The organism is Vibrio ziniensis (assembly GCF_011064285.1).
In the GTDB taxonomy this organism is placed as follows: Bacteria; Pseudomonadota; Gammaproteobacteria; order Enterobacterales; family Vibrionaceae; genus Vibrio; species Vibrio ziniensis.
Window position 1 is genome coordinate 1,325,780 of record NZ_CP049332.1, and the last position, 57,671, is coordinate 1,383,450.

The 57,671-nt window shown below is 44.4% G+C and carries 50 protein-coding genes and 1 pseudogene (2 of these 51 running past the window's edge); 15 read left to right on the forward strand and 36 right to left on the reverse strand.

Translation table 11 applies throughout. The annotated features are described in order from the left end of the window. From G5S32_RS20945 to urtA, 13 genes are all read right to left on the reverse strand, one after another. A protein-coding gene (locus G5S32_RS20945; protein WP_165314071.1) for a HupE/UreJ family protein crosses the window boundary here: on the reverse strand, nucleotides 1-444 show its 5' portion. Its footprint begins 99 nt before the window's first position; only the first 444 of its 543 coding nucleotides appear in the window; the start codon lies at nucleotides 442-444; the stop codon falls past the left edge of the window. Nucleotides 445-513: 69 nt separating this feature from the next. Beyond that, nucleotides 514-1,158 carry an urease accessory protein UreG gene (gene ureG, locus G5S32_RS20950; RefSeq protein WP_102942242.1) on the reverse strand — a complete coding sequence of 215 codons (645 nt, stop codon included), beginning with the start codon at nucleotides 1,156-1,158 and terminating at the stop codon, nucleotides 514-516. Nucleotides 1,159-1,160: 2 nt separating this feature from the next. After that, nucleotides 1,161-1,823, reverse strand: a complete 663-nt coding sequence (locus G5S32_RS20955) for an urease accessory protein UreF (protein WP_165314072.1) — start codon at nucleotides 1,821-1,823, stop codon at nucleotides 1,161-1,163. Next, entirely contained in the window at nucleotides 1,823-2,446 is a 624-nt protein-coding gene (gene ureE, locus G5S32_RS20960; protein WP_102968725.1) for an urease accessory protein UreE, read from the reverse strand. Before ureE ends, G5S32_RS20955 begins: the two co-directional genes overlap by 1 nt. A 23-nt stretch (nucleotides 2,447-2,469) precedes the next feature. Continuing rightward, nucleotides 2,470-4,176, reverse strand: coding sequence for an urease subunit alpha (gene ureC, locus G5S32_RS20965; RefSeq protein WP_102942239.1), 1,707 nt, complete (start codon nucleotides 4,174-4,176; stop codon nucleotides 2,470-2,472). Between the two features lie 22 nt (nucleotides 4,177-4,198). Then, nucleotides 4,199-4,504 (reverse strand): urease subunit beta, encoded by a 306-nt coding sequence (locus G5S32_RS20970; protein ID WP_165314073.1) that lies wholly within the window; start codon nucleotides 4,502-4,504, stop codon nucleotides 4,199-4,201. An 8-nt stretch (nucleotides 4,505-4,512) separates the two neighbouring features. Beyond that, the gene (gene ureA / locus G5S32_RS20975; RefSeq protein ID WP_102942237.1) at nucleotides 4,513-4,815 is read right to left on the reverse strand and encodes an urease subunit gamma; all 303 of its coding nucleotides are present in this window, start codon (nucleotides 4,813-4,815) and stop codon (nucleotides 4,513-4,515) included. Nucleotides 4,816-4,841: 26 nt separating this feature from the next. Continuing rightward, nucleotides 4,842-5,702 (reverse strand): urease accessory protein UreD, encoded by an 861-nt coding sequence (locus tag G5S32_RS20980; RefSeq protein ID WP_165314074.1) that lies wholly within the window; start codon nucleotides 5,700-5,702, stop codon nucleotides 4,842-4,844. Between the two features lie 4 nt (nucleotides 5,703-5,706). Continuing rightward, nucleotides 5,707-6,402 carry an urea ABC transporter ATP-binding subunit UrtE gene (urtE, locus tag G5S32_RS20985; RefSeq protein WP_102962558.1) on the reverse strand — a complete coding sequence of 232 codons (696 nt, stop codon included), beginning with the start codon at nucleotides 6,400-6,402 and terminating at the stop codon, nucleotides 5,707-5,709. Then, complete coding sequence (gene urtD / locus G5S32_RS20990) at nucleotides 6,396-7,235, reverse strand: urea ABC transporter ATP-binding protein UrtD (protein WP_102942234.1); 840 nt, start codon at nucleotides 7,233-7,235, stop codon at nucleotides 6,396-6,398. The genes urtE and urtD overlap by 7 nt, the downstream gene beginning before the upstream one ends. Next, nucleotides 7,232-8,317, reverse strand: a complete 1,086-nt coding sequence (urtC, locus tag G5S32_RS20995; RefSeq protein WP_102954807.1) for an urea ABC transporter permease subunit UrtC — start codon at nucleotides 8,315-8,317, stop codon at nucleotides 7,232-7,234. The genes urtD and urtC overlap by 4 nt, the downstream gene beginning before the upstream one ends. A 2-nt stretch (nucleotides 8,318-8,319) precedes the next feature. After that, a complete protein-coding gene (gene urtB / locus G5S32_RS21000; RefSeq protein WP_425509215.1) occupies nucleotides 8,320-9,978 on the reverse strand; it encodes an urea ABC transporter permease subunit UrtB in 1,659 nt (552 codons plus the stop codon). 148 nt (nucleotides 9,979-10,126) lie between these two features. After that, nucleotides 10,127-11,401, reverse strand: coding sequence for an urea ABC transporter substrate-binding protein (gene urtA / locus G5S32_RS21005; protein WP_165314075.1), 1,275 nt, complete (start codon nucleotides 11,399-11,401; stop codon nucleotides 10,127-10,129). Between the two features lie 273 nt (nucleotides 11,402-11,674). Between urtA and G5S32_RS21010 the strand changes: the two genes are divergently transcribed. Both G5S32_RS21010 and G5S32_RS21015 read left to right on the forward strand, forming a co-directional pair. After that, nucleotides 11,675-15,052, forward strand: a complete 3,378-nt coding sequence (locus G5S32_RS21010) for a hybrid sensor histidine kinase/response regulator (protein WP_246201144.1) — start codon at nucleotides 11,675-11,677, stop codon at nucleotides 15,050-15,052. Then, nucleotides 15,049-15,969 carry a response regulator transcription factor gene (locus tag G5S32_RS21015; RefSeq protein WP_165314076.1) on the forward strand — a complete coding sequence of 307 codons (921 nt, stop codon included), beginning with the start codon at nucleotides 15,049-15,051 and terminating at the stop codon, nucleotides 15,967-15,969. The genes G5S32_RS21010 and G5S32_RS21015 overlap by 4 nt, the downstream gene beginning before the upstream one ends. A 68-nt stretch (nucleotides 15,970-16,037) precedes the next feature. On the opposite strand, the gene G5S32_RS21020 is transcribed toward G5S32_RS21015, so the two are convergent. Continuing rightward, nucleotides 16,038-18,029: a peptidase U32 family protein gene (locus tag G5S32_RS21020; protein WP_165314077.1), complete on the reverse strand. Its 1,992-nt coding sequence runs from the start codon at nucleotides 18,027-18,029 to the stop codon at nucleotides 16,038-16,040. Nucleotides 18,030-18,310: 281 nt separating this feature from the next. Between G5S32_RS21020 and G5S32_RS21025 the strand changes: the two genes are divergently transcribed. The 7 genes from G5S32_RS21025 (at nucleotide 18,311) to G5S32_RS21055 (ending at nucleotide 27,350) form a co-directional block, all read left to right on the forward strand. Further along, nucleotides 18,311-18,868, forward strand: a complete 558-nt coding sequence (locus G5S32_RS21025) for a YceB family lipoprotein (protein ID WP_165314078.1) — start codon at nucleotides 18,311-18,313, stop codon at nucleotides 18,866-18,868. 87 nt (nucleotides 18,869-18,955) lie between these two features. Beyond that, nucleotides 18,956-20,434 carry a putative bifunctional diguanylate cyclase/phosphodiesterase gene (locus G5S32_RS21030; RefSeq protein ID WP_165314079.1) on the forward strand — a complete coding sequence of 493 codons (1,479 nt, stop codon included), beginning with the start codon at nucleotides 18,956-18,958 and terminating at the stop codon, nucleotides 20,432-20,434. A 277-nt stretch (nucleotides 20,435-20,711) separates the two neighbouring features. Continuing rightward, entirely contained in the window at nucleotides 20,712-22,358 is a 1,647-nt protein-coding gene (locus G5S32_RS21035; RefSeq protein WP_165314080.1) for a methyl-accepting chemotaxis protein, read from the forward strand. Between the two features lie 231 nt (nucleotides 22,359-22,589). Beyond that, complete coding sequence (locus G5S32_RS21040) at nucleotides 22,590-24,236, forward strand: methyl-accepting chemotaxis protein (protein ID WP_165314081.1); 1,647 nt, start codon at nucleotides 22,590-22,592, stop codon at nucleotides 24,234-24,236. Between the two features lie 175 nt (nucleotides 24,237-24,411). Next, complete coding sequence (gene chrA, locus G5S32_RS21045) at nucleotides 24,412-25,548, forward strand: chromate efflux transporter (RefSeq protein ID WP_165314082.1); 1,137 nt, start codon at nucleotides 24,412-24,414, stop codon at nucleotides 25,546-25,548. Between the two features lie 53 nt (nucleotides 25,549-25,601). After that, entirely contained in the window at nucleotides 25,602-26,315 is a 714-nt protein-coding gene (locus G5S32_RS21050) for a helix-turn-helix domain-containing protein (protein ID WP_165314083.1), read from the forward strand. 99 nt (nucleotides 26,316-26,414) lie between these two features. Further along, entirely contained in the window at nucleotides 26,415-27,350 is a 936-nt protein-coding gene (locus G5S32_RS21055) for a DMT family transporter (protein ID WP_165314084.1), read from the forward strand. Here the strand turns inward: G5S32_RS21055 and G5S32_RS21060 are convergent. Beyond that, nucleotides 27,268-28,704 carry an aminotransferase-like domain-containing protein gene (locus G5S32_RS21060; RefSeq protein ID WP_165314085.1) on the reverse strand — a complete coding sequence of 479 codons (1,437 nt, stop codon included), beginning with the start codon at nucleotides 28,702-28,704 and terminating at the stop codon, nucleotides 27,268-27,270. The genes G5S32_RS21055 and G5S32_RS21060 overlap by 83 nt on opposite strands. A gap of 100 nt (nucleotides 28,705-28,804) precedes the next feature. On the opposite strand from G5S32_RS21060, the gene G5S32_RS21065 reads away from it, so the two are divergent. Both G5S32_RS21065 and G5S32_RS21070 read left to right on the forward strand, forming a co-directional pair. Beyond that, the gene (locus G5S32_RS21065; protein ID WP_165314086.1) at nucleotides 28,805-29,740 is read left to right on the forward strand and encodes an EamA family transporter; all 936 of its coding nucleotides are present in this window, start codon (nucleotides 28,805-28,807) and stop codon (nucleotides 29,738-29,740) included. A gap of 107 nt (nucleotides 29,741-29,847) precedes the next feature. Next, a complete protein-coding gene (locus G5S32_RS21070) occupies nucleotides 29,848-30,162 on the forward strand; it encodes a hypothetical protein (protein ID WP_165314087.1) in 315 nt (104 codons plus the stop codon). Nucleotides 30,163-30,238: 76 nt separating this feature from the next. Here G5S32_RS21070 and G5S32_RS21075 read toward each other — a convergent pair whose 3' ends face one another. Next, nucleotides 30,239-30,976, reverse strand: coding sequence for a helix-turn-helix domain-containing protein (locus G5S32_RS21075; protein WP_165314088.1), 738 nt, complete (start codon nucleotides 30,974-30,976; stop codon nucleotides 30,239-30,241). A 285-nt stretch (nucleotides 30,977-31,261) separates the two neighbouring features. Between G5S32_RS21075 and G5S32_RS21080 the strand changes: the two genes are divergently transcribed. Next, nucleotides 31,262-32,188, forward strand: a complete 927-nt coding sequence (locus G5S32_RS21080) for a ketopantoate reductase family protein (protein ID WP_165314089.1) — start codon at nucleotides 31,262-31,264, stop codon at nucleotides 32,186-32,188. A 76-nt stretch (nucleotides 32,189-32,264) separates the two neighbouring features. On the opposite strand, the gene G5S32_RS21085 is transcribed toward G5S32_RS21080, so the two are convergent. The 3 genes from G5S32_RS21085 to G5S32_RS21095 all read right to left on the reverse strand — a co-directional run bounded on the left by G5S32_RS21085 (nucleotide 32,265) and on the right by G5S32_RS21095 (nucleotide 35,749). Continuing rightward, on the reverse strand, nucleotides 32,265-33,068 hold the full coding sequence (locus G5S32_RS21085; protein WP_246201146.1) for an ABC transporter ATP-binding protein: 804 nt from the start codon (nucleotides 33,066-33,068) through the stop codon (nucleotides 32,265-32,267). A 1-nt stretch (nucleotide 33,069) separates the two neighbouring features. Then, nucleotides 33,070-34,122 (reverse strand): FecCD family ABC transporter permease, encoded by a 1,053-nt coding sequence (locus G5S32_RS21090; RefSeq protein ID WP_165314090.1) that lies wholly within the window; start codon nucleotides 34,120-34,122, stop codon nucleotides 33,070-33,072. Nucleotides 34,123-34,417: 295 nt separating this feature from the next. Next, nucleotides 34,418-35,749 carry an enolase C-terminal domain-like protein gene (locus G5S32_RS21095; protein ID WP_165314091.1) on the reverse strand — a complete coding sequence of 444 codons (1,332 nt, stop codon included), beginning with the start codon at nucleotides 35,747-35,749 and terminating at the stop codon, nucleotides 34,418-34,420. A 474-nt stretch (nucleotides 35,750-36,223) separates the two neighbouring features. On the opposite strand from G5S32_RS21095, the gene G5S32_RS21100 reads away from it, so the two are divergent. After that, nucleotides 36,224-37,225, forward strand: coding sequence for a LacI family DNA-binding transcriptional regulator (locus tag G5S32_RS21100; protein ID WP_207621645.1), 1,002 nt, complete (start codon nucleotides 36,224-36,226; stop codon nucleotides 37,223-37,225). A gap of 20 nt (nucleotides 37,226-37,245) precedes the next feature. On the opposite strand, the gene G5S32_RS21105 is transcribed toward G5S32_RS21100, so the two are convergent. From G5S32_RS21105 to G5S32_RS21145, 9 genes are all read right to left on the reverse strand, one after another. After that, entirely contained in the window at nucleotides 37,246-38,190 is a 945-nt protein-coding gene (locus G5S32_RS21105) for a sugar-binding transcriptional regulator (RefSeq protein ID WP_165314092.1), read from the reverse strand. Between the two features lie 172 nt (nucleotides 38,191-38,362). Continuing rightward, nucleotides 38,363-39,781, reverse strand: coding sequence for an L-fucose/L-arabinose isomerase family protein (locus G5S32_RS21110; protein ID WP_165314093.1), 1,419 nt, complete (start codon nucleotides 39,779-39,781; stop codon nucleotides 38,363-38,365). Beyond that, on the reverse strand, nucleotides 39,781-41,277 hold the full coding sequence (locus G5S32_RS21115) for an FGGY family carbohydrate kinase (RefSeq protein ID WP_165314094.1): 1,497 nt from the start codon (nucleotides 41,275-41,277) through the stop codon (nucleotides 39,781-39,783). Before G5S32_RS21115 ends, G5S32_RS21110 begins: the two co-directional genes overlap by 1 nt. A 1-nt stretch (nucleotide 41,278) precedes the next feature. Then, entirely contained in the window at nucleotides 41,279-42,223 is a 945-nt protein-coding gene (locus tag G5S32_RS21120) for a transketolase family protein (protein WP_165314095.1), read from the reverse strand. Continuing rightward, on the reverse strand, nucleotides 42,216-43,046 hold the full coding sequence (locus G5S32_RS21125) for a transketolase (protein WP_165314096.1): 831 nt from the start codon (nucleotides 43,044-43,046) through the stop codon (nucleotides 42,216-42,218). Before G5S32_RS21125 ends, G5S32_RS21120 begins: the two co-directional genes overlap by 8 nt. A gap of 110 nt (nucleotides 43,047-43,156) precedes the next feature. Further along, the gene (locus G5S32_RS21130; protein WP_165314097.1) at nucleotides 43,157-44,233 is read right to left on the reverse strand and encodes an ABC transporter permease; all 1,077 of its coding nucleotides are present in this window, start codon (nucleotides 44,231-44,233) and stop codon (nucleotides 43,157-43,159) included. A 2-nt stretch (nucleotides 44,234-44,235) separates the two neighbouring features. Next, a complete protein-coding gene (locus G5S32_RS21135) occupies nucleotides 44,236-45,753 on the reverse strand; it encodes a sugar ABC transporter ATP-binding protein (RefSeq protein ID WP_165314098.1) in 1,518 nt (505 codons plus the stop codon). Between the two features lie 5 nt (nucleotides 45,754-45,758). Next, the gene (locus tag G5S32_RS21140) at nucleotides 45,759-46,343 is read right to left on the reverse strand and encodes a DUF2291 family protein (RefSeq protein WP_165314099.1); all 585 of its coding nucleotides are present in this window, start codon (nucleotides 46,341-46,343) and stop codon (nucleotides 45,759-45,761) included. A 78-nt stretch (nucleotides 46,344-46,421) separates the two neighbouring features. Beyond that, nucleotides 46,422-47,357, reverse strand: a complete 936-nt coding sequence (locus G5S32_RS21145) for a D-ribose ABC transporter substrate-binding protein (RefSeq protein ID WP_165314100.1) — start codon at nucleotides 47,355-47,357, stop codon at nucleotides 46,422-46,424. A gap of 365 nt (nucleotides 47,358-47,722) precedes the next feature. On the opposite strand from G5S32_RS21145, the gene ribB (G5S32_RS21150) reads away from it, so the two are divergent. Next, entirely contained in the window at nucleotides 47,723-48,826 is a 1,104-nt protein-coding gene (gene ribB, locus G5S32_RS21150) for a 3,4-dihydroxy-2-butanone-4-phosphate synthase (RefSeq protein ID WP_165314101.1), read from the forward strand. A gap of 59 nt (nucleotides 48,827-48,885) precedes the next feature. Here ribB (G5S32_RS21150) and G5S32_RS21155 read toward each other — a convergent pair whose 3' ends face one another. Both G5S32_RS21155 and G5S32_RS21160 read right to left on the reverse strand, forming a co-directional pair. Then, entirely contained in the window at nucleotides 48,886-49,803 is a 918-nt protein-coding gene (locus tag G5S32_RS21155; protein WP_165314102.1) for an EamA family transporter, read from the reverse strand. 157 nt (nucleotides 49,804-49,960) lie between these two features. Further along, nucleotides 49,961-51,004, reverse strand: a complete 1,044-nt coding sequence (locus tag G5S32_RS21160) for a lactonase family protein (RefSeq protein ID WP_165314103.1) — start codon at nucleotides 51,002-51,004, stop codon at nucleotides 49,961-49,963. 217 nt (nucleotides 51,005-51,221) lie between these two features. Here G5S32_RS21160 and G5S32_RS21165 point away from each other — a divergent pair, with 217 nt between their 5' ends. Beyond that, the gene (locus G5S32_RS21165) at nucleotides 51,222-52,133 is read left to right on the forward strand and encodes a ZIP family metal transporter (RefSeq protein WP_165314104.1); all 912 of its coding nucleotides are present in this window, start codon (nucleotides 51,222-51,224) and stop codon (nucleotides 52,131-52,133) included. Nucleotides 52,134-52,231: 98 nt separating this feature from the next. On the opposite strand, the gene G5S32_RS21170 is transcribed toward G5S32_RS21165, so the two are convergent. The 6 genes and pseudogenes from G5S32_RS21170 to ribB (G5S32_RS21195) form a co-directional block, all read right to left on the reverse strand. Next, nucleotides 52,232-52,822 carry a TorD/DmsD family molecular chaperone gene (locus G5S32_RS21170; RefSeq protein WP_165314105.1) on the reverse strand — a complete coding sequence of 197 codons (591 nt, stop codon included), beginning with the start codon at nucleotides 52,820-52,822 and terminating at the stop codon, nucleotides 52,232-52,234. A gap of 128 nt (nucleotides 52,823-52,950) precedes the next feature. Further along, nucleotides 52,951-53,736 (reverse strand): dimethyl sulfoxide reductase anchor subunit family protein, encoded by a 786-nt coding sequence (locus tag G5S32_RS21175; RefSeq protein WP_165314106.1) that lies wholly within the window; start codon nucleotides 53,734-53,736, stop codon nucleotides 52,951-52,953. 2 nt (nucleotides 53,737-53,738) lie between these two features. Then, nucleotides 53,739-54,359, reverse strand: a complete 621-nt coding sequence (locus G5S32_RS21180; protein ID WP_165314107.1) for a DMSO/selenate family reductase complex B subunit — start codon at nucleotides 54,357-54,359, stop codon at nucleotides 53,739-53,741. A 17-nt stretch (nucleotides 54,360-54,376) separates the two neighbouring features. After that, complete coding sequence (locus G5S32_RS21185; protein WP_165314108.1) at nucleotides 54,377-56,800, reverse strand: DMSO/selenate family reductase complex A subunit; 2,424 nt, start codon at nucleotides 56,798-56,800, stop codon at nucleotides 54,377-54,379. A gap of 38 nt (nucleotides 56,801-56,838) precedes the next feature. Beyond that, nucleotides 56,839-57,324 (reverse strand): 4Fe-4S binding protein, encoded by a 486-nt coding sequence (locus G5S32_RS21755; protein ID WP_165314235.1) that lies wholly within the window; start codon nucleotides 57,322-57,324, stop codon nucleotides 56,839-56,841. Nucleotides 57,325-57,552: 228 nt separating this feature from the next. Next, a pseudogene (ribB, locus tag G5S32_RS21195) lies at nucleotides 57,553-57,671 on the reverse strand (3,4-dihydroxy-2-butanone-4-phosphate synthase); its annotated part runs 490 nt beyond the window's last position; the annotation flags it as partial.

A 57,671-nucleotide genomic window follows, 5' to 3' on the forward strand; every position in this document is an offset into this window, starting at 1 on the left:
AAGGCCAAATTCGCTCACTGCGCCAATCGCTTCTGCGCCTTGTACTAAGCCATGACAAGCGCTGAACGCTGCAATACTGATCATAGAAAGCCACTTAATTGCTCCTGTTTTGCGGTATTCATACAAAGCAACAGGCAACGCAATCAAAGAGCCAGCAACCAGAGATTCCACCATTGATGCATTCGACCATTCAACGCCAACAAAGAATCCGGCCATTAACGCGGCAGCAAAACAAGCAATAATTTGCGCCGATTTTTGATAGCTATAGCTTGCCGCAAAAAATCCAATCAAGACCAGTGCAGCAAGATGATCAATGCCCGTTAATGGGTGCAAAAATCCTTCAGAGAAACTCGCGTGCATTGCGTGCCCAGTGTGAGCAAAGCTTGGTGAACTTACAGCCAGCAGAGCGGCAGCAGAGATGATTTTGCTAAGAGATAGTTTCATTTAAAAATTCCTTTTCTTACAACAGCCCGTTAATACGGCTCTATTAGATCTGTAATAGATTGTTCGGTATTAGATCTGTTCGGTGACAATGACATTCACTTCACGCTCGGCTAACATTCCTTGCTGAACGATAAAATCGATGACCGTTTTCAAACCGTCACCACGAATTAAGTTGGTAAACACAAACGGTTTATCTCCGCGCATTTTCTTCGCATCTCTGTCCATCACTTCAAGTGATGCATTCACCATCGGCGCGAGATCGGTTTTGTTGATAATCAGAAGATCTGACTTAGTGATACCCGGCCCACCTTTACGTGGAATTTTGTCGCCCGCACAAACGTCAATCACGTACAGCGTCAAATCAGAGAGTTCTGGGCTGAAGGTCGCGCTCAAGTTATCACCGCCACTTTCTACCAATACCAACTCCAAGCCCGGATGACGATGTTGCAACTCATCGATAGCAGCGAGATTCATAGAAGCATCTTCGCGAATTGCAGTATGGGGACAACCACCGGTTTCAACCCCCATAATGCGGTCAATATCCAACGCCTCATGACGCATCAGAAACTCAGCATCTTCCTTGGTGTAAATATCATTCGTAACCACCGCAAGATTGTAGTGTTCACGCATTGCCGAACATAACTGACGTAACAACGCGGTTTTACCGGAGCCTACCGGGCCACCGACGCCTACTCGTAAACATTGTGTGCTCATATTTAACTCCTAAATAATCTTGAATATTGAGTCTCATGCCATGCACTCACCATGGCAAAATTGGGTAATGTCAGTCCGATGTTGTCGTCACTGACGGATAAACCTGTTTCGATCGCCTGTTCAATTACGGGCATCATTTCGATTAATACTTTCTGCGCAGAGGTCTGTCCTAGCGGCACGGTTTTGCACGCCACCGTGACCTGATTTTCTAGCCAAGACCAGAGCCAACCTGTCGCCGCGACTTCAAGTGGCACGTTAAAGTGCACACAAGCTTTGGCATATAGTGGTAGGTAACTCATGCTGCACGCTTTACTGTCTAGCTCAACGTTTAAACTGGCCAATAACCGATGAAGAGTTTGCCCAAGTTTCTGCTCCTCCATCACCAGCTCTGCGGTTTCACGGTTAGCCAGTAACACCTGCTGCCAATATTCGATTTGGTTTACATCGTTGAGTTGCCATGCCTGATAAAAGCGCTTTAACAGCGGTAGTTCCAAATTTGCCTGTCCGCTTCTAAGCAGCGGCGACAGCCATGCCTTTAAGCTCGCTTCATCCTTCACCCATTGCAGTTCCACCGCACCTTCCAAGCCTTGGCTATAGGCAAACGCACCTATTGGCAGACTCGGGCTACTTAAATGCAGCAGAGATAACAACGCTGAAATCTGCATTAGTGATGGTGCTCCCCATGGCTTTTGTTGTGCGATTCAGTGTGCAAATGATTATGGGAATGACCATGAGAATGGCTGTGTCCATGTGAATCGCTATGTCCATGAGAATGACCGTGGTCGTGATCGTGCGACTGATGATCATGTGAATGGTGGTCATGTGAATGGTCATGCTCATGCCCGTGATGATGACCTTTACCACTGCCATGATAAGCGCCATTTTCTGGCGTGAATTCTGCCAATTGGGCTTCACACACCAGTCCCATCATTTCCACCATTTCTTGCAGCACATGGTCGGGTTGGAATCGCAGCCAACACTGACCTATCGCCATAGGCACATGACGGTTACCCATGTGGTAACACGCCTTGGCAAAGGTTTCCCAATCATCGGTTTTCGCTGTCACGACCGCTTCTTTTTCAGCAACCACAACCAATACTTGTCCGCACTCGGTGTGCAGATAATCACCATGTTTAAGCACATCTCCACGAGGTAAAAACACACCTACATCCAAACCTGACTGACTCATTGTTCTGAATCGACCTTTCTGACGCAGTGCAAATGGCAAAATCACCTTATCCAACACTGCTCCATGGAAATGGTCGGAACGTCCTACAACTTTCAACATACAACTCTCCTTAGTTCGGTTTCTCAGAACAACGAATAACGCTGTGCCAGAGGCAGTTCCGTTGCTGGGTCGCAAGTTAACAACTGTCCATCCGCTTTCACTTCATAGGTTTGCGGATCAACACTGATCACCGGCATGTAGTCGTTATGAATCATGTCGTTCTTGGTTACGTTACGACTGTTAAGACACGCAGCTAACTCACGTTTCAGTCCTAGCGTTTGCTGCAAGCCGTTCTCCATTGCCGCTTTGCTGGTGAAAGTTACTGACGTTGCAGCGCCCGCAGTGCCAAATCCGCCGAACATATAGCGATAATGCACAGGTTGAGGTGTTGGAATGGATGCGTTCGCATCTCCCATTGGTGCAGCAGCAATAAAACCGCCTTTAATGATCAACGCTGGTTTAACGCCAAAGAAAGCCGGTTTCCAAAGTACGATATCCGCCAACTTACCCACTTCGAGCGAACCCACAACATGAGAGATGCCATGCGCGATAGCTGGGTTAATGGTGTATTTGGCGATGTAACGCTTGGCGCGGAAGTTATCCGCCTGACGCTCTTCATCTTCTGGCAATAAGCCGCGTTGCACTTTCATCTTGTGCGCAGTTTGCCAAGTACGGCAAATCACTTCACCCACTCGTCCCATTGCCTGTGAGTCAGAAGCAATCATCGAAAAAGCGCCTAAGTCATGCAGAATATCTTCTGCCGCAATAGTCTCTTTACGGATACGAGAATCAGCAAACGCCACATCTTCAGGAATGTTGGGATCAAGGTGGTGACACACCATCAACATGTCGAGGTGTTCATCCACTGTGTTAACCGTGTATGGACGAGTCGGGTTGGTCGACGAAGGAAGCACATTCGGCTGACCACAAGCGACGATAATATCCGGAGCATGACCACCACCAGCACCTTCCGTATGGTAGGTGTGAATAGTACGACCTTTGAATGCCGCAAGGGTATCTTCCACAAAGCCCGATTCATTTAACGTATCGGTATGAATCGCGACCTGAACATCGTACTTTTCAGCCACTGCCAAGCAGTTATCAATCGAAGCCGGTGTCGTTCCCCAGTCTTCATGCAGTTTTAAGCCACACGCACCCGCTTCAAGTTGTTCTTCTAACGCTTGCGGTAAACTGGCGTTACCTTTACCAAGAAAACCAAAGTTCATCGGCATTAAGTCTGTGCTGCGCAGCATCTGAGCGAGGTTCCAAGCGCCCGGTGTACAGGTAGTGGCGTTAGTCCCCGTTGCTGGGCCTGTGCCGCCGCCCAACATAGTCGTTGTGCCTGACATCAGCGCTTCTTCGATTTGCTGCGGACAGATAAAGTGAATGTGGGCGTCAATCGCGCCTGCCGTCACAATATGACCTTCGCCAGCAATCACTTCTGTGCTGGCACCGATATGAATCGTCACGTTCGGCTGAATATCTGAGTTACCCGCCTTGCCGATTGCGTGGATCTTGCCATCTTTAATGCCGATATCGGCTTTAACAATACCCCAGTGATCAAGGATCAGAGCATTAGTGATCACGCAGTCCACCACTTCGTCGCGGCATTTCTGACCTTGTCCCATGCCATCACGAATCACCTTACCGCCACCGAATTTCACTTCGTCGCCATAAGTCGTAAAATCTTTTTCAACCTGAATCCACAGCTCAGTGTCCGCTAAACGAACTTTGTCGCCGGTTGTCGGCCCGTACATATCGGCATACGCAGCCCTAGATATCTCTGCCATTTTTATTTCCTATTCCTTGAAATCAGACCTTACCCATCACTTCTGCGCGGAAACCGTACACTTCTCTCGCGCCATCTAACTCAACCAGTTCTACGTTGCGAGTTTGTCCCGGTTCAAAACGAACAGCCGTTCCCGCAGCAATGTTCAAACGCATTCCTTTGGTTTTCTCACGCTCAAAGTCGAGTGCTGGATTGGTTTCAAAAAAATGATAATGGCTGCCCACTTGCACAGGTCGATCACCGTGATTCACCACTGAGATACTCAAGGTTTTACGCCCCGAGTTGAGTTCAATGGGTGCAGATTGCAGTTGGTATTCTCCAGGCTTCATAACGCCTCCTACTGAATCGGGTTATGAACGGTGACCAGTTTAGTCCCGTCAGGAAAAGTGGCTTCAACCTGCACTTCTTCTAGAAGCTCTGCAATGCCGTCCATAACTTCGCTTTTGCTTAATAAAGTGCGTCCTTCACTCATTAACTGAGCCACAGTTTTACCTTCTCGCGCACCTTCCATAATGGCTGCGGAGATATAAGCACTGGCTTCTGGATAGTTGAGCTTGATACCTTTAGCCAATCGGCGTTCAGCCAATAACGCCGCAGTAAACAGCAGCAGTTTATCCTTGTCTCTTGGTGATAATTCCATATCGTCCCTCTGAAAAATGGTATAAATCAGGTGTTCCAAATCCTTGGTGGGCAAGGCTCGATGCCCATCAATATCGGTCGCAGAAGTTGCCAACATCCACGTAATTGTTGTTGTGCCTGTTCACTGCAATCGCCCAAATAGCGAACCACTATTACCCCTAGGCGATGGGTAACGCTCAGTGTGGTTTGTTTTGAATCTAGGGAATGTCTTAATGCAGTAACCGCAGAATCTGCGTCCTCAATGCCAAACACCACCAAAGTTCCAGAAACCAGATGATGGTTGAAACCACTCATGGCGGTGAGAAGCGGATCGTCCGCAGACAGAAATTGGCGCTCAAGCAGAATCGGTTTATCTTCCAAATAGACCGCCAAACGCTGTTCAACACTGCCGCTAACAAATGGCAGATGACTTTTCGGCCGACCTAAACAGAACACGTCAATGCCGACGAATTTCGCCTCGCCATACAAGTTCACTCGTGTAGAAAGTTTGCCGTGCGCACCATCAAACACGATGGTTTCCATAGGCATCCATTCACAACGGGCACTGTGCACATCAATATGAACCTGCTGACGCTGTGCGCCGCCTTGGCTGTCTGCTCGATAGATTTTGCCCGCAGAAGGTGTGGTGATCAGCGCGTGGCTGTCTTGCGCACATTCCACCTGAATGCTTAAGTCATCACCAGAGACCAACCCACCTGGGGGATGCAGCAAATAAACATGGCAAACCTCCTGCTCTGGGTAGAATGGACGCTGCACACGTAGTGGCCCTTGAAACGCCATTTGGTGCATTCGAGTCTTCTCGCCATCAAAATCAAAACCCAGCGAGAGAAACGCTGGCCAGTGGCGCTCGGTTTGACTGATGAGATCGAACTTAGACATAAGATTCATAGCGCTACACCGTTAGATATTCTTTGACCAGAGCATCATTGAGTTCTGTCATCTCACCTGCCGCCACTTGTCGTCCACGATCAAGAATGCAGAATCGGTCAGCCACTTTTCTGGCAAATGGCAGCTTCTGTTCGACCAGCAATACCGTCAGACCAATTTCCTGATTTAGACGGCGAATGATGTCGCCAATTTCAGCCACTACGTTAGGTTGTATACCCTCTGTTGGCTCATCCAAAATCAGTAGTTTGGGGTTAATGACCAATGCACGACCAATCGCAAGTTGCTGCTGCTGACCACCGGAAAGGTCGCCGCCACGACGATGCAACATCTCTTTGAGCACAGGGAAAAGCTCATAGATAAAATCCGGTACATTTTTGCTCTTATCGCCGCGCACGGGTAAACCTATACGCAGGTTTTCCTCAACCGTGAGCAAAGGGAATATTTGGCGACCTTGAGGGACATAACCGATACCCAAAGGCGCACGTTTTTCCGCTGATAATCCAGCAATGTCCTGCCCAAGATATTCAATTTGACCACTTTGTGTCGCGAGCAACCCCATCACACATTGCAATAACGTGGTTTTACCCACGCCGTTGCGTCCCATCAGGCAGGTGCATTTACCCTCTTCAACATTAAGCTCCAAATCCCACAGGGTATGGCTTTGTCCGTAAAACTGGTTTAATCCTTTCACCGTTAACATGCTTCTTCTCCCAAATAGACTTCAACCACTTTGGGGTTGCTTTGCACCTGATCCATGGTGCCTTCGGCAAGTACAGAACCTTGATGAAGAACCGTAACGTTTTTGGCAATCGAGCGAACAAAATCCATGTCGTGTTCAACCAACACAATAGTGCGTTCGCCAGCGAGACTGGTGAGTAGCTCACCGGTTCTGTCCATTTCCTGATGCGTCATTCCCGCCACAGGCTCATCCACCAGCAACAGTTTCGGGTTTTGCATCAGCAGCATGCCAATCTCTAGCCACTGTTTTTGTCCGTGAGACAGAGCACCAGCGAGTAAAAAGCGTTGAGGCTCTAAACCGATTTGTTTCAGCACATAATCGATGTAATCAATATCTGACGAGCTCAGTTTGGCAAACAAGGTCGAACGAACGGTTTTCGCTCCAGCCATCGCCAATTCAAGGTTGTTAAACACGGTTTGGTTTTCAAATACCGTTGGTTTTTGGAATTTACGACCGATTCCCGCTTGAGCTATTTCCGGTTCGCTCAGTTCAAGCAGATCAATATTCTGCCCAAACCACGCACTGCCACTGTCTGGGCGAGTTTTGCCAGTAATAATGTCCATCATTGTGGTTTTGCCCGCGCCATTAGGGCCGATAATGCAGCGCAGCTCCCCTTCATTGATGTACAAATTGAGATCGTTTATCGCTTTGAAACCATCAAAACTGACGGTCAATCCTTCAAGGTAAAGCAAGCAGCCATGACCAACAGTCAGCATTGGATTTACTTTCGGCACAAGGAAATCATAAACATGTTCACGGTCAGTCATTGACCTTGCAAAATCTCTCAAGCTCATGCGTTTGCCTCCTTGGTTTTGATAAGCCCAACCACACCTTTTGGCAGGAACAGCGTCACTAACACAAACATAGCGCCAAGGCTAAACAGCCATACCTCTGGTAGCGCTGCGGTTAAATAGGTTTTGGCATAGTTGACCGCTAATGCCCCCACCACCGCGCCGTACAGAGTTGCGCGACCACCCAATGCGACCCAAACCACCAGCTCAATCGAGTTCAAAGGAGAAAATTCAGAAGGGTTGATGATGCCCACTTGCGGTACATACAGAGCACCAGCAATACCTGCTAACACAGCAGAAAAACAAAATATCGCTAACTTGATGTATTCCACTTTGTAACCCGTGAAGCGGGTACGAGATTCCGCATCGCGCACTGCCATTGCTACGCGCCCTAAACGGCTCACCACAATAAAACGACACGCCAGATAACCAAGACCAAGTGCGACACCCGATAAGATAAACAGCGTGATTCGCGTTGAGTTAGCCTGTAAATCAAAGCCCAATAGATCTTTGAAATCGGTTAGACCGTTGTTGCCACCAAAGCCCATTTCGTTGCGGAAAAATGCCAGCATTAATGCATAAGTCAGCGCTTGAGTGATGATTGATAGATATACACCTGTTACGCGAGAGCGAAACGCCAACCAACCAAAGACAAACGCAAGTACACCAGGTGCGAGAACAATCATTAAAGCTGCAAACCAGAACTGGTCAAAACCGTGCCAGAACCAAGGTAGCTCTTTCCAGTTTAGGAACACCATGAAATCTGGCAGTTCAGGGTTACCGTAAATGCCACGATCACCGATTTGACGCATCAGATACATACCCATCGCATAGCCACCCAAAGCAAAGAATGCCGCATGACCTAAGCTCAGAATGCCCAAATAACCCCACACCAAATCCACAGCAACAGCGAGTAATGCATAGGTAAGGTACTTGCCCATTAGTGTGACGGTATAGGTTGAAATATGCAGTGCACTGCCTGAACCCACTAGCATGTTCAACACTGGAATCACACACAGAGCCACTGCCAAAACCAATAGAAATGTCATGGTAGAGCGATCAAATAACTTCGGTTGATACACCATGATTATCCCTCCGCAGAACGCCCTTTCTGAGGGAATAATCCTCGGGGCTTTTTCTGAATAAATAGAATGATGAATACCAGCACTAGGATTTTCGCCAGAACGGCGCCAGCCCAAGGTTCAAGAACTTTGTTTGCCACGCCTAGTGACATGCCAGCCACCAGCGTTCCCCACAAGTTGCCCACACCGCCGAATACCACCACCATGAAAGAGTCGATGATGTATGCCTGACCTAAGTTCGGTCCTACGTTGGTTAACTGGCTTAACGCAACGCCCGCAATGCCCGCAATGCCCGAACCTAAACCGAAGGTCATGGCATCCACCCATTCAGAGCGAACACCCATCGCACGTGCCATACTGCGGTTTTGCGACACAGCGCGAACCTCAATTCCCAAGCGGGTGTAGTTCAAAATCAGGTACAAAAGTGCAAACACAATCAAACAGAAAACAATGATGTATAAACGGTTTAACGTCAGGCTAAGCAGTGGGTTTATCTCAATCACGCCTTGCATAAAATCCGGTGTTGAAACCGATCGGTTTAGCGGAGAGAACACTGTGCGAACCGCTTGTTGCAGAATCAGGCTGATACCGAATGTTGCTAACAGCGTTTCTAATGGTCGACCATACAAAAAGCGAATCACGCAACGTTCAATCAGTACACCAGCAACGGCAGACACCACAAACGCTAAGGGGATAGAGATAAATACAGATAAACCGATGTGTTCTGGCATTAAGGTTTGAACCACATAAGTGGTGTAAGCGCCCAACATGATGAGTTCGCCGTGTGCCATGTTGATGACACCCATAACGCCAAAGGTAATAGCAAGACCAATCGCCGCCAGCACCAATACAGAACCAAGACTTAAACCGAAAAACAGGGTTTGCGTCATGTCCGCCACTTTCTCACGTTGCTCAATGCTGCTTAATGCAATACGCGCAGCACCAATGAGTGCACTCTCAGGGTTCTCACTAATAAACTGATTAAGCGCATTACGAGCCGTTGGTTGGTAGCTGGGTTTGAGGGTATCAATCGCTTGAGCAAGGACAGTGTCATCGCTGCTGTTTTTCAAATCATAGATAGCCAACGCCGTTGAGCCTAAGTCTTTCACTTTGGCATCTGACTCTTTCGCTAAGTGATCTTTGAGGAGTTGATAACTCTCTTCATCCATCGAACCCATTAACTGGTTAATCGCGTCAATACGCTTGTCCGGATTAGGATGAGTGATGCTTAACGCGGCGATTGCCGATTTTAATTTGCCGCGCAAACTGTTGTTGATACCGATTTTTTTAATCGCTCGGGAATTTACTGTCGACATATCGCCATCATTGGCCGAAAGAAGTGGCTGAATGGTAAAGTCACTGCCCTCTTTGGCTTTAATGACGACCAATGTTGAGCTTGATTTCTCAACATATAAATCGCCATTCAGTAGCAGACTCAATACGTCAACCGCTCGCTCGTCGCCACTTTGAAGAATGCTATCCACACCCGATTCGATTTGATTGAATTTGAGTGTCGAAATCGCTTGTAAGCCTTCATCGAATGAAGCACTTGTCTCGGCTTGCGCCACAGAAGTCACACATAAGGCTGTCACCCCAAGCAACCACACCAGAGCTATTCGTCTGGTATCGCGCACTATGGAATACATTCGCTTAATTAAGACCATGAGTAACCCTTTCTGACTCGGCTATTTGCCCAGCCTCTAAAATCCATTTCTTGCTTTATCAAGCAGAGGATAAGTGGGGCTTTCGCACCCACTTATTTCGTTGCATCAGTCTAATGTCGCAGAACAGCAGGAAGGTCTGTGTTACGAATTAGAAGTTCTGACCAGAACATTTACCTGTTTTAACGTTGTAGTTACCGCAGCTAAGTGGCGCGCGCCAATCTGAAATCAGGTCTTTAGAACCCGGTAAGAAATCAGACCATGCATCACCCGCAACCAAACCAGCCGTTTCCCAAACAGTTTGGAACTGACCGTCATCTTGGATTTCGCCAATCAGAACAGGTTTAGTGATGTGGTGGTTAGGCATCATGGTTGAGTAACCGCCTGAAAGGTTAGGAACCGACGTACCAATGAGCGCGTTTTGCACGGCTGTTGGATCTGTTGTACCTGCCGCTTCAACCGCTTTCACCCACATGTTGAAACCGATGTAAGTCGCTTCCATTGGGTCGTTCGTGGTGCGTTTGTCGTCTTTAGTAAACTTGTGCCATGCTTCGATGAACTCTTCGTTCGCTTGTGAATCCACGCTTTCGAAGTAGTTCCACGCTGCTAAGTGACCGACAAGTGGAGCAGTATCCATACCTGAAAGTTCTTCTTCACCCACAGAGAAAGCAACCACTGGAATTTGGTCTGCAGTTACGCCTTGGTTACCCAACTCTTTGTAGAAAGGTACGTTTGCGTCGCCATTGACGGTAGAAACAACCGCTGTTTTCTTACCCGCTGAGCCAAATTTCTTAATGTCAGAAACAATAGACTGCCAATCAGAGTGACCAAAAGGCGTGTAGTTGATCATGATGTCAGAAGCTGCCACACCCTTGTCTTTCAAATAGGCTTCAAGGATTTTGTTGGTAGTGCGTGGGTAAACATAGTCCGTACCTGCTAGAACCCAACGTTTCACACCTTGATCCATCAGGTAATCAACCGCTGGAATTGCCTGTTGGTTTGGCGCAGCGCCTGTGTAGAACACGTTTTTCGAAGACTCTTCACCTTCGTATTGAACTGGGTAGAACAGAATGCTGTTCAACTCTTCAAATACTGGCAGTACAGATTTACGAGATACTGAAGTCCAGCAACCAAATACTGCTGATACTTTTTCTTTTGAAATCAATTCGCGCGCTTTTTCCGCAAAAAGAGGCCAGTTTGACGCTGGGTCAACCACCACAGGCTCTAGCTTTTTACCAAGCAGACCACCCTTTTTGTTTTGCTCGTCAATCAGCATCAACATCGTATCTTTAAGTGTGGTTTCACTGATTGCCATAGTGCCGGACAATGAGTGCAACACACCGACTTTGATAGTGTCAGCAGCATAGGCATGAGCGCTGAGTATGGTTGCTGCTAGTACTGCGGTGGAGAGGAGTTTCCGTTTCATTCTTCATCTTCCCTTGATTAATAAATGGTCCAAACTTACGCCCCCAGATGCAGGCTCAAAATCGCAACATCAGGAACAAGCTCGGGAAAAGTATCGGTGAGATAAAGAGTTAGGGATATGCGCATATTGCGCACTTTAACTACGTTAAACTACGCATATAGCAATGAGTAAAATCGGGCTATACTCGTGCGGGCGACCTATAAAATAAATGGTCGAAATTTCCAGACTTGCAAGGAGTGCAAGTCATCGCTTTAAGGATGAAGAGACAATGAGATGCAGAAAGTCCCAATAACGCGCAGACGTTATAACACCCTCGTCGGAAACGAATTACTGGAAGATTTTGCGCTGCGTTTTACCGCAAAACGCGCAAGGAAGTGGTCAGCAAGCTGGATAGCCAATACCGCTTTAGGTATTGTCTCGTTTCTGGTGCTTGAAGCCATCGGCGGAACCATCACCCTCAACTACGGTGTTATCAACTCACTTTGGGCGATAGTAGGTGTTTCTCTGGTGGTCGTTCTAAGTGGCATACCTATCTGTTACTACGCCGCCAAATACGGTGTTGATGCGGATCTTCTCAGCCGAGGTGCTGGGTTTGGCTATATTGGCTCGACCATAGTGTCGCTCATCTATGCTTCGTTCACCTTTATCTTTTTTGCCCTTGAAGCCGCGATTATGTCGATGGCCATCGAACTGTTGTTTGGTATTCCACTGTTTTGGGGATACATCATCAGCGCGGTGATTGTGATTCCTTTGGTTGCGTTGGGTATTTCCAATATTGGACGTTTCCAAATGTGGTCGCAGCCGCTTTGGCTTGCGATGCAGCTCATTCCCCTGTTCTTTGTTTTTACTCACCCAGACAGTCAAATTGACAAATGGCTATCCTACGGAGGCTTAGTTGGACACAACCCTGAGTTCGACTGGATGTTGTTTGGCGCTGCATCGGCAGTACTGCTTTCAGTTGTGGCGCAAATTGGTGAACAGGTCGATTTTCTGCGCTTTCTGCCCGCACAAACCCCTTCCACTAAGCTACGTTGGTGGGCAGCGATGCTGATTGGTGGACCCGGTTGGATGTTGTTTGGCGCGTTGAAAATTGCCTTAGGCAGTTTCTTGGCGTGGCTCGCTATCAGCCACAGTATTGCGCCAGATCTGGCTGGTGACCCAGCTCATATGTATGTAAATGTGTTCGGTTACATGACGGACAATACCAAACTTGCCCTTATCTGCGCGGGTTTGTTTGTCATCATTTCCCAGCTGAAAATTAACGTTGCCAATGCCTATGCGGGCTCTCTGGCTTGGTCGAATTTCTTCTCACGTTTAACTCATCACCACCCCGGTCGAGTGGTATGGATGATCTTCAACGTACTGATTGCTTTACTCTTGATGGAGCTTGGTGTCTATCAGCTTATCGAACAAACTCTGCAAATCTATTCGGTTTTGGTGCTTTCTTGGATTGGTACTATCGTCGCCGATTTAGCCATCAACAAACCGCTCGGTCTTAGCCCAAAACACATCGAATTTAAGCGCTCAAAGCTCTACGACATCAACCCTGTTGGCTTAGGTTCAATGATCCTCGCATCATTGTTTGGATTCGCGGCTCACTTTGGTTTGTTTAATGATATGATCAAAGCCTTCGCCTCGTACCTATCGTTCATATTGCCGTTTATCACAGCGCCATTAATTGCACTCGCGACACGCAGTCGCTATTACTTAGTTAACGATGAGATAGTTAACGAAGAAATGGTTAACGATGAAATCATTGTTAACCATGGACATCAAGAACACGAGTGTGTGGTTTGCCAACACACTTTTGAAGAAGAAGACATGGCGATGTGCCCAGCATACCAAGGGCATATTTGTTCGCTTTGTTGCTCACTTGATGTTCGCTGCCATGATAAGTGCCGTCCGCAAGCGACCTTCCATGCTCAAGTCAAACACACCTTAGAGCCTTATTTGCCTTTGAGTTGGATAAACAAACTCTCCTCTTCTATCAGCCAATTTGTCATGGTAATGGGATTAATGAGCTTATCCATCGGTGCAATTTTGGCTCTGGCATACAGTCAGGTGCCAAGCCTAGATCCGACCAAGATGAACGCGCTCTCTATCAGTCTGTTTAAAGCGTTCGCTCTGTTGCTGATCCCAATCGGTATTATTAGCTGGCTATTTGTATTAGCTAGAAGCAGCAGCAGCCTTGCAATGAAAGAGCTTCAGGCTCACACCAACTTACTTTCTGATGAGATTACCGCGCACGAAAAAACCTCGCTCGAACTTGAACGGGCAAAGAAAAAAGCAGAAAACGCTAACGATGCGAAAAGTCGCTATTTAGCGGGGCTAAGTCATGAACTGAGAACACCACTCAATGTGTTGCTAGGGTACGCCCAGTTGCTCAGTAACGATAAAGAGTTGAGTCCGAAAAAGCGCCAATATGCAGAAACATTGGAGCGAAATGGTAAACATCTTGGCGATTTACTGGAAAGTCTGTTGGAGATATCAAAAATAGAAGCGGGACGACTGGAGCTGCATCGGGATGCCTTTAATCTTCATTCTTTGCTGCAACAACTGGTAGAAATGTTTTGTATGCAGGCGGAGCAAAAGAATCTCGCCTTCCAGTACAGCGTTGCCAGCCATCTGCCTATTTTTATCACCGCCGACAAACAAAGGTTGAGACAGATCCTCATCAACATGCTCAACAATGCAGTGAAATACACTGAATCCGGACATATCCATTTTTCTGTGACATATAGAAACCAAGTCGCGCGTTTTAGTGTCGAAGACACCGGTATTGGTATTTCAAAAGATGAGCAGGAGCTAATATATCGTCCTTTTGAACGTATTCAGTCTGAGCATACTAAACACATTAGCGGTACCGGATTGGGACTGACTATTTCCAACGCTTTGGCTGACTTAATGGGTGGAGAAATTGAATGTATCAGTGAGAAAAGAAAAGGCAGTACCTTTACTCTGAAAATGATGCTTTCCGAGGTAAATGACTACCTCAACGAACCAGAACTGACCAATCTTGATGTAACAGGCTACAAAGGCGCTAAGAAAACCATCTTGGTAGTGGATGATATTGATGACCAACGCATACTGATCAGCAACATCCTAAGCCCACTCGGTTTTAATGTCCTGCAAGCTAACTCTGCGGAAGCTGCCTTAGAACTCGCGGCAAGCAAAGCCATCGACCTTTTCATGCTGGATATTTTTATGCCACAAGTGAATGGATGGCAATTGGCGATTAAATTGCGTCAAAAACACTACTATCAGCCAATTCTTATGCTCTCTGCCAATATTCAGGAGTTGGAAACTAATAATCAGCTCTACAGCTACCACAATGGGTATCTGACCAAGCCTGTATCACTTCCCCTGTTGCTAGGTAAGCTGAGTCAATTGTTGTGCATTGAGTGGATATATCAGGAAGAAGAGAAAGAAAGCCCTCGCGATACACCCGATTTTTATCCAAATACCCAAGTACTGTCTACACTTAAGAGCTATGCAGAAATAGGCTTTATGTCTGCTTTCAGTGACCTGCTCGATCAGCTAGAAAACAATGGTCATCAAGGCACGAAGTTTATCAACACCATGAGAGAAGAAGCGCACCATTGTCGCTTCGCTAACATCGTCGAACACATTAATGGATTAATAGATTCATGAACGGTTTCTCAGCGAAAAATATAATAGTGTTAGTGGTCGATGACTCTCCTGAATCATTGGGAATGTTGAATGCAACACTCAACGATGCAGGACTGACAGTTCTGGTTGCGCTAGACGGTCATCAAGCACTTTCAATAGTGGATAAAATCCAACCAGACGTCATCTTGCTTGATGCTGTTATGCCTGTCATGGACGGATTCGACACCTGTTTGAAACTGAAGGAGCGCTTACCCACGATTCCCATCATATTTATGACAGGATTGAATGATTCTAAACACGTCATCAAAGGCTTTGAAGCGGGCGGTGTGGATTACATCACCAAACCTGTCGTCCCTGCTGAAGTACTCGCCCGAATTCGCGTTCATAGCCATAACGCGCGCATGGCAAAATCTGCACAAGCAGCGTTGGATTACGCAGGGCAGTTTATTTTTTGTGTATCAAAAAGTGGGGATTTAGAGTGGGCGACACCCCATGCTCAGGAGCTGTTATGCGACATTAGCCGCCACTCAGACAATACGCAGGACATTGCTCATACATGGTCACAAATCCAAACAGATATTGCTAAATGGCTTAACAGCGGTGACACCGCTGCGCCGTTAACTATTACTCAGTTTGACTCAACTCTCGAAGCCACGTTTGCAGGCAATGACAGCAACACGCATGTTCTGATTCGCGTCAATGTTCCGAAGCAAGCAGGAACCGAGGATGATCTACGCGAAGTATTTAACATCACCAAACGCGAATCTCAGGTTCTCTATTGGCTCTCTTTCGGCAAAACAAATTGGGAGATTGCGCAGATACTCGATATGAGCCCAAGAACGGTAAACAAACATCTTGAGCAGATTTACAAGAAGTTGGAAGTCGATAACCGTACTTCCGCAGTCAGTATGTCAATACGAGTGTTGGAGAAGTCTTAGCCAATCACTGAATGAGCAAAACAAAGGGCAAACTGAAATAAGTTCGCCCTCTTACTTTCTAACTTGTTCTAGCTCAGACCTTTCAGATACTGCCTGTTGGTTGTGCCACTTACGTGGGTTCGCAAAGCTTGCTGTGCACCCTCTTCACCAGTTAAAGCTTGTTTAAACAGGTGAATAAGTTCTGATTTGCTCACGGACAACTGCGTATGAGTGGGGACGTCACGCAGGTCAATCATGATGTCGGTGAACACATCCGGTACATCAGTCAGCAAATCTAAGTTTAGAAAGTTCTCATTGCCAAACAGGCAATTGTGATTGCCTCGCTGCTTGTGAATGACATGCGATTGCCCTTTAAGGCTGATAATTGATGCGCTTTTCTCACATCGTTTCATGCAGCCTTTGTTCATTCTTTGCTTCTTACAACCTATGCTTTGAATAAGTAGGCACTGTCTGCTGGTCATCAAATGAATCGGATGATAAATGCTGTAAAACAACTTAAAACCTTCTGGTCTTACTAACCGTTTCATCTGCTTGGCGCTAAGTTCATTGGATATATACGCACCGTTGCCTTTAAGTTCTTCCTGAACACATAGTAAAGAGAGTGAGTTGGTAATATTCAGTTGCGGTCCAGCAATCCAAGACAACCCCATACTTTTAGCCACTTCAGCCATACCAAGATTATTGGTAACTAACCATCGCGGCTTGATATGATCAAGAAGTCGACACGCAGCTTGGTAATGTTCACCAATCAAAATTGCAGGAAAATACGGAATAAGGTTTGGATAGCGACTAAACGCATCCATCACTTCGTCATATTGAAGATCCAACGCATCTGGAATGTGATAGAAAAACTCAACATCGCTGTTTGGATCAATAAGTTCTAAATCATCAACATTATCGACCAATACTGAAAGCTTAGGCGTACTGTTTAGCTTTGCGGTAGCATCAAATTTTGGCAGTTCTACATCAACTTTATAGCCACATCCCTTCAAACTGCGCTTAGAGTTTGAGGTAATAGGCATTGCTACAGTAATCGAATCCACTTTGCGAATAATGTCAGTGTTGCGGTCATAGACAAATTTTTTCGCTTGTAAGCCACCATCACTTTTAGACTGTATATCAAAGTGTTTAGCAGCAAAATTGCGCGGATTATCGATGTACATGCCTCTATGGATATCACCTTTGAGATAACCATTGGTAAAGTCACGGTTAAAGACGGTATAAAGCTCAGACATATCTATTAGCACTTCGTCCGTTTGGCAGTAATGGTCAATTTGCTTACGCCAGTTATCGACTACTGTGTACACGTAGTGAGATTTCTTAATTCGTCCTTCCACTTTCAGTGAGTAAACACCCGCCTTTGCTAACGCGTCCATATCTTGGTAAGCAGAGTTGTCCTTAAGGTTCAGCGGATAGTTATTCCCTGCGGTGGTCGTTTGGTACTGATCACGGCAAGGTTGGCTGCAACGCCCACGGTTTCCGGATGCCCCACTGAGTTCCGAGCTGAAATAACACAATCCGGAGAAGCCAATGCAGTAAGAGCCGTGAACGAACACCTCCATAGCCACATTGTACGCCCGACCAAACTGAGCTAAATGTGCTATTTCATCGATATTTAGCTCACGAGACAGATTAACACGGCTAGAACCGAGTTTGCTCAGCAGCTGAATTTGCCCTTCATTGTGAGTGTTCATCTGCGTAGAAGCATGCATATCCAACTGCGGGAAATGGTACTTGATAAGGTAAGCAAGGCCGAGATCCTGAACAATAACGCCATCGACATCGGTATCGCTCAGTTGCTTTAACAATCGGATGAGTGAAGGGATTTCACTCTCTAGTACCACAATGTTAAGTGTGAGAAAAATTTTGCAATGGTTGTTGTGCGCGAGTTCAACCACGCCATCGAGGACATCAAGCGTAATGTTGGTTGCACGATTACGTGCATTAAATCGGTCCAAACCACAGTAGACGGCATCGGCACCCGCTGCGATAGCTGCTTTGATTGAATCTAAATCACCACCGGGGGCAAGCAATTCAAACTGATCTTTTGTAAAACCCAAACTGCGCTACTCTCTCACATAAAACAGAGCTTGGAATTATAGCGGCATTGATCACAGAACCCTTGATGTAGCTCAGTTGTCGATGAAGTTTGTCAATCTCGTTCAGAAGTAATGATTAATTTACCCAACTAGCTTGACACCATTAAGTATAGAGACTTTGCTCTAATGAGTGTAAAAACAATATGATGCAGAATCAGAAAACGCCCATATTGTTCTTCAAACTGATTCGCTATGATAACCGCATAGCTATCTATATTGTGCATATATAAGAGCCTAACTCCATGATCAAAAAAGCCTTTAAATCTCTTATCCTTCCTTTCTTGGTAATCACCTTTGCTGGCTGCGCGAGTTATAGCGTAACCGAGCAAGACATGACCAAATATCTGGATGATAACGTCAGTTTTGAGCAATCCGTTGGCGTTGAAAATGTTATGCATGCCTTCGTGTCGATCCATGATATGGACGTAAGCATTGGGCGAGTCGACGCAGACCGAGTCTCTGTCCTTGCTAACACCATAGCTAAAATACAAATCTGGAATCAGCCTGAGAAGAAACTGGAACTGGATTTGGAGTTCAGTGCTGTACCTCAATACGACAAAGAGACAGGTGAGATATTTTTAAAATCGCTGCGGCTCGATCGCTTCGATGAGGAAAGCCAATTACTAACTCCTGAAATTAAGCAGCTGCTTAAACCAGCAGTGTCTATGATAGGCACAGCACTATCACAGTATCCGGTCTACAAGCTGGACAGCAGCAAAGTGGAACAGGCACTATTGAAATCGGTGGAGCCAAACCTTGTCATTAAAGACAATAAGTTAGTAATTGAACTATTTGACTAGACAAAACATACACGTTCATGGTGTGCTAGGCAGGTTTCGCTACTTTCTCTATACGAGCTGTCTGTAAACGAACCAGAGGGAAGGAATATGACTAGGAATGTCACTTCAGCTGCAAAGGTTGCCGTTTTGTATGCCTTGTTTGCTACGCTGTGGATCCTTTTCTCCGATCTTGCTGTTGAAACCCTATTACCTAGCCCTCAGGTACGTGCCATCGCACAAACATACAAAGGCTTAGCGTTTGTTGTCATCACTGCTGGCTTGCTGCTTGCTATGGTATTGAAAGGCAACAATGCGTTGGAAAAAGCAAACGATATGGATAGCCTGACTGGCTTACACAGTATGACTATGTTTGTTAGAACCCTGAATCTCACCATCAGACAGCTGAAACCCAATGAGCAACTTATTCTAGGCTACCTTGACATCGATGATTTTAAAAGAATCAATGATGCTATTGGTTTTGAAAAAGCGGATGCCTTCCTCCGAGATCTCGCACAAGCGCTTAACGACGCTTTATTGCCTGGCTCTTTTGCCTCTCGCTTACATGCGGACCAGTTCGCCAGCTTTGCCAAAATCACCAATGAATACGATATGGATGAGCATATGCAAGATATCCAACGTATGTACACCCATCTCGCTAAAGACTATGGTATTGAGTCAACATGCTGCATCAGTATTGCACTCTATCCACAAGATGGCAGTACAGCAAAAGAGCTGATGGTTTCAGCGACCGAAGCCCTCAACGTGGCAAAAGAGAAGAAGAACGCTATTCAATACCACGATAAAGCCTTAACCGAAAAAGCGATGCAACGTCGTCAAATGATGTTGGATTTACGTAATGCAATCGACAATGGTGGACTAAGCGTGGTGTATCAACCAAAATATGATTTGGACACACTCAACGTAAACGGTGTTGAGGTTTTGGTACGTTGGAATCATCCAACCAAAGGGTATATCGCCCCAGATGTGTTTATTCCACTGGCGGAAAACCATGGTTTAACCGGTGCTATTTCTAAGTTGGTAATTAATAAAGTCGCAAATGAGTTAAGCCCAACGAACTTATTGGGGAACCAAATAAAAGCCATTGCAGTGAACGTGTCAGCGGCAGAATTCAATAATGCAGAGGAAATGCAGGAGCTGGTTCGCTTCATAAAAGAGCAAAAAGCGATCGCCCCATACATTAACATCGAAATCACCGAAACAGCGACGTTGGATAACTTAAACAACAGTGTTGAAGTCATTTCATCACTACAACAGAGCGGTATTGCCATTTCTATCGACGATTTCGGTACAGGTTATACCTCATTAGCCATGCTAAAAGATCTAACGGTCGATGAAATCAAAATTGATCGCAGTTATATTTCAGAAGTGGAAAACGATGACCGTTCGAGAACCATAATCAGCGCTATCATCGCGATGACCAACAGCTTTGGCATTAACCTCGTAGCCGAAGGAGTCGAGACTGAAAGCCAGTTAAAAATTCTGCAAAAGATGGGATGCCAGCAAGCTCAGGGATATTACTTAGGCCGCCCCATGCCAGTTCAGCAGTTACTCCAACACCTCATTTAGCTACCCGCCCCTCTTTACCCAAACATCGTTGCTTAGAATTCGACTAAATAGCATCATTCGGGAGTTGAACCCACTCTCAATACCTTCGTTCTTTCATTCCATCATTTCTATTGCAATAGATAGCGCTTATGGGGTTTTAGCCTAAGCTATTAATTACTACATAAACTTTTTTACTAGTTGCACTTCTTTAGCTAGCTCCTTTTTGTTAGCAATCTATTAAACAAGAAAAGACTTAGACTTATTTAGTCCAATAACAGATACGGAAGGTAATCACACGATGTTAATAGATAAATTGACGCTTAAAAGCAGGTTGATTATTACGGTAGCAATCCCTTGCTTAGCATTAATATTTGTTGGTTTGGCAAGCCTGAATGCTATGTCAGCAATGGCTAACAAAACCGAAGAAATGTACCTCAACACCGCAGCGCCAATGCGAGCAGTTGCAGAAGCAGCTTCACGTATTCCCCGGATGCGGGTTGGTATTGATATGATGATCCTTCAGGAAACTGATTTACGTGACACGAAAGGGATAAAAACACGAGTTAAAGAGACCCGAGAAGAAGATATTCCGCAAATGCGTGATGCACTATCTTTAGCTGTAAAAACGCAAGTTAACCCAGAATTGAAGGCGAAAGTTCAAAACCTACTAAATGACTTTGAAAAAATGATCAGTACAGAGCTGAATCCATTGCTTCAAGCATTGGATAAAGAAGATATGGTAACAGCTCAGCAAATCTATAAAGACAAGTACGCTGTAAGCTATGGAACCATGCGCAAAGACGCAAATACATTGTTAGAAACCTTGCTAGAACAAGCTGAATCTCAGAACAAACTGAGCCACGACAACTATATATCGGGTAGAACCACACAGATCATAATCATAAGTGTCGGGCTTATCATCTCATTCATCATCTCTTCTGCAATTGTGATCAGCTTACGTAATAGGGTTTCTACTCTCAGAGATACAATTACAACCGCGGCGCAAGATCTGTCACTAAACACACGAATCAAACTTGATGGGAAAGATGAGCTAACGGAAATAGGCGACAGTTTTAATCTGTTTATGGAAAAAGTACATAACTCGATTAATCAGGTTGCAGCAAACTCCCAACAACTAGCGATCATGGCTCGAGATGTGTCCGAGCGTGCTCGTCACACTCAAAATAACTGCACTTCACAGCGGGACAGAACTGTACAAGTGGCAACAGCCATCCACCAACTAGGCGCAACCGTCAGCGAAATCGCAACGAATGCAGCACAAGCTGCTGATGCAGCAAATGAAGCTACACACCAATCCAGTGATGGTAGAAAAGTTGTGCTTCAGGCAAGAGAGCAGATCGGAGCACTATCAAAAGAACTTGAAAAAGCCACTAATGTAGTTGAGTCGCTTGCGAAACAAGTCAACGATATCAGCTCAACATTAGATACCATTCGTAATATTTCAGACCAAACCAACTTACTTGCTCTCAATGCAGCCATTGAGGCAGCTCGTGCTGGAGATCAAGGTCGAGGCTTTGCTGTGGTAGCAGACGAAGTAAGAACTCTAGCTAGTCGTTCTGCTGATTCAACAGAAGAGATTCAGAAAGTTATCAACCGACTACAAACTGAATCCAAACGAGCAGTAGAAGCAATGCAACAAGGTCGTCAGCAAAGTGATTTAGTTGTCGAATATGCAGACAACGCCACTAACGCGCTTGAGCAGATCAATAATCATATCGATCAGATAAGCGGGCAGAATATTCAAGTCGCCACTGCCACAGAAGAACAGTCAACCGTTGTTGAAGACATAAACCGTAACGTAGAAGAAATTAACCATCTCACTACGGAAACCACTGATATAGCGGTTCAGCTCAATCAGTCCAGTAACAGCTTACAGCAACTTTCCTCACAATTAGACAGACTTGTAGGTAATTTCAAACTATAACCACTCTTGACGCAGTGCCCCTATCAATATTTAGTCAAGTTCATAGGGGCAATACTGTATTAATTAAACCCATATAATTTTATAAAAAATTACCAGTTACTCGCACTCTCGAAATGTTGTTCAGCAAAATTGTGTACATCTTCACATCTGATTGAAATTCATACATTTAAATTATTGGCAAGTTGATAAAGTCCTCTTCGATAACGACAATAAATACGGATACTTATAGCTATGCTTGTCAATAATTTCACCTTAAAAACCCGTTTGCTTATAACCGTAGCTATCCCCTGCTTGGCGCTGATAACGGTTGGTTTACACAGTCTAAACGCAATGGATTCTATCGACCAAAGTACTAAATCCATGTACCTCAACACAGCAGCGCCAATGCGCGCAATGGCAGAGACAGCATCTAGAATTCCTCGAATGCGAGTGGGTATCGACATGATGCTACTTCAGGAAACGGCACTACGCGACGCTAAAGGCATTGCGACTCGTGTTAAAGAAGCGAAAACAGAAGATATACCTGAAATGAGGGCTGCCTTAGATGATGCAGTCAAAGCCCAGTCAGACCCCGTTCTACAGCAACGAGTACAAAAACTTGCAGATGCATTTGAAACTGTGGTCAAAGATGAACTGGAGCCTATGTTAAACGCTTTAGATAAAGGCGACCTATCTACAGCGCAGCAAATCTATCGCGACAAATACACCAAAAGTTACGGCGTAATGAGAAAGGAAGCTAACGTTATTTTGGACACCCTGCTGCACCAAGCTGAAGAACAGAACTCCGTTAGCCATGTAGCTTACATAAAGGATCGCAATACGCTGATTGCCATTAGTGTTGTCGGACTACTTATCTCTTTCATTATTTCCTCATCAATCGTGTTTAATCTGCGTAGACGAGTGGCCTATCTGCGCGAAACCATGAACCATGCAGCACAGAATATGGCGCTCAACACTCGTATTGAGGCGGAAGGTAGAGATGAGCTAACTCACATTGCTAACAGCTTTAACCTGTTCATTGAAAAAGTGCATACCTCTATGGTTCAGGTGGCAAAAAACTCACGAGATTTGGCCGATATGGCTGACAGTGTCTCTGAGCGTGCAGACCACACTCGTAACAACTGTACATCACAACGTGACCGTACTGTTCAGGTCGCTACCGCAATTCATCAGTTGGGCGAAACCGTTGATGAAATTGCCGCAAACGCATCACAAGCAGCAGAAGCTGCAAACGAAGCCACACATCAATCTAGCGATGGACGCAGTGTTGTCGGCCAAGCTCGTAATCAAATTGGCGAACTGTCCAGAGAATTAGAAGAAGCGACCGATATAGTTCAATCGCTGGCGAAACAAGTTGACGATATCAGCGCTACTCTCGATACCATTCGCAATATTTCAGACCAAACAAACCTACTTGCACTTAACGCAGCGATTGAAGCGGCGCGTGCAGGAGAGCAAGGTCGAGGGTTTGCCGTGGTTGCCGATGAAGTTCGTACTCTAGCTAGCCGCTCAGCACACTCAACTGAAGAGATTCAAAACATTATCGACAGGCTGCAAACTGAATCTCGCCGCGCCGTTGATGCAATGGAAAAAGGACGCACTCAAAGTAACCTAGTTGTCGAATTTGCCAATAATGCGACTACATCATTAGGGCAAATCAGTAATCACATTGAACATATCAGTTCTCAAAATATTCAAGTGGCGACAGCAACCGAGGAACAATCAACAGTGGTGCTAGATATCAATCGTAACCTTGAAGAGATCAACCAATTGACTTCAGAAACCACTGAGATCTCGGAGCAACTCAATCAATCCAGTACTCATCTGCAAAAGCTATCCGCAGATTTGGATAAATTAGTCGGCAATTTTAAACTTTGATACAAGTTTAAAATTGCCTAGAGCCATTATCGGATATAGCAGAACACCCGTTTCTGACACATTCGGTAATGGCTTTTTACATTAAATAATTGTGAACAATGAACAAGATAGGTTGAAAATAGGAGCTGCATTAGGTATTCATGGCGCAAATTAGAGATAAAGGAAACTTTATTGCATGCTCACTATCTTCAAAACCTTTTTCTGGCTAGGTTGGATTAGCTTCGGTGGCCCGGCCGCTCACATTGGCTATTTTCGTCAAACCTTCGTTGAAAAACTGAAATGGTTGGACGACAGCGAATACGCTCAGATAGTAGCACTCAGCCAATTTTTGCCTGGTCCAGGTTCAAGCCAAGTGGGTTTTTCTATCGGTTACAAACGTGGTGGTTTATCTGGGGCGATCGCCGCTTTCATGGGTTTTACCGCACCGTCTATCATACTCATGATCCTGCTTGCTCTCTTGAGCAGCCAGATAACGGATACCACTTTGTTTCACAACGTCGTACACGGACTTAAACTTCTTGCCGTGGTGGTAGTGGCGGACGCAACTTGGGGAATGTACAAGAACTTCTGCTCAAGCAAACTATCGGCAGGTTTAGCTCTATTAACGGCATGCGCACTGCTCGTTATACCAAGCATTACTACCCAATTATTAGTGCTAATTTTGGCAGCTATCATTGGTACCCGATACCTCAAAGGAAATACAGCGAAAACACACAGCACGTTTAAACCAAGTTATACCCCTTTACTGCTATTTGTCTTGATACTTGTCGGCACATCCATGTTATCAAGCCACTCAAGCATTCAACTGTTTGGTGATTTCTTCAAAGCAGGAAGCTTAGTTTTCGGTGGTGGGCATGTGGTTCTGCCGCTATTGCAAAATCTTGTTGGTGACCAGCTAAGCCAAGATACCTTTTTGACCGGATACGCTGCGGCTCAGGCTGTTCCTGGGCCTATGTTTACCTTCGCCACATATCTTGGTTACACGCTAATGCCGCAAGCACCTATTGCAGGCGCACTTCTGGCGACTATTGCAGTATTTCTTCCGGGCTTTCTGCTGTTGTTAGCTGTGCTGAAAAACTGGCATTCATTAGCAGACAACTCATCTATTGCTGGCGCACTGAATGGCGTAAACGCATCTGTCGTTGGTTTGCTTGCTGCTGCTTTGTACCAACCGGTATTTTCCAGTGCCGTCTTTGCCGCATCAGACATCGCTTTGGTATTGGTTGGATTTTATCTGCTCAAGCAACTCAAGCTGCCGATAGTTGCATGCGTAGCATTCTTCATTGCTGCGGGAGCCGCTTTAGGGATATAGTGTCTTAACGCTTCGCTTAGGTTTTCTAGTCTTAAAATACGAATAATTGATGAATGCTTAATTCCAACTCACTTTCAATCCGCTCCTATAGCCGTCAAAAGAACGGGCACAGCCATGATTTCTATCAGTTGGTTTTGCCTCTTCGCGGTGTAATCAACATTGAAGTTGAAGCATTTAAAGGTGCGGTGAGACCCGGTGAATGCGTGGTGGTACGTGCAAATGAAATGCACTATTTCGCGGCAGAATCAGAAGCTAGGTTTGTGGTAGCCGATCTCGATACTCTGCCGTCACATATTGCGGAATCTAACACCATCGTATTTTCTATCAGCCCCCCCTTAATGCACTATTTGAGTTTCATTGAAGAGCAACTTAAATACAAAGTGAACCCAGAAATCGAGAAGATGATGCTACAAACTTTCTCGCTTTTACTCGCAGAACAACAAATCTTAAAGCAGTTCGATAATCGCATCAGAAAAGTTCAAGAATATATCGAAGCTCATCTTGCAGATTCACTGTCTATCACGCAGCTGTCGTCTGTTGCTTTTTTGAGTCCAACCCAGTTCAAAAAGCTTTTCAAACAACAAACATCCTTAACCGTGACTCAGTACATCACTCAGAAACGGATGGAGAAAGCGCAGGCGTTACTTATCCATACTGACTACCCAATTCAAATTGTCGCTGAGTCTGTCGGTTATGTTGACCACAGTGCTTTTAGCCGCCGATTTTCTCAGCATTTTGGTCTATCCCCCTCAAAGATAACTCGTTAACTCCGTCTTCATAGCCCACACAAACGTCCAATCTGCACAAAATGTATAGCAGTTGACGCATACAATACTGCCTAAATCAAATGGATAGATGGAGTGGTTATGTTTAGAGGAAATGCGAATATCAGCGGAGTCTTTGCCGTTGTTCTCGCTAGTGTGTTCTGGGGAACAACAGGAACCGCAGCCAGTTTCGCACCAGATATTAGCCCTCTAGCCATAGGTGCATCTGCTATGGGTGGCGGTGGATTATTACTCATGATCAATGCACGAAGAAAGCTCATTGGCGATATGGCTACACTACTTCAGCAATACAAACTTTTGCTTTGTGGTGGCGCAGCGGTCGCCATCTATCCGCTCGCTTTTTACACCTCTATGCGACTTTCAGGCGTCGCGATAGGCACTTTGATTTCCATCGCCAGCGCACCGTTTTTCACCGTTTTGCTTGAGCGTCTCATTAGCAAAAAGCAGATTTCTTTACAATGGGTAGTCTCGTTCATCGTAGGCACTGTTGGTATCGTGTTACTCACGCTTGGAAAAGAACAAAGTGTTCACTCAGACGCAAGTTCGATGCTTCAACTTTTAGGAATTGCACTGGGACTTATCGCTGCACTTACTTATGCCTCCTACTCATGGGCAGCACGCGGTATGATTGAACGCGGAGTGAGTTCTCAGTCAGCAATGGCGAGTATGTTTGGTTTGGCAGCGACCTTGTTATTACCCTCACTGTTCATTACCGGAGATAACCTGTTTGCAGATACCAAACACACAGCTGTGGTCATCTATATGGCAACCATACCTATGTTCTTGGGCTACCTGCTGTTTGGCTATGCGTTAAAGCATTTGGAAGCAAGCACGGCTACGCTGATCACTCTGCTTGAACCTGCCATTGCCACACTGTTTGCTGTCGCTTTGGTTGGAGAGCGATTCACCGTTATAGGCTGGTATGGGTTTGCATTTATTCTTGTCTGCTTAGTACTACAAGTGCTTCCTGTTCAGACGTTTCGCTTTCGCAAGTCTCAAGCGGCAGACAGCTATTGATAAGTCCAATCAAGGTGTTTAACAAGGTTTCGATGTCGTGGTTTAGTGCAAAACCGATGTTAATTCGAACGCAGTCATCATAGCGTTGAGACTCAGTAAAAACGCTACCAATTCGAATATCTAAATTTAGCTCGATGGCTTTATCGCTAAGTGCTTGTGCATTTAAACCCGTCACTTGCATCCACAGAACCAGACCACCGTCAGGCTGAGTAATTCGACTATTTTGGGGCAAATGTTGCGCCAGAAAACGGGTGTAATCTTGTTTATTTACTGCCAGTTGATGCCTCACACGTTTGAGGTGTCTGCTATAGGCACCGGTTTGAATGAAATCCGCAATCGCCATTTGAATCAGCGTCGGCACACCTTCGTATTGCTGGGTGTATTTTTCAATAAACCTCCCCGGACGGCACCAACCCAGACGGTAGCTTGGCGATAAAGTTTTGGAGAAAGAACCACACCAAATCACATAACCACTGTCGTCGTAGTAAGCAGTAGGTAAATGCAACTGGTCTGAATGATTGAGTTCGAAATACACATCATCTTCAATCACAGGTATCCGGTATTTCCCCGCCAACGCACTCAATCGTTGCTTCTGTTTTGCCGACATAGTAATGCCCTGCGGATTCATGTGTGTGGTGCAAAACAATCCGGCCTGTACCTGCTGGTTTTGAAACAATTTCTCTAGCGCATCAAGATCAATCCCTTCTGCTAGTGACGGAATCTCGATAACTTTTAAGCCCAGATTGGCAAGCAGCTCTAGTAATCCGTTAAAACATGGTGAACTCACTGCCACTGTGTCACCTGCATTCACACTGATTTGCAATGCAGTTTTCACTGCATCCATACAGCCATGAGTTACCACCAATTCATCCTTGTGCAGCGAAAACCCCAGCTGGCTGAAGTGAGTGCTCAGCGCTTCTCTCAGTACAGGTTCACCCTTCTTATCCGGATATTGAGTCAGTTTCGAAGCAGATTGTGTCATTACACGACGAAAGCTTTTTTCCATTGCACGCAGTGCAATCACATCAGGCTCGATACACGCGATACCCAGTGGCCCTGATTTCACTTGAGGTTTGACACGGGGGCGAACATCCGTCGCCAGTTGTGGCGTGAATCGCTTCCATGACGGCGTTGAGACAGCCGGCGTTTTTGAACAGATAAAGAATCCTGATTGGGGACGAGCGTCTAACCATCCCCTTTGTTCTAACTCTTGATAACAACTTACGGCTGTAGAAACACTCACATCATGTTGCTTCGCAAACAGACGCAATGAAAGCATACGATCACCATGCTTCAATTTGGTGGAATGAATATCTTCAATGATCTTCTCTGCTAACTGTTTATATTTCTGCATAGCGATAAATTGTACTGGTTAAATTTTCACGAATTGTATCTGTACTGGTTTTATAGCTCAAGCAATACTCTGTCCATAATTCGAACATGAGGAGATTATTGTGCAGGGAAAACATTTATTACTCGTTATTGGAGTCATGGTCATTTGGGGCGTGAATTTTTCCGCTATCAAACTTGTTGTCAGCCAACTCGATCCCTTTTTAATTGCCGCAGCTCGCTTCTTGTTAGCGACTTTTCCTATTATCTTTTTTGTGAAGAAACCAAACGTCCACGTTAAATACTTCATTGCCTACGGTTTAGTATTTGGTACTGGGATATGGGGGATGGCGTATTGCTCGATTGCATTTGGTCTTTCCTCCGGTATGGCGTCGGTTTTACTACAGCTAGATGTGTTAACCACTATCGCAGTGGGAGCTTTGCTTTATAAAGAGGTCATAAGCAAGCAGATGTGGCTTGGAATTGCGGTTGCACTGGTTGGCTTAATTCTTTCTATCGTTTATACCAACGGTAATATCACTCTGCTTGGCTTCGTGTTCATTCTGATTTCCGCTATCTGCTGGCCATTAATGGGGGTAATTATTCGTCATTCAGGGACCAAATCACCGTTTGCCTTTAACATTTGGGGGATGTTGTTTGCTCCCGTGCCACTGATACTGCTAAGCCTTGCAGTAAACGGGGTTGACGGCTTAGTCGCAACCTATGAGCAGTGGAACGGAAGTGCTTGGTTCTCGGTACTGTTTCAAGCCTACCCAACAACTCTGTTCGGCTACTGGATCTGGAATAAGATGATCCTAAACTATCCGATGTCTAAACTCGCACCTCTGACGCTATTAACCAGTGTGTTTGCTTTGTTAAGCGGATATCTGTTTTTTGGCGAGACACTTTCAACAGTACAATGGATATCCTGCTCTCTTTTCCTCGCTGGAATCGTTGCTGTTCTTTATCCAAGCAACGCAAATTCGGAACAAAAAGGACGTTCGTTCAAACGTTTATTCAGCAATAGAAAGGCCAAATATCGGCGTATTCCTACGCAATAACGGCAGGGTTTATCTGTATACTTGGCGCAAATTTATCACTGGCGCAGTATCGTTTGAAAACGTGCTTGGTGGTTGAAAATCAACAATAGCCAATTGCGGAGAACTTGATGATTGAGCAGAGTGTTGGGCAAATTCTCAAAGCCTTCAACAGTATTGAAGCCAAAATTGAAGAGCAAAACAGTGCGTTAAGAGAGCTCAATCTAAAAGTGAAAACGCTGGAAAGCCAAAACAAGCAATTGGCACAGATGATTCATAAACTCCAAGTACCAGAAGCGCCAAAAGCAGATGCGGAACAAGCCGCATTGACCAAACAGTTTCAGGCTAACGTATCAAAAAGCTTGGATTCGATTGAAGACAAGTCAAAGAAAGCAATTGAGCTGATCAAAGCAAACGCAGGTGGTAAAAAGCGCGCTTGGCCATAAACATTCGGAAAGGCTGCAATTACGCAGCCATTTTTCTTTCAAATCTTCAGTTGTTTCCACATGCAGTTATCGCAACCTAAAGAACGTTGTCTATCACCAGCATATTGAGCTTTTTCGACTCTTTAAGCTCATCTCTAGTCAAGCGAAGTTGCTCTTTCAACCCATCAGAATATTGCTGACTAGTTAACGTCACTAAGCATTTAAAAGCACATGGTCGCATGTCTGCAGAAGATATGCCACACAACATCCCATACGTACTGTCTCTAAGCTCAAGAGGGTTAAAAATATACAACAGACACTCTTCTAAGGTGTTGTATTGGTTGATAAACGAAAAGCGGATTAAACGGTCGCTGTATGTCACTGAACCTAAGTAATAGATCTCACTACTCTTACCATCTCGTGTTACTACACTTATTGTCAATGTCGCCGTATGTTGATTGCCCTCTTTCTCAGGAAGAATATTAATCACGCCGTCTTTAAGGCGGTTGTATCGTCCGTCGTAAAAGTAGAAATAGAGCTGCGAAGCGTTATGAAAGGTCTTCATCGCGGAGGCTCTCAAACCTGTCTCCGATTGAGTATTCACACGATAATCAATTAGCTGGTTTGGCGTTACTTGAAGAGCAGAGGCAACGTTAAACAGAGTCACCATATCCAGTGAAATTTCACCAGTTTCATATTTTGAGACGGTTGCTCTACTTTTAAAGATCTTGTCAGCTAGGGTCTGAATTGTCATACCCATATTTTTACGATGAGTCCTGATACGAGTACCGATATGTCGGTTGATCGCTTGGCTATCTGAGGGTTCTCGAATCATGATGTTTGTAGCCTCTTCCTGAGACAAATGTGTCCAATGCTCGTATTACGGTGCGTTTTCGTGATTTTCTACGATAAACGTCATCTAGTTCAGCGAATTTATCAAATACACCCCATTTATTCTATTAATAAGAGAATAATCAGAAAATAAGTTTCATTTAACGAAACTTCATCAATTTCGGCATTTCACAACTGCTTTGTATACTGCAAATGCTAGCGCGTAAGAGAAAGGACTCTCCCGCATCCATGCTGGCAGTCACATCTTATAAGGACAAGGGTACAAAATATGAAAATTGCGGTTGTCGGTGCCGGAGCAATGGGTTGTCTATATGGCGCATACCTAAGTAAGCAACATCAAGTACGCATGATTGATACGCTCCAATCTCAAGTTGACGCAATAAACGCGGAAGGTATTACCGTTCACGAAGCCAACGGAACTGTGGTCTCTTATCCTAATGTTCAAGCTTCACTTTCAGGTCAGTGCCACGAGAAAATGGATATCGTCATTGTGTTTGTGAAATCGACATACACAGAGCAAGCTCTTGAACAAAACCAAAGCCTTTTTAACGAAAACACCTTAGTGATGACGTTGCAAAACGGCGCTGGAAATGACCGTATCATTGAAAAATACGCCAAGAAAGAAAACGTCATCATTGGTAACAGTAAACATAATGCGGTTAATCTTGGTAAGGGTAACATCAAACACCCCGCATCAGGTGCAACAACCATTGGTAGTAACCACGAAGCAAAGCAGCAGATAACTCTTGCAGCATCACTGCTTGAAGAAGCAGGTTTTGAAACCGTAGTGACAGACGACATTCAAAGAATCATCTGGAGCAAATTATTGGTGAATCTGTCTGTGAATACCTTCACTGCGATTACACAAACGCCTATTGGCTACATGGTGAAAAACCAACACGCATGGGACTTTGCAAAACGCCTGATCTACGAAGCGATTGAAGTAGCAGAAGCTGATGGTACATATTTCGACCGCCGCGAAGCGCTGAATATGGTGAAGAGTGTCTGCGAAGTTGCAGGGGATGGTTACTCTTCAATGTATCAAGACAGAAAAAACCACGTAAAAATGGAAATTGATGCAATCAATGGTGCAATAGTCGAACAGGCAAAACGCTATGGGGTTCCAACACCATACAACACGCTGATTGTGGATTTGATTCATGCCATCGAAGGTTCATACGACCTATACGATTAAGCAGTCATGACTGCTTTAACAAAAAGGGTAAAGACCATATCTTTACCCTTTTCTGCCGACCATTAGCCCAACAAGTTTATACCATTATTTCCGCCGCACTCGGACGACGAGTACGAACAAATGGAGTACCGTTTTCATCTGTAAGAACGTCAGCTTCCACATGATAAAGCTCATGGATCAGTTCGCTAGTTAACAGCTCTTGTGGGCTACCAAAAGCTATTAGCTCTCCTTGCTTTAATATCAGAAGGTTATCGGCGTATTGCGCTGCCAAGTTTAGGTCATGCAGCACCATTAATGTGGTGTAGTTTTGCTGTTTAGTTTGTTTGACCAGATGATTTAACAATACATGTTGGTAATGTAAATCCAGTGCACTTACTGGTTCATCAAGCATGAGTATTTCAGGCTGTCTCATCAGCGCTTGTGCAAAAAGTATCATTTGACACTGACCACCACTCAATGTTCTCACATCTCTATTAGCAAGGTGTTCTAAACCAATGCTCTGCAAAATGCCTAACGCCTCTTCCAACATTTTGGTTTCAATGCGCATGCTAAGAGCATCAAGTCTGCCCAGCAGAACGACTTCGATAACCGTCATGTTCACATCAAGGTGAATATCTTGCGGCATATAGCCAAACTTTGTACGCCAAGCACCAAGAGACTTTTTAGAAAGAACGTCTTTGCCGTACTGAATCTCGCCACTTTCGGTTTTGATATCACCAAATAAGGTTTTCAGTAGTGTACTTTTACCAGTTCCGTTCGGGCCAAGAATAACGTTAACCTGCCCTTGTTTAAGCTTAAAACTGATATCTTTTGCTAAAACTATCTCACCTAACCGTACGTTAAGCTTCTTTACTTCCAACATAGGGATTACTTCGCGCACCTTATCTTCTCCTTGCGATGATGAGCCAGAAGAAGAAAGGCACACCGATAATGGCTGTCACAATACCAATTGGGAACAGAGCGCCCGGCACAATCACTTTTGATAACACGGATGCAGTAGAAAGCAAAAATGCACCGATAAGGAAAGAAAGCGGAAGGAAGAAACGCTGATCTTCACCCACCAAGATCTTGGCGATATTAGGTGAAACAATACCGATAAAACCGATGATGCCAACAAAACTGGTGACCGTTGCAGTCATCACAGCAACAATCAACAAGGTTTTTAGACGCAGCTTCACGATGTTTACGCCAAGGCTTTTTGCTCGCTCTTCACCAAGTTTTAAAGCGGTCAGTTTCCATGAATCTTGCAGTAACAAGAACAAGCTCGCCATCACTACTGCTGCGGTAATCGCTAAGTTTGTCCACGTCGCTTTTGAAAGACTACCGAATAGCCAGAACAGAATCTGTTGGCTCAATTCAGGTGACGAAATGAACTGCACAAGAGATAACAAAGATTGGAATAGGAACAGCAGCGCGATACCAGCTAGGATCAATTGCCCTGAACCGATATGACGAACTGATGCCAGCGCAAAAAGAAAACACGCCGACAGCATACAAAAGACAAACGCGCCAATAGGTACGGCTATGTTGCTATCGATACCCAGAGAACCAGTGTAAAGCATTAATGCCGCACCAAAACCCGCTGCTGCAGCCATACCTAATGTATAAGGGCTTGCCATGGAATTATTCAGCAAGGTCTGCATTTCTGCCCCGCCCATTCCCAACGAGCCACCAACAAAAATCGCCATCAGAGCAATCGGCAAACGTAAGTTACTGACGATGACTTGCGTTGAATCATCCACTTGGAAAGGTAAACCTGCCCACTGAAGCAAAGCGTAAATCACTGAGCTCGCATCAATCATTGAAGGGCCAGTCATAATATCGAGAACAAAAGAAGCGGCGAGTAATACGCCAAAACTGGTTAATATCATTCCTCGACGCTTTTCGCTTTTTCGCTGCGCCTCAACGGCCTGCTGTAATACATCCGATAGCATCTTAACTCACCAAATTTATAGATATTGCTTATTCTCCAAACCTTGTTTTCTATAGCTTCCAGCCTTAGATACACCAAAAGGTTCGGTTAAATTTTTAGGGTCAGATGTTAACATTATGCAAATGATAATTGCTAGTATTTATAGTTTTATTTGCAAGCAAAAAAAACGACCCTAGAGACTATTTTCATAGGTCTTTAGAGTCGTTACAGAGCTATACAGAAATTAACGTTAGAACATCACTTCAAGTGTTAGTCTCGTGTATATAACTGTTCTTTTTCCGATTTGGAATTAGAGCTTAGTCACGCACTAAACAAGGACGTTTAGGGTCGAATTTCCAACCTTTAATCAGATATTGCATGCCGATAGAGTCATCACGAGCACCTAGGCAGTTGTCCATGTAAAGCTTGTGTGCTTCTTCCACTTTTTCCATATCCAGTTCAACACCTAGACCTGGTTTATTTGGAACTTGCACTTTACCGTCAACGATTTGGAAAGGCTCTTTGGTTAGACGTTGATTGCCTTCTTGCCAAATCCAGTGAGTATCAATTGCTGTAATATTGCCAGGAGCCGCTGCCGCTACGTGAGTAAACATCGCAAGCGAGATATCAAAGTGGTTGTTAGAGTGCGAACCCCAAGTGTAACCAAACTCATGACACATTTGAGCAACGCGCACTGAACCTTCCATTGTCCAGAAATGAGGGTCAGCCAGCGGGATATCGACTGATTGCAGGCTCAGAGAGTGGCCCATTTGGCGCCAATCTGTCGCAACCATGTTCGTTGCTGTTGGTAGACCAGTGCGACGTTTGAATTCCGCTAACACTTCGCGACCAGACATACCATTTTCTTCGCCACATGGGTCTTCAGCGTAGGCTAACGTGTCTTTAAGCTCTAGACCAATGCGAATCGCTTCATCTAGAGACCATGCACCGTTCGGATCAAGAGTTACGCGAGCTTCAGGGAATGCTGCTTTGATTGCTTTTACAGCCAATGCTTCTTCATCCGCAGAAAGAACGCCGCCTTTCAGTTTGAAATCGTGGAAACCGTATTTCGCATGAGAAGCTTTTGCTAGATTAGCAACCGTTTCAGGCGTCATCGCTTTTTGATGACGAACACGATACCACTCACACTCGTCTTCATCTTGGTTTTGGTATGGCAGATCTGTTACGTCTTTATCGCCGATAAAGAATAGGTAACCTAGCATTTCAACGAAATCACGTTGCTGACCATCACCCAATAGAGACGCCACGTTAACACCAAGGTGTTTACCAAGAAGATCTAGTAGTGCAGCTTCGATAGCCGTAACCACGTGAATCGTGGTACGTAGGTCGAACGTTTGTTTACCACGGCCACCAGAGTCACGGTCATTAAACGCTTTTGAAACTGCAGTCTTAATGTTTTTGTATTCAGCGATACCTTTGCCAACAATCAGTGGAATTGCATCTTCCAAAGTTTGACGAATTTTCTCGCCTCCCGGTACTTCACCCACACCTTGGTTGCCCGACTCATCAGTAATAATAATGATGTTACGAGTGAAGAAAGGTGCGTGCGCACCGCTTAGGTTTAGCAACATACTGTCGCGACCAGCAACAGGAATAACTTTAACTTCGGTAACTTTTGGAGATGTCATGTCTTATACCTTTATGGTTAGGGCTCATGAATGAGCAATGACTCAGGTCGCCGTAGCAACCTACCATGAATTCTTAGCTTACAAGTGAATGTCTTTCATCTTGTTTCGCTCTTCTTGTTTAGGTTTAGCACTTCTTGTTTAAAAAGTGATTGAGTAAAAACTCACCTATTGGTTATCACATTAAAATGTTAGCGCAAACATTTATAACTTTTTATCGAATACAACACTATGACAACGACTAAAATTTGCTTTAATGATCACAATTAATGTCTTTTAAATTTGGGCAAACATCTCTGACATCTAAATTTGCAGCTTCAATCTCATACATTTTATATATCGCTAACATTTTTAATGGTAATTATAGGATATTAAGGTTGCTATTCATGTAACTGTGTTAGAATCTCCGCCAACTTGCTGAGAAAGATAGATAAAAACTAGTTTCTTCTATCACTACTGGCTAACAGGAAATAATTTTTGAAAACGAACAAAAGCAAATCACCCACATTAGAAGATGTAGCTCGCGTTGCAGGTCTATCTGCGATGACAGTTAGTCGAGCCTTAAACAATCCATCGGTTGTTAAAGAAGCAACACTTAACAAGGTGAAATCTGCAGTCGAAAGTACTGGCTATATTCCAAACAAAGCAGCAGGAGCTTTGGCTTCTAGTAAAAGTGGTTTAATCGGCGTCGTCGTACCGCAAATTAACAACAGCATGTTCGTGGAAACCGTAGAGGCACTTCGGGGATGTTTAGCACAGCGTGGCTATCACGTTTTGCTTAGTGTTTCAGATTACAGCGCTGCAAGCGAAGTCGACATAGTTTCGTCACTGATGTCTCATCGCCCTGACGGCATTGTTTTGACAGGTGTTCACCACGATAATCGGTTGAAGAAGATCATACTTAATTCCTCAGTTCCAGTAGTAGAGATTTGGGATTCAACACCAACACCTATCGACATGCTGGTTGGTTTATCACATGACAAGATTGGTGAAGCAATTGGCCACGAGATCGTAAAGAAAAAGCCCAAGCATGTTGGTCTTATTTGGGCAGAAGATTCACGTGCTCAGAAACGCCTGCAGGAAATAATCAAAGTTTTTAAGCAAAACGAGATTAACCATACGGTCACTCAAGTTCCTAGTCCTGCCAAAATGCAATCTGGACGTACAGGAATGCAGGCATTGTTAGCAACAGAGCAACCGTTCGATGTTATCGCCTGTTCTTCAGACACCCTTGCACAAGGATGTATCGCTGAAGCTCACAAGCAGAACATGAAGGTGCCAGACGATTTTTCTGTAATTGGGTTTGGTGACTTAGATGTTGCTGAATACAACGTCCCATCTATCACTACAGTAAATATTGACCGCATTGGCATGGGGCAGCAAGCAGCTAACATGCTTGCCGACAGAATTGAAGGTAAATACCCTGAAAACCCAATTGTGAATTTGGAATTTACTTTTAAACGCAGAGAGTCGTTTTAACGACGCTCTGCGTTTAAAAGCTAAAGTAGTTTTTTCGCCGTATGAACATCGATAATAAGAATATCAATGTAACCACCAGTAAGTGCCCCTTTGATTGCAGCTAGTTTGTCCATACCACCAGCAAGAGCCACCACTCTCGGACAACGTTTAACAGAATTGAGATCCATACCAATCACAGGGTCTTCATCTGGCCCAAGTACAGGCTTGCCATTTTCATCGAAATAGTGAAGACAGATATCCCCTACTGCACCACGTGCAGCAAGATCTTCCACCATATCGTCTTTGTAGTAGTTACCCGACGATTTCAGCAGGTGAGATGGCTCTAGCATACCAATGCCCACAAGAGCAAAATCCACTTCATCAAACATATTCACAACAGAGCTTACTTCGTCTGTTTTTAACAACATTTGCTTATAATCAACGGTCCGTTCAATGCTTTGAGAAGGTAAAAGATAAGCCTTACAGTTCAACATTTCTGCAAGTGAGTGTGTCAACATCGACGCTTGAGCATTGCCGTTTACGCCCACACCACCTAAGAGTTGTACAACACCTTTCGCTTTGATGCTGAGCGGATGTGACTGCTCAACCATCTCTCTGATCGTACCGCTCCAAGCTGATACGCCAACCAATGAATTGGCAGGTAAAGATGTTTGCATATAGTGCGCAGCGGCAGATCCAATAGCTCGTTTAATGTCATCGTCACTTGCATCCTCAGTGACATCAACAATGATGGCTTGCACTAGTGAATATTTTTTCTGAAGTTCAGATTCCACATTTAAGTACACATTGGATGGTTGCACTACAGTGATCTTAACGATACCTTCTTTAGTACAACGGGATAGCGCCCTTGAAACAAATGACTGTGAAAGATCAAGCTCTTTAGCGATATCAGACTGCTTTTTACTTTCGTTGTAATAAAGAGTCGCAATTTTCACCAACAAGCGCTGTTCATCTCTCTTTAACATCCTATATCCTCTGCAATAAAGTACTTACGTGGCTAGATCTGACATTATATTCATTTTCGAATAAAAATTCATACTACGCTTTGTTTATACAAGAAAAAAGACCAACTTGCGATACAAGTTGGCCAAGTTTCACTAACCCCCAGCGGGTCAATTTGCTCTCAACAAACGCAATTTAGCTATGCTTGTAACATTCCACACCAAGATATTTAGTAAACGCTTCATAAAGAACATTGCTAGTTGATGAATGGTTCATTGCAACATGGTGCTCAAATCCGTTGTTACAGATGTATGCAAGTAATCCTTCAAGCTCTTTAACTTGAACAACAGCTCTACAACCAACCGTGTCAAGCTCGTCATCGACAAACTTACCTTCACCAACATACGACTTCACTTGTCCAGTAAAGTCATCCGTTGATAAACGGAAATATGTAAGAGGTCCTGGTTTCATTCGACCATTGATCGCACCACATGTGTTACCACATCCAACAGTAGTACCTATGATATCTGCAGTACTCATAAATGGATTGTCCAGTTCTGACGTTGCAAAGTTACCACAATGGAATAGAACACATTTGTCTCGATCATCACCAAAGTTGTTATTCCAATCCGCAATAGACGCTGGTTTCTGTGAGGCAATAGTCAATGCATACATAGACAGTGCCCCCATAACATCCACTTCACAAGCACTTGGGATAAGCTGACCAGACATCACACTCATGATTGAACATACGTTTACACCCAATGTTTTTTGTAGTGATGTCCAACATTGAATGGCGGTGGTATGAATATCGTTATCAGCAATCCACTGACTAATAACCACAAACAGTTTTGCCATGGTGATCAGTTTGTCTTCTGCAATGCCTTGAGTATCCGCATTCGCTTTCAACAATGACAATTTTTCTTCAATACGCAGATCACCATCAGTAATGCTTTCGACGCTAGCAAAAATCTCCGATAAGTCGATGGTTTCAACAGTAATACCTAGACGCTCAAGCATCTTTTCGCTATAGCGCACAGTATTGAAGCTAGCTGGACGAGCGCCAATCGCACCAACACGACAGCCTTTCATCCTTCCGACAACACGACATACGTTTTCAAAATTGGCTAAATCTTGCTTAAACACTTCGCTCTTTAACTCGCAGACATGCTGCGTAGTAAGAGAATAAGGAATGCCATATTGACGCAAGTTATTACACAATGAAATTTTTCCGCAGAAGCTGTCACGACGTGTTGCTAACCCCATTTTATCCAATGCGTCAGATTCTGCCTGAATGAGGACAGGGACATTCACACCCGATAATCGGATAGAATCTGCAATGGCTTTTTCATCACCAAAGTTAGGTAAACAAACCAATACGCCTTGAATTTCTTCTTTGTGTGCTTTAAGAAGTTCTGCGGCTATTTTAGCATGTTGATAGGTTTCAACACCGCCATATGGTGTTTGTGTATCCGAGAGCATGATCGCTTTGATCCCCATCTCTTCACAAACCGCTTGAATATCTTTACGAGCATCATCCAGTAAGTAACTAGGAAAGAAGTTACGGTTACCAAATAAAACAGCCAGGGTAGTTTGTTCCAGTGTATTTTTCATTATATGACCTCTTCGTCATTGGATTGAAAACGAGCACGGTTTACCGCCTGTTTCCATAATTTATAATTATCAAGAATCACGTTCGCATTTATATTAGGTTCGATTACTTCACTTTCAGGAAGCAACTGAGATAACGTTTGTTCATTCGGCCACCAGCCAAGAGCTTTACCAGCTAAAAACGCTGCGCCCAAAGCAGAGACTTCAACCACATCACGTTTCACTATTGTTTTTTGTAAAAGATCTGCTTGAAACTGCATCAGCTGACGATTGTTTGTAGGGCCACCATCAACTGATAATTCGTTGAGTGAGATTTGCGCAGAGGCTTCCATAGAAAAAAGCAAGTCTGCAACTTGGTACGCTACCGATTCAAAGGCAGCGCGAGCGATATGCGCAGGCGTTGCTGCGTCAGTTAAACCAGTAATTAAGCCTCTTGCCTTAGCATCCCAATAAGGAGCACCAAGCCCAGCTAACGCAGGCACAAAAAACACGCCACCGCTATCTTCTACTGACCAAGCCAGTTGGCTGAGTTTATTGATATCTGATATTCCCAAAATCTTAGAAATAAACTTAATCGCAGAACCCGTATGAGTGATGTTACCTTCCATAGCTAGGCTCGGCTTACCGTCATCCCAAGCTACCGTAGTGGAAACACCAAAATCATACTTTGGAAGTTCATTGATTCTGACCATCAGCGAGCTTCCCGTACCGTACGTTGCCTTTACAACTCCAGGATTGAAGCCGCCTTGCCCATAAAGCGCCGCGTGAGAATCGCCAACTTGCGCCAAGACGGGAACACCATCCTTGATAATTGACAGACCAGCTGTCACACCTCTTTCACCTGTAGAAGCTATGACTTGGGGTAAACATTGCTCAGGTATCTGATAGAGATCAAGCAGCAAGGGATCCCAACTAAACGTGCTAATGTTAAACAACTGGTAGCGTGAAGCATTTGATGCATCGGTAACAAATTGCTTGCCATCAGTAAGCTTCCAAACCAGCCAGCTATCCACAGTACCGACACACAGCTCGCCATTTATTGCTCTTTGTGTACCATTTTCCAAATAATCCAATAGCCAGCGAATTTTAGAGGCAGGAAACAGAGGGTCGATAACAGAGCCTGTTAACTTCTTGACTATGTCTGCTTCCGGCTTTTTAGCGATATCAGCACAAATATCTTCCGAGCGACGACACTGCCAGCTCACAAGTGGCGTTAATGCCTGACCTGTTTTTTTATCCCAAACTAACACTGACTCACGCTGATTGCTGATTGCTATGCCTGCCAACAACTCTGAATCGAGTTGTTTCAAACAAGCTTCAATCGCAGATAGGGTCGCATTCCAAATCGCTTCAGGATCCTGTTCAGCCCAACCAGGGTATGGATGAAACAACTCTACAGGAACACTACCTTTACTCAGAACGTCACCTGATCTACTGACAGCAATAGCCTTTGCGTTGGTTGTCCCCTCGTCAATAGAGAGAATGAATGGCTGAGACATGCTAGTTCTCCTTTACCATCTCAAGTGCAGTTTTACAAATTCCCTTCGCATCAAAACCGTGGTGTGCTCTTAATGATTTGCGGTCAGCAGCAAGTGCATAAGCACCATCAGCAATGCCCAAACGTTTTAAGCGGTTACCTATGCCAAACTCTGCAATAACTTCAGAAACTAGAGCACCCACACCACCATTAACATTATGTTCTTCAACAGTGATCACCGATTTAAATCCGGCAAGGTTTGCCGCAATCTGATTCACGTCACAAGGCCGGATTGAGGCAATGCACACCACTTGCGATGAAATGCCTTGGTCTCTAAGCATGGCTGCCGCATCCACGACTTCATGCATTGCTGACCCCATACCAATAAGCAGAATATCTTTGCCTTCAGACAAGACATCGACTTTGCCTGGCTCGAAACTGTAGTCGTCACTAAATAGCTCTGGCAGTTCTTTACCATCCATACGAATGTATACTGGCCCCTCCTTTTCAATGGCGTAATCGATAATTTGACGACACTGCGTTGGGGAAGCCGGAGCGTAAATTTCAATATTGCCAAAACCGCGCATAACAGAGATATCATCAATACTATGATGCGTACTCGCTAAAGGACCATAACTAGCACCGGAATTTAGGCCGAACAACTTAACATTTGTGTTGTTGTAGCATACATCCACTTTCACTTGCTCATTTGCACGAGAAATTAGAAATGGCGCAGCGTTACAGGTAACGGCTACTTTGCCACCTAAAGCCAAACCAGCGGCGGTTCCAACCAAGGCTTGCTCAGCAATACCTACGTTCACTAAACGATCAGGAAATGCCTTTATAAACGGCGCGATTTTCGCGGTAGAAGTTGAGTCAGCGACGACAGGGACAAGGTCTACTCCTCTTTCTACCGCAGAGATGAAACGCTCGACCATAATATTTGCAAAATGCTCTGCATTACCCATGATTCAACTCCTCCAATGCCAATGTCACTTCATCACCTTTAGGAACTCGGTGATGCCACTCTGGACGTCCTTCTATGAACGAAATGCCCGCTCCTTTAATGGTATTTGCGATCACAACGTGAGGTTTGCCCTCTGCGTGCAAACTTTCTAGAGTCGAAACAACTGATTCAACATTGTTACCTTCACACTCAGTCACTTGCATTCCAAATGCGCGCCATTTTTCATCTAGAGGATCCGTTTTCATAATGTCTTTAGTAAAGCCAGCAAGCTGCAACTTGTTCTTATCATTAATGATGATCAAGTTGTCTAAGCCATAGTGTGCTGCTACTAACGCAGCCTCCCAGTTACTGCCTTCAGCAAGTTCGCCATCACCGGTAAGGACGTATATTTTGCGTTTGCTGCCGGATTTCTTGGCCGCTAGTGCTAAACCAACAGCAACAGGTAAGCCATGCCCTAACGCACCGGTATTCAGTTCAACCCCAGGGGTTTTATGTTTCACAGGGTGGCCTGGTAGCTTGGAATCAGCATGTTGGTAACTCGATAACCAGTCCGTTGGAAAATATCCCGCTTCAGCAAGACAGCAGTAGTAACCACCGGCTGCGTGACCTTTTGACTGAATGTAAACATCTCGCTCTGGGTCATCTAAACGATCTGGTGAACAATTTAAGATTCTAAAATATAACGATGTGACGATTTCAACTTGCGATAAGTCCGCGCCAGTATGACCACCAGCTGGGCTTTCAGAGTTCAACACCACAATTCGTTTGCGAATATCGGTGGCTTTCTTAGCAAGTTCATCAGTTGATAAACGATAAGGATTCATAACAACCTCCAATATATTCAATATTGAATATATATTCATAAGGGGCAAAAAAATAGCGTCAGTACATCAAAGTGTGAAGATGGCTAATATTTGCTCCTTCTACACTAAACCTAGTCAACAGACTTTTGAGACGTAATTGCAGCCTTGTACTGCATCTTGCTTTGCATCTGATCGATAATGACAGCAATAATGATCACGATGCCTTTAATCACCATTTGCCAGAACTCACTAACCCCCATCATAACCAAGCCATCAGCCAAAATACCGATTACGAATGCACCGATAATTGTACCAGTCACCGTACCACGACCACCGGCGAGGGATGTACCACCAAGAACAACAGCAGCAATCGCATTCATTTCAAATGCAGTACCTGTTGCTGGATGACTAGCAACGAGTTGAGACGTTACAACAATTCCCGCTAATGCCGCACACAAGCCAGAGATGGTGTATACCCAAATTTTTACGTTGTTTACTTTTACGCCCGAGAGCTCGGCTGCTCGTTCATTATCACCAATCGCATAGACATGACGACCAAACGGCAACTTCTTGGCAACGTAAGCAATGATGGCTGCTACTATAAACATCAACCAAATCGCATAAGGGATACCAAATAAATAACCTGCGCCAATGTGGTCAAATCCGGTATTCCCCAGCTGTGGATTGCCTTGTAGGCCAGGAAAGGTTTCTCCTCCTGATAACAACATCGCTGCACCACGAATCACATACATGGTACCCAAAGTACAGATAAACGGAGCTACATTGTAACGCGTTATGATGAGACCATTGATTGCACCTATCAAACCACCGATCACCAAAACTACAGGCACTATTACCCAGACACTTGGGAATATAGCGATACCAAACATAGGTAACACAATACCTTTTGCAATCATGTAGCCAGCGACCATGCCACAGAAGCCCAAAGTGGCACCTATAGACAAATCGATACCTGCAGTGATGATGACAAAGGTAATCCCTAAGGCGAGGAATGCGTTGATAGATATATGTTTAACCATAATGATTAAACTGCTTGGCGCCAAAAACCCATCCACAGTGAATGAGAAGAAGCCTAAAATAATGAATAACGCGATAAAAGTTCTCAACTTCAACAAGATCAAACCAATATTCGCGGAGTTAAATTGATTTTGTGGCATTGTCATGCCCTCAACAGCTTTGGCTTTCATAATTAAAATCCCTGCGCACTCGCTAGTACTAAATCTTCTTCGGTGGTTTCTCTACGAAGCACGTTCGCGGTAAGTTTGCCGTTAGACATCACCAATATCCTGTCAGACACGGCCATAATCTCTTTAAGGTCAGAGGTCGAAAACAACACTCCAATCCCCTGTTGAGATAACTTCACCATCATTTCGAATACATCGGCCTTAGCACCCACATCAATGCCTCGAGTTGGCTCATCAAGTAAAAGAACTTTAGGCTCAGTAAGTAACGAACGCCCAATAACCACTTTCTGCTGGTTTCCGCCGCTCAACGCCTGAATTTCCACTTTTGGAGAGGAGACTTTTATAGATAGGCTATCAATCGCTTCGTCAACTGCTTTTGCCTCTTCTTGCTCAGAAATCGCCATGCCTTTTAAACGTTTCCAAAGACTAGAAATCGTTAAATTGCTTGCAACAGAGCTCACTGGAAAAATGCCAGACTGTTTTCGATCTTCAGGTACAAGACCAATACCCATTTTGACACGATCAGGAGTCGTGGTTTTAGGGCCAATGATTTTGCCATTCAAAGAAAAACGACCAGAATATCTCGCCTTGCCCACCAAACACTCAAACAACTCTGTACGCCCTGCGCCCATCAAACCGTAAATGCCAACGATTTCACCTTCACGCACATAGAAAGACACATCGTTCACCACGCTCGCTTCAGATTCATTAACATAAGTAATGCCTTCAGCTTCGAGTACTTTTACACCATACTCGCGGCTTTCTGGTAAGAAGTCAGCAACAGGGTCACTGCCCAACATTTGACGGACTATCCAAGGTACACTGATATCTTTTACCGCTGCTTCAGATTGGAATTTTCCATCTCGCAAAATCGTAATATAGGTACCAATTTCCATCAGCTCTTCTAAGCGATGAGAGATGTAGATAATGGAAACTCCCTGAGCAGTTAAGTCTCGAATCACATCAAACAAGATGTCGACCTCTTTCTTACTCAGCGCTGACGTTGGCTCATCAAGAATTAAGATATCGACTTTGCCTGATAACGCTTTCGCTATCTCCACCAGTTGTTTCTGACCTACTTTCAAGTTAGAGACTAATTCATTTGGATTTATATCCTGTTTAAGCCTCTTCATTAATTCAGTAGCAATTTTGCACTGAGTGGCGTTGTCGATAGGCGAAATGCCTTTCTGTTTCTCTCTACCTAGGAAGATATTTTCTGCAATCGTTAGGTTATCAGAGAGATTAAGTTCCTGATGCACCATACCAATTCCATGTTCAGCCGCACCACGAGTACTATCAAAAGAAACAGGTTTACCTTCGATGTACATCTGCCCTTCGGTCTGTTGCTGAACCCCTGCAAGTATCTTCATCAACGTGGATTTACCAGCACCATTTTCACCAATGATGACGTTTACTGCGCCGCGATAAACATTATAAGACACGTTATCCAGTGCTTTGGTGCCCGGGAAAACCATGGATATGTTTTCCGCTCTCATGATGATGTCTTTAGTATTCGATTCCATAGCCGTTACCTCTTTACGATTTCAAGAGGAATGACTTCAGTAACATCTGTTTCGTTGTAGGTTACTGCGGCCAACACATCGACTTTGCTCCCCTTCCATGAACTGTCTGGACGAGTGAAGTTTTCCATTGCTTTTTTATTTAGCTCTTTAGATAACCGTGCAAACTGAACCTGATTTTTGAAGTCGTCGAAGTTAATGAAACTCGCGGCATCACGGATAGAATTACCACGAATAATTGGACCAATTTGAAGTAGAAGTTCCTTACTGCCCGTATCTACCGTCATAGTCGCCGCTTTTTTACTGTCGTCAACAGCACCAACAACACCACTAATTCTAACAAAGGCACTGTTACGTCCATTGTCATTTCGCTGATCTATAGACTTGGAAAGCGCATTGGCTTCTTGAAGAATGTCACCCCAGAACTTTTCAGCAAGCGCTTCTGCGGTTAGGTTTTTAAGAGACGCGGCCTCTTCTGCTGTCATAGGGATGATTGGCTTACCATTTTGATCGAGCTTCACTACGTCACACCCAATAAGAGCAAAGCAGATCAAAGGTATTAACGACCATTTTGTATAATTCATTACACTCATGTTTCTCTATCCTTTAAACACCATTGGATATAGCTGAATGACGGTGAGCCGGAGCGAATCTCAGCTCACCTTAGAGGCTTATTTCATTGCAAAAGTGTCGAGTTTCTTAGCGTTAGAATCGTCAATCAAAATACAATCCATCAATTGCTTTTCATCCATACCTGTTGAACCAGTCTTGATGTATTTATCAGCTTGAACCATTGCCATTTGAGCTTGGTCCCAAGCTGGTTGTAGCACTGTCGCTTTAATGTTTGCGTTGGCGATAATTGAGTCACGAACATAGTCACTGCCATCAAAACCAACCACAATAACGTCCGTACGGCCAGCGGCTTTAAGAGCAGCTTCCGCACCTAGAGCCATAGTGTCATTACCTGAAATAACACCTTTAATATCTGGATTGGCTTGAAGAATCGATTCCATACGCGTAAACGCTTCTGGCTGACTCCAGTTCGCTGTTTGCTGAGCCACCATTTTCATGTCTGTATAGTCATCAATGACATCGTGATAACCTTGAGAACGAACATGAGCATTGGTGTCAGATTCACGACCGAGTAGCTCAACGTACTTACCTTCACCACCCATCAATTCAACAAATTTCTCAGCGCCAAGCTGTGCGCCTTGATAGTTGTTGGAAACGATCTGAGAAATGGCTACGCCAGTTTTATTGATTTCTCGATCAATTAGGAAAGCCGGAACACCTGCTTTCTTCGCTTTTTCTAACGCACCGATGGTTACGTCAGAACCTGCGTTGTCGAGAATAATAGCTTTTGCTTTACGAGCAATTGCCGTTGAAATTAGCTGATCCTGCTTGTTTGCATCATCGTCATGAGACGCAACCAATGTTGTATAACCTAACTCTTCTGCTTTCGCTTGCGCACCCATTGCTTCCGCTTTAAAGAAAGGGTTGTCATGGGAAGGGGTAATAATCGCTATTAATCCATTGTTTGCCATAGCAAAGCCTGAGAAAGCTGTCGCCATAGCTAATGCGCTGATAGTTAGTATTTTATTTTTCATTATAATCACCTTATGAATATATATTCACTTCACGTTATTTATTCATAATCAGCTTAGTGACTACCCAAAAATCTGTCTAGATTATGTTGTACAAAACCTGAGCATTGTCACAATCATCGAACAATATTTATCCGTTTTATTTGATGACCAGTAGAAGTTCACAGATAGCATCTAACTTGAAAATTGCTTCAAGACTAGGCTGTACGGAGAATAAATAAATACATATCATCGTGATAAATATACGTTTATATTAAATAATCAAGTACGCTATGGCAGAGAAATTCAAAATGATATTTCCGTAATTAAGTGCTAGAATGCTGGCTGGAATATATATGCGCAATTAAATTTAAATTCAGGACAACGCCATGGCTCTAAGTAAAATAGAAGACATCATTGAAGATATCCGTCTGGGTAAAATGGTTATCCTAATGGATGATGAGGACAGAGAAAATGAAGGTGATATTTTAATTGCTGCAGAAAAAATCACACCTGAGATCATCAACTTCATGGTCACCCAAGGAAGAGGACTTCTTTGCCTAACGATTACAGAAGAGCGCGCAAAGCAATTGAACTTGCCTGTAATGGTACGGAAAAATACTGAGCAGTTTGGTACTAACTTTACTGTATCAATAGAAGCAGCGACTGGCATTACGACTGGTATATCAGCCCAAGACCGAGCACACACTATCAAGTTAGCAACCAATGAAGATGCAAAAGCGTCTGATCTTGTTTCTCCGGGGCATGTCTTCCCGATTATAGCTAAACCAGGAGGCGTACTGATTCGTGCAGGTCATACTGAAGCTGGCTGTGATTTAGCAAAATTGGCGGGGTTTGAACCTTCATGTGCAATTATCGAAATTCTAAACCCCGATGGCACAATGGCTCGCAGACCACAACTTGAAGAATTCGCTGCAGAACACGACATTAAACTAGGTACTATTGCCGATTTAATTAAATACCGCCTTCAAACCGAGAGCGTAATTGAGAGTGTGCTTGAGCAAGAACTAACAACGAGACAAGGTGCTTTCACTCTAACAACTTATAAAGACACCATTAATAATCAGCTACACTACGCACTAGCCAGTAAAAACTTAGACATCAATGATGAACAATGCTCTCCGCTTGTGCGGGTTCATGCATTGAATTACCCGCTTGATCTATTTAATGTTGATTCTAATAAGTGGAACATCCAAGATGCGATGGAACAAATCCAATCTAGCCCTACAGGCGGCGTGTTAGTTGTTATAGGTAAGCCGTTATCAAATGATTCGATCATTGCGCATTTGACTAACGATTTGTCTAAATGTCCAACCCACAATGCCAGCAGCGAAATCGGTATCGGCTCGCAAATTCTGCAACATTTGGGCATTCATAAGATGCGTTTATTAACTTCTACGGAAGTTAAGTACGGAGCACTTTCTGGATTTGATTTAACCATCGAAGACAGTGTTCAGAAAGAACCTAAGTAGTTTCCCAAAGATCTTCCTATAAAAACGCTCCTAATATGGAGCGTTTTTTGTTCATCAGATTATTTATCGATAATGGTCGTCGCTATTTGACGCCGATGACCAAACCAATTCTTACCAAATACATTGATGACCAGACCTACAGCAATAACTACAACACCGATGATTTGATACAGACTTAGGCTTTCCCCGAGAAGTATCCAAGCACTTAGCAAACCAAATACAGGTACTAGCAGAGAAAGTGGTGCAACCATCGAGGTTTCATAACGGCTGAGTAAGTAACTCCAACCGCCATATCCTAAAATGGTGGCAAGCAGTGACAAATAAGCGATAGAAAAGACGTTATGCCATTTGATATTGACCAATGATTCAGCAATAAGAGCTGGTCCTTCAATCACATACGATGAGATGAAGAACGAAACCATCGGCACTAATGCACTCCAAACGATAAGGGACATCGTAGGTACTGGGTACGTTTGCATGATGACTTTATTGACGATGTTACCTAACGCCCAAAACGCAGCGGCACCGAGAATCAATACTAATGTAAATAGAGTGAGAGACGTTGAATCGTGTCCTTGCGCGGCAGCAAGCAGATAGATACCCGCTCCAGCAACAGTAACAGCAATCACGTTGTGAACTCGGATTTTCTCTTTTAGAAGCAAAACACCAAAAGCTAGAGTAATAAATGCTTGTGCTTGTAATAGCAATGAAGCCAAGCCTGCGGCCATACCCACTTTCAACGCCCAAAAGAGCAACGAAAACTGTAAAAAGTTGATGGTTAAACCGTAAGCCGCCAACCATTTGATAGGCACTTGTGGATGCTTAATAAAGAAAATGGCAGGGAAAACCACAAAAGCAAAGCGTAAACCAGCTAAAAGCATAGGTGGCATGCCTTGCAAACCGACTTTTATAACAACGAAATTAACGCCCCATACCAATACGATAGCCAGAGCCAAAAACCTGTCTCGAAACGACATCCATAATCCTTACAACACAACCTAATGCGTTCCTGATACATCTTATCGATATGCCTTTAGGCCGAATTCAGTACATTTAGGTAAAGAAGTTTAACTGAAGTGAAATAGCAGATTGCCTCAAAATGTGATCTATGACAAGCCACAATCTGTCGGACATTTATGCCATCATACAAACCCAAGCTGCACCTTCACCACATGGAGCGCTCGATACTTTAGTTAATGATCCAGAGCTAGCGTCAAGAGAGTAGGCAGACACTTCGTTAGCAAGCTCTCCAGTTACCAGCATATGTTGGTCATCATCAGTGATCATAAAACTGCGCGGCTGGCGCTCTACTTCTTGATAGCGAAGGTATTGAGGAACAGGACTTTCATCTGCAATTTCAAAGCATGCAATAACACTTAACGTGCGTTCCGAGACATATAGGAAACGACCATTGTGCGTAACATGGATATCCGCAGCCCATACCCGAGCAACATCATTTGCCACTCTTTGTGCAGGTGGTAGTCCTTGTTTTAAACCCAATGTGTTTAATGGCAAAACTGACGTTTCAGCGACATAGATTAACGAGCCATTGTCAGCATTAAATTCAAAGGTCGTGATGGTCGCGCTCATTTCAGTCAGTACATAGAGAACCGAACCACAAGATGAGAAAGTGAAATGGCGAGGGCCAGAATTTTGTGGAAAGTCATAACTGAAGACTGGCATCCCAACAGAAGCATCGTTATTTGGTCGAGGATAAACATGTAATTTATCCTGACCAAACGCTGTCGCTACCATCCATTTGTTCTCTGGACTAAAGCGGAACATATGACACGGTCCGTTGTGTTGAATCGCTGTCGTTTGGTCAGTAAGCTGACCTAAATCATCAAGCGCTGTAATAGACACTCGATGTTGATTAAACGATGCCGCGAGCAGCCACTGGTCACTATTATCAGTGCTCAACGTTACGATACTCTCGTTTACCAAGGATTCTCGTACGATAGAGAGATCACCTGTCAACAGATCTATCCCAAACTGAACAATTCGAAACGGCTCACTACGGACAGCAGCATAGAGGTAATTGTGACAAGGGCTTATCGTCATGGGCATCACCATAAACCCCACCTCAGTTTCGCCCAGTAAACTAAGCACGCCTTGTTGGAATCTATAACGAGAAATTGTCCCTGATAATGCGTTAGACAAATAAACAAACTGTGTCATTATTAGCCTTAATTAAGCGTTAAATAATAATAAGATAAGTTCGAACGACTCGACTAAATTCAGTAGGTCCGCGCGAGCTAACACTATATCTCAGTTGAAACAGCGGGATAAAGTCGAAATTTGCTGATCTCTTGATCGGCAACATTGTACCAAAGCACTTGTGAGCACAATATAACCGTATGATTTTCTGTATAAACTAATCATTAGGATTAACTCTATGAACCACACTCAAGAACAGTCATGGGTTGAAGTGTTAAGAGGACACTCAAACCAGCACCCCGTTATGGCGGGTGGATTGATTGTGTCTTTGCTCTTAATTGCCTTCTTCCTTTTGCACGCATTAACTGGCGAAAGACAGCTCAACGGACAATACGCGCTCGTTGGTGGTGGTATTGCATTTCTGGCGACGGCTGTGGGCACTCTACCCGCTCTGTTTATTCGTGATATTCCACAAAAACTATCAGACTGCATGCTTGGCTTTGCTGCGGGTATGATGCTTGCGGCTTCTGCTTTTTCGCTTTTATTACCAGGTATCGAAGCTGGTACAGAATTTTTTGACAGCGGATTTCTTGGCGGCATCATCGTTATTCTCGGCATGATCATTGGCGTGGCATTAATGCTAGGTCTTGATGCTTTCACTCCTCACGAGCATCTAGAGACAGGTCCTTGTGGACCTGGACACGACAGATGCAGTCGAGCTTGGCTATTTGTATTTGCTATTGCACTACATAACTTCCCAGAAGGCATGGCTATCGGTGTAGGTTACGCGCAAGGAGACCTGTCTGTAGGTGTCCCACTAACTTCAGCCATCGCACTACAAGATATTCCTGAAGGTTTGGCGGTTGCACTGACACTAAGAGCGGCTGGCTTTAATGCCAAACTGTCCGTGCTAGTTGCAGCTCTAACAGGTATTTTGGAGCCGATTGGCGCTCTACTTGGCGTAAGTTTGGCGGGTGGTTTGATCATCGCTTATCCAATCGGACTGGGTTTGGCGGGCGGTGCCATGCTGTTTGTTGTTTCTCATGAAGTCATCCCTGATACTCACAGAAACGGGCATCAAACACTTGCTACCATCGGTTTAATGATTGGTTTTGCCTTGATGATGGTATTGGATACCACTCTAGGCTAAGCACCCCACTGCTCAATCACTACCGCCCAAGGCGGTAGTGTGGAGATTACAATGAAAAAGGAACCGCATCTCCGGTTCCTTTTTTATGTTCACAATCTTTAAAGATAAAGTGTTTTTTCCGCCACTTTATATTCAAATTCACTTTGCAACGAATCAAACAAATCTTGAGTAATTTCAGCCAATATCGCGTAATACTGACTGGCTTCGTTGTTCGCTAGTAGTTCAAGATAACGTTTTCCCCAAGGCATTAAATGCTCGGTAATCAACTCCATACCAGCTTCAGCGTCCCCTTTCTCCAATAATTGGCTCAAGGCTAACATCATCAAACCAAATTGGTCTTCAGGCTCTTTCATTGCGCTATTTATTTCTAACCCATTATCACGAAGGAAAGTTCGGTATTGCGCCGTTGACTCGCCAAAGACAATATTATCTTTGTCTAGATAAACTGAACCCCAAGGCGGGCACGGCATTTCCCCTTGTCCTTCGAACAGCACCGAAAACTGGTATTCGAGTTCATCCAAGTCCAATTCTGGTAATCGTGAGATTTGCTTGGCTATCTTTTCTTCGTTCGGCCAACTGAGTAGCTCAGGTAGTAGTTTGAGATTGTCACGAATAGGCTGATTTTCAGCGCGAGGACGAGAATAGAAGTTCTGACCTAACAGTTGAAATACAACAATAAGAGGATTCATTACATTTGCCTTTTGATTCGAATCAATCATAATCGGGGTCAAACGAAAAGGTGCAGAACAGCTTTCCTGCACCTTATTCATATAACATTTCTAATAAACAGCATACGCTATTGAACAGAGTATGACATTTACATACCAATTGCCCAAAGATCATAAAAACCAATACGACCAGCAATTTCTCCCACCACAATCAATACCGACGCTAGCGCAGCTAAGCGAGCATTTTGTGCGCCTTTAGCCATAAATGCAGCGGCAATCAACAATACTAGTCCTAGTGCCAATAACGCGTATTTTGCGCCCCAGAACAGCATGTCTTGTTGATGGAACTGTACGTTCGCTTGAGACAAGAACGAGAAATAACCTGGTGTTAACGCAAAGAGCACAACAGTCGCAACGGCAGTTAACAGCCAAGCTTTTCCGCCAATATTGTTAGCCGTCATTATCGCGCCACCACATATCACTGCTGTTAATACCATTTGCAGTGAAGTGAACGAGGTGTTCCATGCGGGGATAGTTTCAAGCTGGTAAACACTCGGAATAAGTATGATAAGAGCAAGACCTGCAATCGCACCCAAATAACCGAAAATATTCACCGTCGCTTCTGGAATGGTCCTTTTCAAATTGCCGACCACGTAGAGGAAAACTAAACCACCAAACAAACCACAGGTAATGATCTCATTACTCATTGGTGAACGTCCCATACCAAACAAAGCATTAATAGCTCGTAGCGGCTGACCTAAGTGAGTTAATGCAGAGATGCCTGCAATAATCACCATCACCAATGAAATCAAAGCGATTTTGTTTGCTTGATTCTGATTGATCTTCTTCATTGAAGAGCAGATCTGCATCAGGATAAAAGCACCTGCGGAAGCCTGCGCCAATACCGTGAAGAATACTAACGGAAGTTCTTTCATGATTAGACCTCCTGTGGATTTAAGATTGAACCCGACGTATCACCTGTTGGTCTTGCAAGCGCGTGCGCTTTAACCACTAGGTTTGGACGAGTCAAATGTGCTTTTGGTAGTGGGGCAATTTCAGCTTGTGTACCGTACTTCGCACGCAGCGTTTCGATTTCATCGAAATCCAACGCTCGTTGCGGACACGAAGCGACACAAATTGGCTTTTCACCTTTTGCGACGTATTCATAACAACCGTCACATTTTGCCATCACTTTTTTCTCTTCATCGTACTGCGGAGCACCATATGGACAACGCATTTCACAGTAACGGCAACCGATACACACATCTTGATTTACCACTACGAGACCATCTTCAGCACGTTTATGCATCGCACCACTTGGACAACCTTCAACACACGTTGGGTTATCACAATGGTTACAGCTGATAGACAAGTAGTAGTTAAAAACATCCTGATCGAAGGTGCCGTCTGCATTTTTTACCCAAGCACCACCGCCATATTCATAAACACGGCGAAGCTTTGGACCTACATCGAGATGATTGCGGTCTTTGCAGCTCACCTGACATGTTTTACAACCCGTGCATTTAGACGAGTCGACATAAAAACCATATTGAGTCATAACTTTATCCTAATTCTTTATGCACGTTTAATTTCGACAAGGTTCGAATGCTGAGGGTTACCCTTCGCCAATGGTGATGGGTGCTGTGTTGTCAACGAGTTGATACATCCACCAATATCGACACCGTTGCGATTAGGCTGATACCAAGCCCCCTGAGGAACTGCTACCACTCCCGGCATCATACGCTCAGTCACTTTGACTGGCATTTGAACTTGTCCACGGTCGTTAAAGATAATGGTCATGTCGCCATGTTTGAGCCCGCGTTGACTTGCATCCATCGGGTTCATCCAAACTTCATCAGGCACAGCTTCACGTAGCACCGCCACACTGTGGTAAGTTGAATGAGTACGACGTTTAGTGTGGAAGCCTGTCATTTGAAGCGGGAACTGTTTCATACGTTCTACATCTCCCAAACCTTCGCGAGTTGGTAGATATTCAGCAACCGCAGGAATACGGTCACCTTCAGGTAGTTCCCACTCTTTATCCAATGTAGCAAGCTGCTCAGAATAAATTTCAATTTTGCCCGAAGGTGTTGAAAGCTTATTCGCCTCGGGATCTTCTCTAAACTCTTTCAGAGCAATATGAGATTCAATGTCTGCAAGTTCACGGTCAATAATCCCCATATCATTAGTTTCACTGAACTCAGGCAAATACGGGCGTTTTTCGCGAATCTTGTTATAGCTATGCTCAATCCATTGATCGAGAGTGCGACCTTCAGTGAATTTTTCTCCAATACCCAACTTATGCGCGATATCAGCAAGGACATCGTAGTTTGGACGGTTTTCCCACAAAGGAGTAATCGTCGGCTGCATACGAATCAGGTAATGATAAGGCCCAGTCGCGTAGGAGTTGTTGACTAAGTCCGCCGCTTCTAACCACGATACATCCGGCAGCAAAATGTCCGCATAACGCGCTGAGCTAGTCATGTGGTGATCCCACACTAGGATAAATTCACACTTAGATTCATCAGATAGAATCTCGTGCGTGTGGTTGAGATCAGAGTGTTGGTTCATGGTGACGCCGCTTGAATAGTTCCAGAGGAATTTGACTCCCGTATCCAAACGTTCTTTACCTTTTACATAACTGTTTTTTGCTGTCATGTTTTCATGATCAGCGATAGCTTTTGTCCACAAGAAACATGGAATAGAAGTTTTAACTGGGTTAGGAATCGCTAGACCTGCGACTGGATAACTCGAGCTATAGCCCCAGTTACCGCTGTTAGTACCTTGGCGGCCAAATTGCTTTGTGATTACTGGCAACATCATAACAGCACGAGACGCTTGTTCACCGTTCATAGTGCGTTGTAAACCCCAGCCCTGAGAAATCCATGCAGCTTTAGCATTGAAGAGCTCACGTGCTAACTGGCGAATTCGTTTCGCAGGAATACCCGTGATAGCCGCGGCCCACTCTGGTGTTTTCTCAGTTTGGTCAGCTCCTAAACCTAAGATATAAGATTTGTAAGAAGCATTTTTCTCAGCCGAAGCTGGCAGTGTAGATTCATCCCAACCCACAGCGTATTTGTTGATGAACTCGTCATCCGCCATATCTTCTTTGATCAGTGTATGACCAATAGCTGCCACTAACGCAGCATCCGTTCCTGGACGAATAGGCAACCATTCTGCGTTCAAACCTACAACTGAATCGGTACGACGAGGGTCGATGATAATTACCTTCGCTTGGCTTTCTTCCAGAGCGCGATATATTTCCTGGATTTGACCGCCACCAGACATACGAGTTTCTGCAATGTTTTGACAGAACATCACCACCAGATCAGAGTGCTTGATTTGTGCCATGTAGCTGCCTTGTGGCTTACCGTAAACAAACGGTTCTACACGCCCAATCTGCGCTGTTGAATAAGTGTTGTGTTGCTCTAAATAGCCACCAAGAAGATTCAACAAACGTTTGCAAGCGCTACGTCCGTGCAAGTTTGCTCCTGTTGAACCAGAGCCATATTGGTAATAAATGGCTTCGTTACCATAAGTATCGATAGTATGGCGTAGCTTATCGGCGATGATCGTGGTTGCTTCATCCCAACTGATACGTTTGAACTTACCTTCACCACGTTTACCAATTCGTTTCATTGGGTATTTCAAGCGGTCAGGATTGTAAGTTTTGTAGCGATTTGAACGACCACGCAGACAAGGGCGAATTTGATGCTCACCAAATACCGAGTCATCAATACCATCTTCAGTATTAATTCGGACGATTTGATCGTCTTTCACATGAACTTTCAGTGGGCATCGACTACCACAGTTAACTAGGCAAGCACTCCATTTGATCTTTTCTTCAGCGCTGCTGCTGGAAGAATCTGCGGCTCGAGCCACTGAAGAAAATGGGATGCTTAGTCCAGACGTTAATGCAGCAGCAGTAGCGGTCGTCGCAGAGGCTTTCATAAAGCCCCTTCGAGACAACTCGCTGTCTAATAAAGTTTTATTTTTCATTGCTCTTTCCCATTTTAGTTAACCGGTTACATTTCCAGTTAATTTAATATTGATGTTGTTATTGCGTTGACAGGACAATGGTATCGGCACGAATTACAGCCATTACACAGTCCCAGATCTATCGCTGGTTTATTATTCTTTTGGACGGTTATTGCGCCAACCGGACAGCCATGCTGACATTCAGCACAGTAAAATGCAGTTTGAGGATTACAGTTCGAGGTGATTGTGGGACGAAGCTGGCAGTCGCTAACAGAATGAGAAAGCGCAGCGGTTGGACACACCTCATTACACTGATGGCAGTGAGAACAATAGCTCAATTCTAGATCGAGCTCAGCAAGCTCATTTTTAACGACGATAATACCGTTCGGGCATGCAGATACACATTCACCACACCCCGTACAGGTTTGTATAAATTTTTTTTCTTCCAACGCAGTTGGAGGACGGGGCACATTCCGAGAAACAGAATCAGACTTGTACGCATGTCGAACAATATTACGAAAGAAGTTACGTTTACCTACATCCATAACTCGCCCCCACCTACCACTTTGTGGCTATAGTGGAGCATTCCGTTCGATAACGAATTGATGAAAATCAACTCTAGATAAAGAAATGTAAATATTTGTAAATGGATAATTATCATTCTCAATATAAACTAAAGCATGAGAATAATAAGCCTTCGAAACAATTTAACTTAGAGCTAAAAATTTACATTTGAGTAAATCCTTACTCTATGCAACCAATACTTGTTGAACTTCTGTTTTTAGACGATAGGTAATCAGGTCAGCAATAGTACCGAGTTTGATGTGGTGTTGCTTTGCAAAAACTTCTAAATCTGATCGACGTGACATTGTTCCATCGACATTGAGTACTT

Bases quoted from the DNA above. Each gene is read 5' to 3' on its own strand.
- G5S32_RS21145 (WP_165314100.1), bottom strand. From the start codon at position 47,357: ATGAAAAATAAAATACTAACTATCAGCGCATTAGCTATGGCGACAGCT.
- G5S32_RS21030 (WP_165314079.1), top strand. From the start codon at position 18,956: ATGACTAGGAATGTCACTTCAGCTGCAAAGGTTGCCGTTTTGTATGCC.
- G5S32_RS21055 (WP_165314084.1), top strand. From the start codon at position 26,415: ATGTTTAGAGGAAATGCGAATATCAGCGGAGTCTTTGCCGTTGTTCTC.
- ureE (WP_102968725.1), bottom strand. From the start codon at position 2,446: ATGTTGAAAGTTGTAGGACGTTCCGACCATTTCCATGGAGCAGTGTTG.
- urtE (WP_102962558.1), bottom strand. From the start codon at position 6,402: ATGTTAACGGTGAAAGGATTAAACCAGTTTTACGGACAAAGCCATACC.
- G5S32_RS21095 (WP_165314091.1), bottom strand. From the start codon at position 35,749: ATGACATCTCCAAAAGTTACCGAAGTTAAAGTTATTCCTGTTGCTGGT.
- urtA (WP_165314075.1), bottom strand. From the start codon at position 11,401: ATGAAACGGAAACTCCTCTCCACCGCAGTACTAGCAGCAACCATACTC.
- G5S32_RS21025 (WP_165314078.1), top strand. From the start codon at position 18,311: ATGATCAAAAAAGCCTTTAAATCTCTTATCCTTCCTTTCTTGGTAATC.
- chrA (WP_165314082.1), top strand. From the start codon at position 24,412: ATGCTCACTATCTTCAAAACCTTTTTCTGGCTAGGTTGGATTAGCTTC.
- urtB (WP_425509215.1), bottom strand. From the start codon at position 9,978: ATGGTCTTAATTAAGCGAATGTATTCCATAGTGCGCGATACCAGACGA.
- G5S32_RS21755 (WP_165314235.1), bottom strand. From the start codon at position 57,324: ATGGATGTAGGTAAACGTAACTTCTTTCGTAATATTGTTCGACATGCG.
- urtD (WP_102942234.1), bottom strand. From the start codon at position 7,235: ATGAGCTTGAGAGATTTTGCAAGGTCAATGACTGACCGTGAACATGTT.
- G5S32_RS21010 (WP_246201144.1), top strand. From the start codon at position 11,675: ATGCAGAAAGTCCCAATAACGCGCAGACGTTATAACACCCTCGTCGGA.
- G5S32_RS21165 (WP_165314104.1), top strand. From the start codon at position 51,222: ATGAACCACACTCAAGAACAGTCATGGGTTGAAGTGTTAAGAGGACAC.
- G5S32_RS21135 (WP_165314098.1), bottom strand. From the start codon at position 45,753: ATGGAATCGAATACTAAAGACATCATCATGAGAGCGGAAAACATATCC.
- G5S32_RS21175 (WP_165314106.1), bottom strand. From the start codon at position 53,736: ATGAAAGAACTTCCGTTAGTATTCTTCACGGTATTGGCGCAGGCTTCC.
- G5S32_RS21040 (WP_165314081.1), top strand. From the start codon at position 22,590: ATGCTTGTCAATAATTTCACCTTAAAAACCCGTTTGCTTATAACCGTA.
- G5S32_RS21120 (WP_165314095.1), bottom strand. From the start codon at position 42,223: ATGGGTAATGCAGAGCATTTTGCAAATATTATGGTCGAGCGTTTCATC.
- G5S32_RS21185 (WP_165314108.1), bottom strand. From the start codon at position 56,800: ATGAAAAATAAAACTTTATTAGACAGCGAGTTGTCTCGAAGGGGCTTT.
- G5S32_RS21170 (WP_165314105.1), bottom strand. From the start codon at position 52,822: ATGAATCCTCTTATTGTTGTATTTCAACTGTTAGGTCAGAACTTCTAT.
- G5S32_RS21180 (WP_165314107.1), bottom strand. From the start codon at position 54,359: ATGACTCAATATGGTTTTTATGTCGACTCGTCTAAATGCACGGGTTGT.
- ureC (WP_102942239.1), bottom strand. From the start codon at position 4,176: ATGGCAGAGATATCTAGGGCTGCGTATGCCGATATGTACGGGCCGACA.
- G5S32_RS21105 (WP_165314092.1), bottom strand. From the start codon at position 38,190: ATGTTAAAGAGAGATGAACAGCGCTTGTTGGTGAAAATTGCGACTCTT.
- ribB (WP_165314101.1), top strand. From the start codon at position 47,723: ATGGCTCTAAGTAAAATAGAAGACATCATTGAAGATATCCGTCTGGGT.
- urtC (WP_102954807.1), bottom strand. From the start codon at position 8,317: ATGGTGTATCAACCGAAGTTATTTGATCGCTCTACCATGACATTTCTA.
- G5S32_RS21160 (WP_165314103.1), bottom strand. From the start codon at position 51,004: ATGACACAGTTTGTTTATTTGTCTAACGCATTATCAGGGACAATTTCT.
- G5S32_RS20980 (WP_165314074.1), bottom strand. From the start codon at position 5,702: ATGAATCTTATGTCTAAGTTCGATCTCATCAGTCAAACCGAGCGCCAC.
- G5S32_RS21090 (WP_165314090.1), bottom strand. From the start codon at position 34,122: ATGCTATCGGATGTATTACAGCAGGCCGTTGAGGCGCAGCGAAAAAGC.
- G5S32_RS21050 (WP_165314083.1), top strand. From the start codon at position 25,602: ATGCTTAATTCCAACTCACTTTCAATCCGCTCCTATAGCCGTCAAAAG.
- G5S32_RS21035 (WP_165314080.1), top strand. From the start codon at position 20,712: ATGTTAATAGATAAATTGACGCTTAAAAGCAGGTTGATTATTACGGTA.
- G5S32_RS21130 (WP_165314097.1), bottom strand. From the start codon at position 44,233: ATGAAAGCCAAAGCTGTTGAGGGCATGACAATGCCACAAAATCAATTT.
- G5S32_RS21140 (WP_165314099.1), bottom strand. From the start codon at position 46,343: ATGAGTGTAATGAATTATACAAAATGGTCGTTAATACCTTTGATCTGC.
- G5S32_RS21070 (WP_165314087.1), top strand. From the start codon at position 29,848: ATGATTGAGCAGAGTGTTGGGCAAATTCTCAAAGCCTTCAACAGTATT.
- ureA (WP_102942237.1), bottom strand. From the start codon at position 4,815: ATGGAATTATCACCAAGAGACAAGGATAAACTGCTGCTGTTTACTGCG.
- G5S32_RS21080 (WP_165314089.1), top strand. From the start codon at position 31,262: ATGAAAATTGCGGTTGTCGGTGCCGGAGCAATGGGTTGTCTATATGGC.
- G5S32_RS21015 (WP_165314076.1), top strand. From the start codon at position 15,049: ATGAACGGTTTCTCAGCGAAAAATATAATAGTGTTAGTGGTCGATGAC.
- G5S32_RS21125 (WP_165314096.1), bottom strand. From the start codon at position 43,046: ATGAATCCTTATCGTTTATCAACTGATGAACTTGCTAAGAAAGCCACC.
- G5S32_RS21110 (WP_165314093.1), bottom strand. From the start codon at position 39,781: ATGAAAAATACACTGGAACAAACTACCCTGGCTGTTTTATTTGGTAAC.
- G5S32_RS20970 (WP_165314073.1), bottom strand. From the start codon at position 4,504: ATGAAGCCTGGAGAATACCAACTGCAATCTGCACCCATTGAACTCAAC.
- ureG (WP_102942242.1), bottom strand. From the start codon at position 1,158: ATGAGCACACAATGTTTACGAGTAGGCGTCGGTGGCCCGGTAGGCTCC.
- G5S32_RS21075 (WP_165314088.1), bottom strand. From the start codon at position 30,976: ATGATTCGAGAACCCTCAGATAGCCAAGCGATCAACCGACATATCGGT.
- G5S32_RS21115 (WP_165314094.1), bottom strand. From the start codon at position 41,277: ATGTCTCAGCCATTCATTCTCTCTATTGACGAGGGGACAACCAACGCA.
- G5S32_RS21155 (WP_165314102.1), bottom strand. From the start codon at position 49,803: ATGTCGTTTCGAGACAGGTTTTTGGCTCTGGCTATCGTATTGGTATGG.
- G5S32_RS20955 (WP_165314072.1), bottom strand. From the start codon at position 1,823: ATGCAGATTTCAGCGTTGTTATCTCTGCTGCATTTAAGTAGCCCGAGT.
- G5S32_RS21060 (WP_165314085.1), bottom strand. From the start codon at position 28,704: ATGCAGAAATATAAACAGTTAGCAGAGAAGATCATTGAAGATATTCAT.